This is a genomic window from Kitasatospora sp. NE20-6, from assembly GCF_045862635.1.
This window is the reverse complement of the sequence record NZ_BPRL01000001.1, coordinates 1-57437: the sequence shown is the minus strand read 5'-3', so window position 1 is coordinate 57437 and position 57437 is coordinate 1. Positions and strand designations below refer to the sequence as shown.

Here is a 57437-nt window from a genome sequence, read left to right as displayed (position 1 = left end):
GCTGTTCGTCCGGCTCGTCTCGCTGCGCAACGACGTCGGCCTGCTCGCCGAGGAGTGGGATCCGCTGGAGGGGCGCCAACTGGGCAACATGCCGCAGGCGTTCAGCCACGTGGCGCTCGTCAACTCGGCCTTCGAGCTGGCCTCCGCCTGACCCGGCCGCCCCGCCCTGCCCCCCGCCCCGCACGCCTGCCTGCCTGCACGCCCGCCCGTACGCGGGCAGCGCGAAGGGCGACCGATCCCACCGCCGTGGGATCGGCCGCCCGGGTTTCGCGATCAGATCGCGAAGCGGATCAGCTGGTGGTGCAGGTGAGCGTCGGGACGGCGTTGCCGCTGCCCGAGTTGCTCGCACCGAAGCCGAAGCTGGTGTTGGCGCCGGCGCCCAGGGCGCCGTTGTAGCCGGCGTTGGTGACGGTCACGGCCTGGCCGGACTGGGTCGCGGTGCCGTTCCACAGGTTGGTGATCGTCTGACCACCGCTGTAGGTCCAGGTGACCTTCCAGCCGTTGATGGCGCTGGTGCCGTTGTTGGTGACGGTGACGTTGGCGTTGAAGCCCGCGCCCCAGTCGCTGGAGATGGTGTACACCGCGGTGCAGCCGGAGCCGGTGCTGGTGCCGGAGGTGGTGACGGACAGCGCCGAGGAGGCCGCCGAGAGGTTGCCGGCCGCGTCCTTCGCCCGGACCGTGTAGCTGTAGGCGGTGGAGGCGGTCAGGCCCGAGTCGGTGTACGTGGTGGCGGTGGTGGTCGAGCCGACCAGGGTGGTGCCGCGGTACACGTTGTAGCCGGTGACGCCGACGTTGTCGGTCGAGGCCGTCCAGGACAGCGAGACGCTGGTGGAGGTCTTGGCCGGCGAGGTCAGCGCGGTGGGCGCGGTCGGCGCGGTGGTGTCGTTGGTGCCGCCGGCCGAGGTGGTGACGGACAGCGCCGAGGAGGCCGCCGAGGCGTTGCCGGCCGCGTCCTTCGCCTTCACGGTGTAGCTGTAGGCGGTGGAGGCGGTCAGGCCCGAGTCGGTGTACGTGGTGGTGGTGCCGTTGGTCGAGCCGACCAGGGTGGCGCCGCGGTAGATGTCGTAGCTGGCGACGCCGACGTTGTCGGTCGAGGCCGTCCAGGACAGCGAGACGCTGGTGGAGGTCTTGGCCGGCGAGGTCAGCGCGGTGGGCGCGGTCGGCGCGGTGGTGTCGACCGGCGGCGGGGTGGTGGTGAGCGCCGGGTAGGCGTTCTTCAGCAGCTCCTGGAACTGCGCGGAGAACCAGGCACCGGCCAGCGGCGAGTTCGCGAGCGCGCCGGTCAGGCTGTTGCCGTTGCGACCGTTACCCGTGTAGGTCGGGTCGCACATCCGGTCGAAGCCCTTGCCCTGGTCGTTGGCAATGGCCGTGCTCGAACCGTCCGACTCGCCCGGGGGCTTCGCCCACACGTACGCGTCGATGCCGGTGGCGGGGGCGGTGGTCGGACGCTCGCCGATACCGGCACCGCTCTGGTTGCACCAGTTGCCGGCGTGGATGCGGCGGTCGACGCGGCCGCCGTTGACGTAGGTGTCGACGGAGGTCAGCGCACCCGGGGCGGTCGGACGGGCGGTGCCGCCCCAGCCGTTGCGGGCGGTGTCGATCAGCATGCCGATGTTGCTGTTGAAGCCGGCGGACACCAGCGAGGTGCGCAGCGCCTGGGCGAAGGTCAGCTCGTCGACGTAGTAGTTCCAGTCGACCCACTTGGACTGGCGCACGGTGGTGCCGTTGACCGAGTCGGTGACCTTGAAGTTCGGCTCCGTCAGCGCGCTGTAGTTCGCGGTGTTGACGATGAAGCCGGCCACGTCGTTGACCGTGGCGCCGCTGGTGGTGGCGGCCTTCTTGAACTCGGTGACGGCGGGCGGCATGTTGGAGTCCCAGCCCAGCCAGCCGTGGTGCGCGGCGTCGATGTAGTTGTAGACGTTCGACAGCGCACCGAGGGTGTGCAGCGCGTAGCCGACACCGGCCTCGTAGTTGCCGTTCGCCTTCATCGTGGCGCAGGCGTCCGTGGAGCCCGCGGTGCCACCGGCGTTGGTGACGATGTTCGGCAGCGAGTCGGGCTCGATGATGTTGACGATCCGCAGGTTCGCGTACTTCGAGTCCGCCATGATCGCGGCGATCGGGTCGATGTACTCGGTCTTGTAACGGCCCAGCTCGGTGGCGCCGAGCTCACCGTTGGACGCGAGGGCGGCACAGTCACGGCCCGGCAGGTCGTAGATGACGATCTGCACGAGGTTGGCGCCCTGCGCCAGCGCCGTGTCGAGGTGCGCACGCAGGCCACGGGCGGAGGTGGAACCGCTGATCGCGGCGATCCGGTCCATCCACACGAAGGTCGGCTGGTTGGAGATGGCGGAACCACCGGGCTCGGCCGCGGCCAGGGCCGACCAGTCCGGGTTCACGTACGCCTTGGAGCCGACGTAGGGGTTGTCGACACGGGCCTCGGCGGCCTGGGCGGGGGTGGCGACCGCGGCGAGCGGCACGACGCCGACGAGCGTCAACGCTGCGGCGGCGGCAGCCGTCCGCACGCGCTTCATCATGGGGGAAGGCACTGACGGGATCCTTTCGGGTGGGGGAGGGACCCGGGGGTGCAGTGGGGCGAGAGCCTATGGGAGCGCTCCCATGATCAGTGGGACAACGGTCGCCAAAGTACGGTCCTGACGGGGGTACCTGACGATTCGCCGAAGCTGCGAACGGAAGCGCCCTGTCCAGCGGGGCACGCCCTGAGCTCACGGCATATCAAGCCATGAAGGCGGAGCCTCGTCAAGAACTCCGACAGACTTCAACTCCTGAACCTGTGGCGGGCCGTGGGAGCGCTCCCCTTTCAGGTGTGATCGCAACGCCCCTATCGCCGCAGGCCCCGCGCCCTGCCGGGCACTCCCGGCCGAGCCTCCCGAATGTGCGCCAACTCCCCCACGACGTGCGGGATTTCCCATGGGAGAGCGCCGTCCGGCGGCTCGTACCCCCGGCAGTCCCCACGCGAACACCTGAAGGGACACGCGCCCACGGCCGGGAACGGCCACGCGGATCCCGTCCGGACCATTGACGGGCCGCAGGGCCGGTGCTTGCATCGTCAGCGCCCGGGCCGCCTCCGCCGACGCCGCCCGGCAGCGGCCCCACCCACCCGGACCGTGTCCGCCCGGCACAACCCGCCGCACCCCGGCGGGAGTTCCGCACGCCTGCAGCCCGCCACCGGATCGCGCGGGCCGGCGCACCCCCGTGAGCCGTCACTCCCCGCACGGCCGACCCGGCCCCGCCGGAGCCTCCGCCCCGGGCAGGCCGGCGGCTCCTGCACGCGCCGGCCCCGGCGCACCCCGAGGAGACCCCCATGACGTCCCCGCACGCCCGGCAGCGGTGGTCACGGCCGCTGATCCTGCTGCTCGCCCTGGCCGTCGCCGTCGCGACGGCGCTCGTCGCCCGCGGCAGCGCCTCCGCCGCGGCGCCGAGCGGCTTCGTGCAGCGCTGCGGCATCCACTTCTGCCTGGACGGCAAGCCCTACTACGTCGCCGGCACCAACACCTACGACCTGTTCACCTACGGCAGCGGCTCGAACGACACCGAGACGCAGTACATGGACAAGGCCCGGATCGACGCGCAGTTCACCCGGTTCGTGGCCGACAGGGTCGGCGTGGTCCGGCTGTGGATGTTCAGCCACGAGGCGTGGCACGGCTTCGAGCCCTCCGAAGGCGTCTACGACGAGCAGGAGTTCGCCGAGTTCGACTACATCGTCGAGTCGGCGAAGGCCCACGGCGTCCGTCTCGTCCCGGTCTTCGAGAACTACTGGGAGGCGTACGGCGGCATCGACACCCGGCTCGCCTGGGAGGGCCTCCCCGGCGGCCACCCCGGCCGCGCCGCCTTCTTCGACAGGAGCCGCTGCCCCGGCTGCTTCGACTCCTACAAGAACTACGTCTCCCACGCCCTCAACCGCACCAACCACTACAGCGGGGTGAAGTACAAGGACGACCCGACGATCTTCGCCTGGGAGCTCATGAACGAGCCCCGCTACCAGGACCAGAGCGCCGCCGAGAACGTCAGCGGCACCACGCTGCGCGCCTGGGTCGACGAGATGGGCGCCTTCGTCAAGGGCATCGACCCGAACCACCTGCTGGGCACCGGCCTGGAGGGCCACCAGAGCGCGTACGGCTTCGGCGGTGACGAGGGCAACCCGTTCGTCGCGATCCACAACTCGCCGTACATCGACTTCACCTCCGCGCACCCCTACACCACGGAGGAGTGGGCCGGCCTGTCGCTCGCCCGGACCACCGCGCTGATCCGCGCCTGGATCCACGACTCCCACGACGTGGTCGGCAAGCCCTTCTTCATGGGCGAGTTCAACGTGAAGAACGTCGACCGCAGCACCTGGTGGCAGGCGATCTTCGCGGACTTCGAGGCGGCCGGCGGCGACGGCAGCGCGTTCTGGTGGTACACCGACCGGCAGGTCGACCCCACCTACGGGGTGATGGCCGGAGCACCCGAACTCGCCGTCTTCCGCGCGCACGCCGAACGGATGGCCGCCAGGAGCGGCACGACGACGCCGAGCCCGTCGCCCTCGACGAGCACCTCCGCCTCCCCGAGCCCGAGCCCGAGTGCCAGCCCTAGCCCGAGTGCCAGCCCGAGCAGCAGCCCCTCCCCCACCGCCTCCGGCTGCACCGTGGCCTACCGGCTCTCCGACTGGGGCAGCAGCTTCAACGCCGACGTCACCGTCCGCAACAACGGCACGACCGCCGTCAACGGCTGGACGCTGGTCTTCTCCTTCCCCGGCCCGCAGACCCTGAACTCGATCTGGAACGCCAGGGGCACCCAGAGCGGCAGGCAGCTGACCGTCACGAACGAGGCCTGGACGGCCGCCGTCCCGGCGGGCGGCTCGGTCACCTTCGGGCTCAACGCCGGCTCCACGCCCGGCACCAACGGCGTACCGGCCGCCTTCACGCTCAACGGCACCGCCTGCACGATCGGCTGAACCGCCGTCCCGCCCGCATGACCCGGCGGCTCCCCCGGGCAGACCCCTACCGTGGACGGCGGGGTCCGCCCGGAGGGAGCAGGCGTGCGGGAGAAGCCGACGGAGTTCGACCGGGCCGGCACCGGCAGCAGCAAGTGGGCACGGGCCGGCGGGGGTGCGATCGCGCTGGGCCTCGCCGACATGGACCTGCCCGGCCCCGCCGCGATCGGTGCGGCGCTCGCCGCCCGCGCCGCCCATCCGGCGTACGGCTACACGGTGGCCGATCCGGGCGGGCGCGAGCTGGTGGCCCGGTGGTACCGGCGGCGGCACGGCGTGGCGGTCGACCCGGAGTGGGTGCTGCTGCTGCCCTTCGGTCCGAGCACCGCCCTGCGCCTGCTGCTCGCAGCGGCCGCGCCGCGGCTGCGCGGCCGGGCGGCGGCGGGCGTGGTGCCGGAGTGGGGCGGCTTCGCCCGGGTGTGCGCGGCGGCCGGGGTGCCGTTCCGTACCGCCGCCCTGGTGCGGGAGGGCGACGGTCTCCGGCTGCCGATGGAGGCCCTGGCCGCGTTCCGGCCCGGCGCGGTGCTGCTGAGCAGCCCGCACAACCCGACCGGGCGCCTGTGGGACGGGGCCGGGATCCGCGCGCTCGCCGAGCTGGCCGCCGCCGAGGACGGCCTGCTGGTGTCGGACGAGGTGCACGGCGACCTCGTCCACCCCGACCACGGGCTGCGCCAGCCGGTGGCCGTGGCGCTCGCCGGTGCGGCCGCCGGGCACACGGTGACCCTGGGCTCGGTGGGCAAGACCTTCAACACCTCCGGTGTCCCGAGCTGCTGGGCGCTGGTGCCGGACGCCGCCCTGCGCGGGCGGCTGCTGGAGGTGATGGCGGGGTACGGCCTGTGGGAGGGCGGGCTGCTGGAGCAGACCGTGCAGCGGGCGGCGCTGACCGGGGGCGAGGAGTGGCTCGACGCCCTCCTGCCGCGTCTGGCCGCCGCCCGCGACCGCGTGCTGGCGGCGCTCGGCCCGGCCGTGTCCGCCCGGCCGCAGGCCTCGTACCTCCTGTGGCTCGACGGGACGGCGCTCGGCCTGCCACCCGGACGGGCGAGGGCCGCGGCCCTCACCGAGCGTGATGTCGAGCTCGCCGACGGGGCGGACTTCGGCGGGCCGGTGCCCGGTTTCCTGCGGCTGAACTACGCCCTGCCGCCCGCCCTCCTGGACATGGCGCTCCATCGCTTGACGCGGACCTGACCATCCCTGACCTGCGTGGAGCGGCAGCGATGTTTGACGCGTAGCAGACTGAGCAGGAAAGACCGGGCCGCAACCGCGAACCGAGGGATGGTGAGTCCGGTGATACCAGTCCGGCCGCAGCGCAGTACCGCGCCCCCCGCCTACACACCCAGCGTGACGCCCCTGACCGAGGCGTCCGCCGAGACCCACCTGGCAGCCATCTGTTTCAAGATCGGCCCGCCCGCCCTCGTGGGGGTCGAGGCGGAGTGGTTCGTCCACGACAGCCGATGTCCGGAGAAGCCGGTCGAACCCGACCGGACGTCGGCAGCCCTCGCAGAACTCCCGGACCACCCCGACGGCCCGCTGTTCCCCGCGGGCTCCCGCTTCACCCGTGAACCCGGCGGCCAGGTCGAGCTCAGCTCCCGGCCCGCCCCCACCCCCACCGCCTGCGCCGCCGACCTGCTGCGCGACCAGGCCGCCCTGCGCACCGCCCTCGCCGGGCAGGGACTGCGGCTCACCGGCAGCGGCACCGACCCGCTGCCGCGCGAGCGCCGCATGCAGGCGAAGCACCCGCGCTACCGCGCGATGGAGACCTTCTTCGACCGGGCCGGGCCGTGGGGCCGGATCATGATGACCGGCACCGCCTCCGTGCAGGTCTGCGTGGACGCCGGCACCGAGGCCGCGATGGCCCGGCGCTGGCGGCTCACCCACCTGCTCGGCCCGGTGCTCGTCGGTGCCTTCGCCAACTCGCCGCTGCTGGACGGCCGGCCCACCGGCTTCCGGTCCAGCCGGCAGATGGTGTGGGCGCGGATGGACCCGTCCCGCACGCTGGCCCCGCCGCCGGACGGCGACCCGCGCGAGGCCTGGGCCCGCTACGTGCTTGACGCCGAGGTGCTCTGCGTGCGCCGGGGCGACGGCGCACCGTGGACCGCCCCCGCCGGTCTGACCTTCCGCGGGTGGCTGCGCGGCGGCGGCGAACGGCCGCCCACCATGGCCGACCTGGAGTACCACCGCACCACGCTCTTCCCGCCCGTCCGGCCGCGCGGCCACCTGGAACTGCGCATGATCGACGCGCAGCCCGGCGACGGCTGGCTCGTGCCGCTCGGCCTGGTCACCGCGCTGGTGGACGACCCGGAGGCCGGGGACGCCGCCCTCGACGCCCTCGAACGGCTCGGCGGCGACGGCGCCCTGCCGCCGCGCAGCAGCCTCTGGTGCCGGGCCGCCACCCTCGCCACGGCCGACCCCGCACTGCGCCGGGCGACGCTCGCCTGCTTCGCCGCCGCCGACCGGGCCCTCGCCCGGCAGGACGGGTCGGCCCCGCTGCGCCGCGCCCTGAGCACGTACGCCGACCGTTACCCCGCCCGCGGCCGCTGCCCCGCCGACGACCAGCTGGACGCCGTCCGGGCCGGTCACCGCCCCGCCGTCGAGGAGGACGCACCGTGCTGAACGCCGACCGCACCGACCCGGCGGCGCTCCGCGGCACGATCGCCGCCGAGCTGACGACCGCCCGCGCCCGCACCGCCGCGCTGACCGACTGCGTCGACGACCCCGACCTCACCGCACAGCACTCCCCCCTGATGTCGCCGCTGGTCTGGGACCTCGCGCACATCGGCAACCAGGAGGAGCTGTGGCTGCTGCGCGCCATCGGCGGCCACGACCCGATGCACCCCGAGATCGACCCGCTCTACGACGCCTTCGAGCATCCGCGCGCCGAGCGGCCGAACCTGCCGCTGCTGCCCCCGGAGGAGGCCCGCCGCTACGCGCACGAGGTGCGCGGCCGGGTGCTGGACCTCCTGGAGACCAGCCCGCTGGAGGGCGCACCGCTGCTGGACGCCGGCTTCGGCTTCGGCATGGTCGTGCAGCACGAGCAGCAGCACGACGAGACCATGCTGATCACCCACCAGCTGCGCCGGGGGGCCGCCGTGCTCGCCGCTCCGCCGCCGCCCGCCGCGGGCGCCGGACGGCTGCCCGCCGACGTGCTCGTGCCCGCCGGCCCGTTCACGATGGGCACGGACACCGAGCCGTGGGCGCTCGACAACGAGCGGCCCGCCCACGTCGTCGACCTGCCGGCGTACCGGCTGGACACCACGCCCGTCACGAACGCCGCCTACCAGGACTTCCTCGCCGACGGCGGCTACGACGACCCGCGCTGGTGGACGCCCGAGGGCTGGCAGCACCGGATGGACGCCGGCCTCACCGCCCCCCTCCACTGGACGCGCGAGGGCGGGCAGTGGCTGCGCCGCCGGTTCGGCACGGTCGAGCCCGTGCCGCCGGAGGAGCCCGTCCTGCACGTCAGCTGGTACGAGGCCGACGCGTACGCCCGCTGGGCGGGCCGGCGGCTGCCGACCGAGGCCGAGTGGGAGAAGGCCGCCCGGCACGACCCGGCCTCCGGGCGCTCCCGCCGCTTCCCCTGGGGCGACGGCGAGCCCGGCACCGAGCACGCCAACCTCGGCCAGCGGCACCTGCAGCCCGCACCCGCGGGCGCCTACCCGGCCGGCGAGGCGCCGTGCGGTGCCCGGCAGTTGATGGGCGACGTGTGGGAGTGGACGGCGAGCGACTTCCGCCCCTACCCCGGTTTCCGGGCCTGGCCGTACAAGGAGTACTCGGAGGTGTTCTTCGGGCCGGAGTACAAGGTGCTGCGCGGCGGCTCGTTCGCCGTGGCGCCGGTCGCCTGCCGGGGCACCTTCCGCAACTGGGACTACCCGGTCAGGCGGCAGATCTTCGCCGGCTTCCGCACCGCCTGCGACCAGGACGCCTCCTGATGTGCCGCCACCTCGCGTACCTCGGGCCGCCCTGCCCGGTGGGCGCCCTGCTCGTCGACCCGCCGTTCGGGCTCGTCCGGCAGTCGTGGGCGCCGCGGCGGCAGCGGTACGGCACGGTCAACGCCGACGGTTTCGGCCTCGGCTGGTACGCCGACGGCGACGAACGCCCGGCGCGCCACCGCCGGGCCGGGCCGGTCTGGGCCGACGGGACCTTCGCCGACCTGGCCCGGGTGGTCCGCACCCGGGCCCTGCTGGCCGCCGTCCGCTCGGCGACCGCCGGGTGCGCGCCCGGCGAGGCCGCGGCGGCGCCGTTCGCCGAGGGGCGCTGGCTGTTCAGCCACAACGGCGCGCTGCCGGGCTGGCCGGAGCAGTACGGTCCGCTGGCCGCGACGCTGCCGCCCGCCGACCTGATGTCGCTGGAGGCCCGCAGCGACTCCGCCCTCCTGTGGGCGCTCGTGCTGGCCCGGCTCCGCACCGGCGCCGAGCTCGGCGAGGCGCTCGCCGACACCGTGCGGGAGGCCGCGAAGCACGGCGAGGGCGGCCGGCTCAACCTCCTGGTCACCGACGGCCGTTCGATCGCCGCCACGGCCTGGGGCGACACGCTCTTCCACCGCACCGGGCCCGGCGTCGTCGTGGCCTCGGAACCGTACGACGACGAGCCCGGCTGGTCGGAGGTGCCCGACCGCACCCTGCTGCTCGCCACCCCGGCGGGCGTCACCCTGCACCCCATCGACCGCCCGACGCGAGAGGACGAACCGACGTGAGCGCCTTCGACCTGACCCGCCTGCTGCCTGCCGACCACTTCAGCCACGCGCTACGGCACGACGTGCAGCGGGGTCTGACGGCGAGTCCGAAGTGGCTGCCGCCGAAGTGGTTCTACGACGCCCGCGGCAGCGAGCTGTTCGAGGAGATCACCCGGCTGCCGGAGTACTACCCGACCCGCGCCGAACGCGAGATCCTCACCGGGCACGCCGGGGACATCGCGGCGCTGACCCGCGCCCGCACCCTCGTCGAGCTGGGCTCCGGCTCGTCCGAGAAGACCCGGTTGCTGCTGGACGCGCTGCGCGACCTCGGCACGCTGGGCACCTACGTGCCGGTCGACGTCAGCGAGAGCGCGCTGGAGGCGGCGGGCGCCGCGCTGACCGCCGACTACCCGGGGCTGGCCGTGCACGCGGTGCTGGCCGACTTCACCCGCGGCCTCGGCCTGCCGCCCGGCGGCGGCCCGCGGCTGCTCGCCTTCCTCGGCGGCACCCTCGGCAACTTCCTGCCCGAGGAGCGGGCCGGCTTCCTGCGGATGGTGCGGGCCGCCCTGGAGCCGGGCGACGCCCTGCTGCTCGGCACCGACCTGGTGAAGGACCCGGCGGTGCTGGTCGCCGCGTACGACGACGCGGCGGGCGTGACGGCGGAGTTCAACCGCAACGTGCTGAACGTGCTCGACCGCGAGCTCGACGCCGACTTCGACCCGGAGACCTTCGAGCACGTGGCGCACTGGGACGCCGAGCAGGAGTGGATCGAGATGCGGCTGCGCTCGACGCGCACGCAGACCGTGAAGATCCCCGCGCTGGACATGCCGGTGCACTTCGAAGCGGGCGAGGAGCTGCGCACCGAGGTCTCGGCGAAGTTCCGCCGGGAACGGGTCGCCGCCGAGCTGGCGGCGGCCGGGATGCGGCTCTCCCACTGGTGGACGGACGGCGGCGGACGCTTCGGCCTGTCGCTGGCCGAACCGGCCTGATCGTTCAGATCCTGAAGGCTAGGCCAGGGGGCTATGTCGCATATTTCGGGTACGGCTTACAAGTGATGAACGGTTCGGAGGTACGATCTCGACGCCTCTCTCAATGTTGAGTACACAGGAGTCAGATCGTGAGCGTCACCCAACAGCCCGTAGCGGCCCGTACCCAGGCCCCCGACCGGCTCGGCTTCGTGGTCTTCATCACGGCCGCGGCCGCCCTCGGCGGCTTCCTGTTCGGCTACGACAGCTCGGTGATCAACGGCGCCGTCTCCGGCATCCAGGGCAGGTTCGGGATCGGGGACGGCACCACCGGCCTGATCGTCTCCTCCGCGCTGCTCGGCTCCGCGCTCGGCGCCGCCCTGGCCGGCCGCTTCGCCGACCGCTACGGGCGCATCCGCGTCATGAAGGTCGCGGCGGTGCTGTTCGCGATCAGCGCGGTCGGCTCGGCGGTGCCCTTCTCGCCGTGGGACCTCGCCTCCTGGCGGGTGCTCGGCGGCGCCGCCATCGGCATCGCCTCGGTGATCGCGCCGACCTACATCGCGGAGGTCGCCCCGACGAAGTACCGCGGGCGCCTCGCCTCCTTCCAGCAGGCCGCGATCGTGCTCGGCATCGCCGTCTCGCAGCTGGTCAACTGGCTGCTCGCGGAGTCCGCGGACGGCGACACCCGCGGCCACCTGCTCGGCCTGGAGGCCTGGCAGTGGATGCTCGGCATCTGCGTCGTGCCGGCCGTGGTCTACTTCGTGCTCGCCGCGATGATCCCCGAGTCGCCGCGCTTCCTGATCTCCGCCGGCCGTCTGGACGAGGCCCGCACCGTGCTGCGCGAGGTCGAGGGCGCCGGGGCCGACACCGAGGGCCGGATCGCCGAGATCCGGGGCCTGATCGACACCGACCACCGGCCGCGCTTCCGCGACCTGCTCGGCGGCCGCACCGGTCTGCTGCCGATCGTCTGGGTCGGCATCGGGCTGTCGGTGTTCCAGCAGCTCGTCGGCATCAACGTGATCTTCTACTACTCGTCGATCCTGTGGCAGTCGGTCGGCATCGACCAGAGCAACTCGCTGATGATCAGCTTCGTCGGCTCGGTGATCAACATCGCCGGCACGGTCATCGCGATCCTGCTGGTCGACCGGATCGGACGCAAGCCGCTCGCCCTGATCGGCTCCGCCGGCATGGCCGTCACCCTCGGCGCGGCCGCCTGGGCGTTCAGCTCCGCCACCGGCACCGGCGACGACGTCTCCCTGCCCGACCTGCAGGGCACCGTCGCCCTGGTCGCGGCCAACCTCTTCGTGCTGTTCTTCGCGCTCTCCTGGGGCGTCGTCGTCTGGGTGATGCTCGGCGAGATGTTCCCCAACCGGATCCGCGCCGCCGCGCTCTCCGTCGCCGCCTCCGCGCAGTGGGTCGCCAACTGGGCGATCACCGTGTCGTTCCCGGCGATGTCGAAGTGGAACCTGTCGGCGACCTACGCGATCTACGCCGCGTTCGCGCTCGGCTCGCTCCTCTTCGTGGCCCGCTTCATGAAGGAGACCAAGGGCGTCCGCCTGGAGGACATGGGCTGAACCGCGCCCTCCGCACCGCGCACTCTCCGCAGGGCGTCCGCCGCACGGCGGGCGCCCTCGCGCGTCCGGTCACCCTAGCGCCGTTCCGGCCCGGCCGGTGGGGTAATCCGACACTCCGCGCGGCCGTGCCGGACCGTCCGGTACCCATGGAGTCAGGGAGGGATGTGTCCTTGATCTTCAGCCGGAATCGCACCCGCAGGCCGGTCGCCGCCGCCTGCCCCTACGCCCACCACCCGGCCGCGGCGCCCCTCGCACCGCCCGCGCCGGGGTACGTCGCCGGGTCCGTGCCGGGCGAGGCCGTCGCCTTCGTCCGGCAGTTCCACCACGAGCAGCCGGACGCGGGCGACCCCGCACCGCGCGTCCGGCAGGTGCTCTCCGAGCTGGAGCGCACCGGCACCTACCGGCACACCCCCGAGGAGCTCGCCTTCGGCGCCCGGCTGGCCTGGCGCAACGCCGCCCGCTGCATCGGACGCCTCTACTGGCGCAGCCTGGTCGTCCGCGACCTGCGGCACGTCGACACGCCCGACGCGATCGCCGAGGAGTGCTTCGAGCACCTGCGGGCCGCCACCAACGGCGGCCGGATCCGGCCCGTGGTCACCGTCTTCGCCCCGGACCGGCCCGGCCGGCCCGCCCCCCGCATCCTCAACCAGCAGCTCGTCCGCTACGCCGGCCACCGCGGCGACGACGGCCGGTGGACGGGCGACCCGGCCGGCGGCGCCCTCGCCGCGCAGGCCCGGGCGCTCGGCTGGAAGAGCGGCGAGGACCGTTTCGACGTCCTGCCGCTGCTCGTCCGGCAGCACCCCGGCGCCGACCCGCAGTGGTACGAGGTGCCCGACGACGCCGCGCTGCAGGTGCCGCTGCACCACCCCGGGCACGACTGGTTCGCCGCGCTCGGACTGCGCTGGTACGCGGTGCCGGCGATCAGCGACATGACGCTGGAGATCGGCGGCGTCCGCTACCCGGCCGCACCGTTCAACGGCTGGTACATGGGCACCGAGATCGGCGCCCGCAACCTCGCCGACGCCGACCGCTACGACATGCTGCGCGAGGTCGCCCGGCGGCTCGGCCTCGACACCGCGTCCGACCGCACCCTCTGGCGCGACCGGGCCCTCGTGGAGCTCAACGTCGCGGTGCTGCACTCCTTCGAACGGGCCGGCGTGACCATCGCCGACCACCACACGGAGTCGGCCCGCTTCCTCACGCACATCGACCGGGAACGGCGGCAGGGCCGGCCGACGCCCGCCGACTGGAGCTGGATCGTGCCCCCGGTCTCCGGCGGGATCACCCCGGTCTACCACCGCTACTACGACGCGGTCGACCCGCGGCTGAGACCGGCCTTCCTCGCCCGCGAACCCGGCTGAGCACCGCGGCCGGACGGGCGGCCCGCGCACCACCGGGGCCGGTAATTCGGTGGCGCCCCCTCCCCCGTGTCACGACAATGCGCGGGTGGATCGGACGATGCAGCGCACGGTGACGGCAGTGGTGACCCTCGACGGCGAGCGGCTCGGGGAGGTCGGCCCCTTCCCCGTGGCCCACCCGCGCTGGCAGGAGGTCGGCGAGGTCGCGGCCGTCCTGGAGCAGCGGCTCGGGGTGCCCGTGCTCGTGCTGCGCCTGCTCTCCGTGGAGGGCGGGGACGGCGGCCGCGGCGGCCACGTCGCCTACCACGCGGAGGCGCTGGCCGGCCCGGCCGTGCCGCTCGCCGAGGGCGCCCGCACCGTGGGGCCCGACCCGCTGCGCGCCGCCTGGGCCACCCCGGACGGCCTTCGCTCGGCCCTCGGCTGGGCCGGGGACCGGCTGCGGGACACCGGTCGGCCCCCGACCGGCCCCGCCGAGCAGGTGAAGACCTGGAACCTCTCCGGGCTCACCCGTATCCCGACCGCGCAGGGCCCCGCCTGGCTCAAGACCACACCGGTGTTCGGCGCCGACGAGGCCCGCATCATCGCCCTGCTCGCCTCGGTGGACCCCGGCCTGGTGCCGCCCGTGCTCGGGTCGGCGGAGGGCCGGGTGCTGCTCGACCACGTGCCGGGCGAGGACTGCTGGGGCGTGCCGGACGACGCCATGCTCGGCGCCGTCGACCGGATGGTCGCCGCCCAGGCCCGGCTGGCCGGGCACCCCGGACTGCAGGACCTGCGCGACCAGTCGCCGCCGCGGGTGCTGGCAGCGGCCGCCGCCCTCCTGCCCCGCCTCGACGACCTTACGGCCGACGAGCGGGCCGCCGCGCACCGCCTCCTCGACCGGCTGCCCGCCGACATCGCCGGGCTGGAGGCCTGCGGACTGCCCACGACCCTGGTGCACGGCGACTTCCACCCCGGCAACTGGCGCTCCGACGGGAGCCGCACGGTCGTCGTGGACTTCTCGGACGCCTGCCTCGGCCACCCGGCCTTCGACGGGCTGCGGCCGCGCGACTTCGTCGACGGGGCCCGCTGGGCGGACGTCCGGAACGCCTGGGCCGGTGCCTGGTCGGCGGCCGTGCCGGGCAGCGACCCGCTGCGGGCCCTGGAGCTGGCGGAGCCGCTGATGCACCTCGCCTACGCGGTGCGCTACCAGGAGTTCCTCGACGGCATCGAGCCCAGCGAGCGGATCTACCACGAGGGCGACCCGGCGGCCGAGGTGCGCGCCGCCCTGGCCGCCGCCGCACGGACGGCCTGACCGGGACGGCCTGACCGGGGTGGCCTGACCAGGGCGGTCGCAGCAGCGCGGTCAGTGGCCGCGGTCGTCCAGCAGGGCGCAGACGAAGTCCTCCTGGACGGCGCGGAGCCGGGCCAGCAGCGCGGGCCTGGTGGACTGCGAGACCTGCTCGGTGACGGAGAACGCCAGCGCCGCACTGCCGTCCGGGGTGGCGACCGCGAGCTGGGTGTAGCCGGCGGTGTTGCCGGTGTGGCCGTACACCACGCCGCAGCGGGTGGTGTAGCGGAAGAGGGCCAGGCCGGCGGCGTTGGTGCCGGGCCCGGCGGGCTCCGAGCTGCCCTCGACGAACGTCCGCTGCTGCTGCCGCACCTCGGGCCCGGTCAGCCGGCCGCCGCCGTACGCGCGGATGAAGGCGGCGAGGTCGCGCGGGGTGGAGACGATGCCGCCGGAGGCCCACGCCCCGGACGCCCCGAAGAGCGTGGAGACGTCGACGGGCGGGTCGGGCAGGACCGTGTCGTAGCCGTGCAGGTACGGCTCGGGGAGCTCGTAGCCCTGCGGGAGGCTCGTCTCGTGCAGGCCCAGCGGGCGGTACACCAGCCGGGCGAGGAGCTGCTCGTACGGGCGGCCGGTGGCGGCCTCCGCCATCAGCGCGACGGCGATGTTGTCGGAGTTGGAGTAGGCGTACCGGCTGCCCGGGGTGAAGAGCAGGTCCTCGCCGGCGACGTAGTCGAGCAGGTGCCGGGAGTCGAAGACGTGGTGCGGGTCGGCGGTGATGACCGCCCGGAAGTCCGCCGAGTTGCTGTAGTCCGGCAGGCCGCTGGTGTGCTGGAGGAGCTGGCGGAGCGTCACCGCGTGCCAGTCGGCCGGGAGGCCGGGCAGCCGCTGCCCGACGGTGTCGTCGAGGCCGAGCACCCCGCGGTCGACCAGGCGCAGGGCGACGGCGCCGCTGAAGGCCTTGGCCGCGCTGGCGATCCGCATGTAGTCGGTGCTGCGGGGCGCCCGGCCGCCGAGCTCGGCGACGCCGGCCCGGACGACCTCGGTGTGCCGGCCGCGGCGGAGCACCACGATGGCACCGGGCGGGCCGCCGGGGGTGTCGACCAGCTCCTGCAGGCGCTGCTGCAGGTCGGGAGCGGCCGGGCGGCCGCCGGCCACGGCCGGTGCGGGGAGCAGGCCGACCAGCGCGAGACCGGCGGCGAGGACGACCGCCGGGCGCAGCGGGCGGGGGCCGCGGGGACGGCGTGACGGGCGAGGGCGTGGGGACACGGGACGACCTCCGGAGGGGACGGCCGGCCGGTGGCCCGGCCGTGCTGGCCGACAGAACGTGACCGTCCGTCAGGTCCGGCAAACCCCGGACGGCCCGGTGTGACCCGTCGGGGCGAAGGCCGGTGCGCCGGTCGGGGCCGCAGAGCTCGGGGCTCGGGGCTCGGAGCTCGGAGCTGCAGGGCTCAGGGGCGGTGGCGCAGGGCGAGGCCGTCGAGGAGAGCGGCCAGGCCGGTCTCGAAGGCTCCTTCGTCGATGGCGCGGTGGTGTTCGGCGAGCAGGTGGGCCTCGCCGAGGTGGGGGTAGTCGGCGGCGTAGACGGCGGCGTCCTCGGGGAAGCCGCCGGCGAAGGAGCCGAGGGCGGAGCCGGTGATGAAGTAGCGCATGAGGGCGCCGATGCGGGTGGCCTGGCCGCGCGGCCAGCCGGCGTCGACGAGGCAGCCGAAGACGGCGTCGGCGAGGCGGAGCGCGTTGGGGCGGCGGCCGGGGCCCTGGGCGAGGACGGGCACGACGTTGGGGTGGGCGGCGAGGGCCGCACGGTAGGAGCGGGCCCAGTCGCGCAGGGCGGTGCGCCAGCTCTCCGGCGCGTCGAACATCGACAGGTCGACCTCGCCCATCACGCTGTCGACGACGGCGTCGAGCAGGTCGTCCTTGGTGGCGAAGTGGTTGTAGAGCGAGGGCCCGCTGACGGAGAGCTCGGTGGCGAGGCGCCGGGTGGAGAGCGCGGCCAGCCCTTCGGCGTCGACCAGGGCGAGGGCGGCGGCGACGATCCGCTCGCGGCTGAGCAGCGGGGTGCGCGGGCGGGCCATGGGGGGCGGCCTCCGATCGGGTGGGTGGCCCACATTCTTGCAGGCGGCTCTTCCCCGGGCGGACCGGGTGGGGCTACAGTCCCCCTTAAAACTTGCACTGCTAGTTTAAGAGGTGTCCGCCGCCATGAACCTTGAGCTGTCCGAGGAGCAGGCCGCCGTCCGCAATCTCGCAGCCGTCTTCACCGACCGCGAGATCGTCCCCTTCGCCCGCGAATGGGACCTCGCCGAGTCCGTCGACCCGGCGATCGTCGGCCGGCTCGGCAAGCTCGGCCTCCTCGGCCTCACCATCCCCGAGGAGTACGGCGGCAGCGGCGGCGACCACCTCGCGTACTGCCTGGTGCTGGAGGAGCTCGGCCGCGGCGACTCCGCCGTGCGCGGCATCGTCTCCGTCTCGCTCGGCCTGGTCGGCAAGTCCGTCAACGCGTACGGCACCGAGGAGCAGAAGCAGCACTGGCTGCCCCGGCTGACCTCCGGCGAGGCGCTCGGCTGCTTCGGCCTCACCGAGCCCGGCACCGGCTCCGACGCCGCCAACCTCACGACCCGGGCCGTCCGCGACGGCGGCGACTGGCTGATCAGCGGCAGCAAGACGTTCATCACCAACGGCACCCACGCCGACGTCGCGCTCCTCTTCGCCCGCACCGGCGGACCCGGCCACCGCGGCATCACCGCCTTCCTCGTGGAGACCGGCCTGCCCGGCTTCGGGCGCCGCACGATCCACGGCAAGCTCGGCCTGCGCGGCCAGGCCACCGCCGAACTCACCCTCGACGCCGTCCGGGTGCCCGACAGCGCCCGCCTCGGCGACGAGGGCCAGGGCTTCAAGGTCGCGATGTCCGCCCTCGCCAAGGGCCGCATGTCGGTCGCCGCCGGCTGCGTCGGCATCGCCCGCGCCTGCCTGGAGGCCGCCGTGAAGTACGCCGGCGAACGCGAGCAGTTCGGCCGGCCGATCGCCGGCCACCAGCTCGTGCAGGACCTCCTCGCCGACATCGCCGTCGACGTCGAGGCCGCCCGGCTGCTCACCTGGAAGGTCGCCGACCTCGTCGACCGCGGCCTGCCCTTCGCCACCGAGTCGTCCGTCGCCAAGCTCTTCGCCAGCGAGGCCGCCGTCCGGGCCGCCAACAACGCGCTGCAGGTCTTCGGCGGGTACGGCTTCATCGACGAGTACCCCGTCGGCAAGTACCTGCGCGACGCGCGCGTCATGACCCTCTACGAGGGCACCAGCCAGATCCACAAACTGCTGATCGGGCGATCCCTGACCGGCGTCAACGCCTTCTGACCCCACCCTCACGACGAAGGAGCACACCGACGTGCGACCCGTCCACTTCGCCGCCGCCCGCCGCACCCCCATCGGGAAGCTGCGCGGCGCACTGTCCGCCGTCCGGCCCGACGACCTGTCGGCCGCCGTCCTCACCGGGCTGCTCGCCGACGTGCCGCAGCTCGACCCGGCCCTGATCGACGACGTCTACTGGGGCGCCGCCAACCAGTCCGGCGAGGACAACCGCAACGCCGCCCGGATGGCCGTCCTGCTGGCCGGCCTGCCCGACAGCATCCCCGGCGCCACCGTCAACCGCCTCTGCGCCTCCGGCCTGGAGGCCGTCACCACCGCCGCCCGCGCGATCGGCTCCGGCGAGGCCGACGTCGTCGTCGCCGGCGGCTGCGAGTCGATGAGCCGGGCGCCGTTCGTGCTGCCCCGCCCCGACGAGGCACTGCCGCACCGCATCGAGACCCACGACACCCGGCTCGGCTGGCGGCTCACCAACCCGCGCATGAAGGACCTGCACGGCGTGCTCTCCATGGGCGAGACCGCCGAGGAGGTCGCCGCACGGTACGGCATCACCCGCGAACAGCAGGACGCGTTCGCCCTGCGCAGCCACCGGCTCGCCGCCGCCGCCCGCAAGGACGGCCACTTCGACGCCGAGATCCTGCCGGCCGTCCGCCCCGACGGCGTCGAGGTCACCCGCGACGAGTCCGTCCGCGAGGACACCACCATGGAGCGCCTCGCCGCCCTCAAGCCCGTCTTCCGCCCCGGCGGCACCGTCACCGCCGGCAACGCCTCCCCCATGAACGACGGCGCCGCGGCGCTGCTGCTCGTCGGCGAGGACGCCCTCGAACGCCTCGGCCTGGAATCCCTCGGCCGCTACGTCGCCGGCGCCTCCGCCGGGGTGCACCCCGACGTCATGGGCATCGGGCCGGTACCCGCCACCCGCAAGGTCCTCGCCCGGGCCGGATGGCAGGTCGGCGACGTCCAGGAGGCCGAGTTCAACGAGGCGTTCGCCGCCCAGGCGCTCGCCTGCATCGGCGAGCTCGGCTTCGACCCCGCACTCGTCAACCCCAGCGGCGGCGCCATCGCCCTCGGCCACCCGCTCGGCGGCTCCGGCGCCCGCATCCTCACCACCCTGCTGCACCGCATGCGCCGCACCGGCGCCCGGCACGGCCTGGCCACCATGTGCGTCGGCGTCGGACAGGGCACCGCCGTACTCGTCGAGAACTCCTGAGAGGCACTCCCATGACACGATTCGCCGGCAAGGTCGCCGTGGTGACCGGCGCCGCCCAGGGCATCGGTGCCGCCACCGCCGAACGCCTCGCCGAGGAGGGCGCGGCCGTCGCCGTCGTCGACCTCACCGCCGAGCGCGCGCAGGCCACCGTCGACGCCATCACCGCCAAGGGCGGCACCGCCCGCGCCTACGGCTGCGACGTCGCCGACCACGACGCCGTCGAGGCCGCCTTCGCCCGGGTCGTCGCCGACCTCGGGGCGCTGCACATCCTCGTCAACAACGCGGGCATCACCCGCGACAACCTCTTCTTCAGGATGCCCAAGGACGACTGGGACGCCGTCATCACCGTCAACCTCACCAGCGCCTACAACTGCGCCCACGTCGCGCAGGCGTACATGGTGCAGCAGAAGTACGGCAAGATCGTCTCGCTCAGCTCGCGCTCCGCCCTCGGCAACCGCGGCCAGGCCAACTACGCCGCCGCCAAGGCCGGCATCCAGGGCCTCACCGCCACCCTCGCCATCGAGCTCGGCCCCTACAACATCAACGTCAACGCCGTCGCCCCCGGCTACATCGCCACCGCGATGACCGCCGCCACCGCCGAACGCGTCGGCGCCCGCGCCGAGGACCACCAGGCCATGGCCGCCGAACGCACCCCGCTGCGCCGCGTCGGCCGGCCCGAGGAGGTCGCCTCGGTCGTCGCCTTCCTCGCCAGCGAGGACGCCTCGTACGTGAGCGGGCAGACCCTCTACATCAACGGCGGCGCCCGCTGACGGCACCGCACGACCCTGACGGGCGGACGGCACGCACCACGCCGCCGCCCGTCAGGGCTGTGCGGCCAGCTTCGCCAGGTGCCGCTCCGCCGCCCGCAGCTTCCGGCCCTCCGGGCCGGGCAGGTGGGCCCGCAGCTCGATGATCTCCGGCGCGATCCGCAGCGCCTCCGCGCGGTCGCCCACCGCACGCCAGCACGCCTCCGCGTTGGTCGCGGCCCGCTGCGTCTCCGGGTCGTCCGCCCCCGAGCTGCGCAGCAGGGCGAGCGCGACCTGCCGGTACAGGTCCGCCGCCAGCACCGTCCGGCCCGCCAGACGGGAGACGTGCGCCCGCACCTGACGCACCTGCAGCACCTCGGCGGCGAGCGGCCCGTGGGTGTCCACCGCCTGTTCCTCCAGCGCGAGGGCCAGCTCCGCGGCGGAGTCGTGCTCGCCCGCGTCGGCCGCCAGCACGATCCGGCCGACGGCCTCGCGGTAGTCGGCCAGCGGGTCCTTCGCCTGCTCGCGCTCCGGCCGGGGGCCGTCCGCGGGCTCGGGCTCGGGTACCGCCTCGGCCTCGGGCTCGGGCTCGGGCTCGGATACGGCCTCGGGCTCGGGTACGGCCGCAGTCACCGGCGCGGCGGCGGGCAGCACAGCGGCGAACGGCACCTCGGCGGGCGGCGCCGGCAGTGCCTCCACCGGGGCGAGGACCTCGGCCGGGTCGGCCGCGCCGAGCGGGCGGCCCTTCACCAGCGACACCGGACGGACCGGGCGGGGCGGGGTGGGCGGCACCCCGGGCTTCAGCAGCGACACCGGGCCGCGCGGCGCGGCGGCGACCGGCTTCGCCAGCTCCACCCGCCGCGCGGCCGGTGCGGACGCGGCGGGCCGCGGACGGGCCTGCCGGTCGCCGGGGTGCCGCGGCTGCACGGCCGCCGGGCGCGGCGCGCCGCTGAGCCGGGCCTCCGTGGAGGGGTCGCCGATGCGCCGGGAGGTGTTGCGGAAGACCGGGCGGTCGGGCGCGTGCGAGACGAGCACCGCGGCCTCGGGGCGCAGCACCGACTGCACCTGGCCGCGCAGGTGCTCCGGGGCGAGGACGGGTCCGGCGCCGGGCACGCCGACGTGCAGCACCTCGATGAGCGCACGGGTGAACATGCCGACCTGGTCGGGGTCGGGGTTGACGACGGCCCACAGCGGCACGCCGTCGGTGAGCGGGGAGATCGTGCTCTGCACGAGCGGCCACGCGGTCTGGTCGGCGCTCAGGTCGGCGACGACGAGGGTGTCCCAGTCCTGCGGGCGGTGCTGGAGCTCCGCCGCGACCGCCTGCCAGGGCAGGCTCTCGTGGCCGCGGGAGTCACGCAGGGTCAGGAAGAGCTGCTCGGCGCGCCGGTCGGTGACGAGGTGCCCGCCCAGGTGCACCAGCAGCGGGCCCGGGTGGCGGGCGGCGGCGCGCAGGTGCGCGAGCACCGTCGGCGGGTCGCCGGCGCCGGGCAGGTGGACGGCGTCGACCGCGTCGGCGGCCAGCAGGACGTGCGGGGGGACGGCCGCGAGCATCGCCGACAGCACGGGTGCCTGCGCGGAGCCGCGGCCCCAGGGGCGGCGGCCGGTGCTGCCGTAGCCGCCCTCGACGACGAGGATCCGGCCGCGCAGTCCGGCGCCCATGCCGCGCAGGGGCGGCGGGGCCGGTGCCTGGGCTGCCGCGGGAACCGGGGCGGGGGGCGGAGCCGGGGGCAGGGTGACGGCCGGCATCGTCGTCGTCCAGCCGGTCGTGGGCATCGGGGCCGGCGCCTGGCGGTCGGCGGGTCCGCTGCCCGGGTCGTGGTCGAACGGTGTCCGTTCGCCTCCCCCGGAGGCCGCTGTCACGTCCGACACGCCCGGTCACCGCCCCGCCCCGCCGCCAGCAGCGACATCGTCCGTGCCTGCACAGTGACCACCACCGCGCCCCGATTTCGCCACCATACGGGGTGATCCCCCGGCGGCTCCAGGCCGGGTGCGCGAACACGCCCGGTCCGTCGCGCCGTCAGGACCGCCCGGCCGCAGCGGCACCCGTGCGCCGCGGCGGGGGCGGGGGCGGGGCGGGTGCCGGTGCCGGTGCCGGTGCGGCCGTCGGGCGGGCGGTCCGGGGCGTCAGTAGGTGACGGTGATCCGGCGGGCGGGCCCGTCGACGCGGATCAGGCCGCCGTAGGGGATCACCACCTGCGGGTCGGTGTGGCCGAGGTCGACGTCGAAGACCGCCATGGTGTCGGGGGCGTACGCGGCGAGCGCGCGCAGCACCGCCTCGCGCTGCCCGGTGCGGTGGGCCTCGCGCTCCTCCGGCGTGTGGCGCCGGTCGAACGACCAGGCCTTGGCGCGGCCCATGAGCAGCGCGGGGAACCGGGCCAGCAGGCCGCGTTCGCCCATGTTCCGCAGGAGGCGGAACACCTCCTCGCCGCCCGGGAGCTCCTCGGAGGTCTCCAGGAAGAGCACGCAGCCCTCGTACGCCTCGGGGGCGCGGATGCCGCGGTCGGCCATCATGAGCCAGCCGAGGATCTCCAGGTTGCCGCCCCAGCTGACGCCCTCGACGACCCGCTCGGGACGGTGCCACGTCCAGCCGTGCGCGGGCTGCATCGGCGGCTCGCCGGCGAACGTCGCCGGGTCGTCCCAGGGCAGGTCGATGTCGTTGAAGTCGGCGGGCTCGGTGAGCTCGTACGGCCCCGGGGTGAAGAGCGCGGCGCGGGCGGAGGCGGCGGTCACCGGGTGCAGGGCGCCGGGGCGGCCGTACTGCGTCATCACGCTCGCCCCGTGGTAGGCGACGATGCCGAGGTTCCACAGGTGGGTGAGGAGGTTGGTGTTGTCGCTGAACCCGAAGAACGGCTTCGGGTTGGCCCGGATGAGCTCGTCGTCCAGGTGCGGCAGCAGGGTGATCTGGTCGTCGCCGCCGATCGTCGCGACGACGGCCTTGATCTCCGGGTCGGCGAAGGCCGCGTGGAGGTCCGCGGCGCGGTCCTGCGGGGTGCTGCCGAACCGGCGGGTGGTGGCGTACTCCACCGGCTTCAGGCCGAACTCCTCGGCCAGGCGCCGGACACCGAGCTCGTACGGCAGCGGGAGGAGCCCGGCCAGGCCGGACGACGGGGAGAGCACGGCGATCCGGTCGCCCGGGCTCGGCTTGGGAGGGTGGACGGGAGCGGTCATGGCCCGATCCTAGGACCGGGCCACGACCGTCCTCGAACGAATTCCGGAATGCCGATCGGACCCGCCGTCAGACGACGAGCAGGGTCTTGCCGGTCGTCTCCCGGCCCTCGATCGCGGCATGGGCCCGCGCGGCCTCCTCCAGCGGCAGGCGCAGCCCGATCACCGGCCGCAGCCGGCCCGCCGCGCCCGCCGCCAGGGCCTCGGCGGTGAGCGTCCGCATCAGTGCCGGGTCGGGCCGGGACGGGCCGACCAGCTCGACGCCCCGGGCGGCGGCGAGCTCCGGCGGGATCTCCGCCCACTCCCCGCCGGCCAGGCCGTAGCTGACCATGCGTCCGCCCGGCGCGAGCAGGTCGAACGCGTGCCGCGCGATCGGGCCGCCGACGCCGTCGAGCACGACGTCCACGCCGCCGTGCGCCTCGCGCACCCGGTCCGTCCAGTCCGGCCGGAGGTAGTCGACGCCGGTCGCCGCGCCGAGCCCGGCGGCCAGTTCCGCCTTGTGCGGGCCACCCGCCGCGCCGACCACGGTCGCGCCGGCGGCGGAGGCCAGCTGCACGAGCAGGCTGCCGACTCCTCCGGCGGCGGCCTCCACGAGCACCCGGTCGCCGGCCGCCACCCGGGCGGCGCGCAGCTGGAGCAGCGCCGTCCGGCCGTCGGCGAGCAGGGCCACGGCGTCGTCGAGCGCGAGGCCGTCCGGCACCTCGAACACCCCCGCCGCGGGGACCGCCGCCCGCGCGGCGTACCCGCCGGACCCGCCGGTGGCGGTCACCACCCGGCGGCCGAGCAGCGCGTCGTCCACGCCCTCGCCGACGGCGGCGACCACCCCGCCGACCCCGTTGCCGGGGATCAGCGGCGGCCGGGCCGCGAACGGGCCCCGGCCGGACGCCCGGAACTGCGTCTCGACGAAGGTGATGTTGGCGAACGCGACGTCCACCAGCACCTCTCCCGGGCCGGGCACCGGGTCCGGCGCCTCCCCCGCCACCAGTACCCCGGGCCCGCCGAACTCCGTCAACCACACTGCCCGCACGACCGCTCCCCTGCTCGCTCCCGACCTGACGGCACCAGCGTGCAAGGTGAAGCGGACTTGAGGTCAAGCCCGTGCAGGGAGCTCCGCGCCGGGGTCGCCGCGGCCCTTCCCGGGCTCGGTACCGTCATGCCCCGGACGGTACCGAGCCCCCTGCCGTCCTGGCACGGACGACCGCGAGGGCCCGACGACCGGGAACCGCCGAACGCCACCGGTGCTCATGCTCCACCGGTGGCGTGGCCCCTGGACCGCGGGTCCTGGACCCGGCCCGGCTGCCGTCAGGCCGCCAGCAGGTCGCGCAGCAGCGCCACCGTGTCCGGGTCGAGGTCGCGGCCGGTGCGCCGGCTCAGCGCGTCCAGGCGGTTGACCGCCCGGACGAGCTGGTCGCGGGCGCCGACCGAGGCGTAGGCGTAGAAGAGGTCGCGGTGCAGCAGCTCGACGTCCGGGGCGACCGCGAGCCCGCGGAAGATCGCGGCCTCGGCGGTGCGGTGGTCGCCGTACTGCAGCCGGCGGGCGGCGAGTTCGTGCGCCGTGTCGACGATCGCGGCGATCATGTCCTGCCGCTCGGCCTCGGCCCAGCCGTACGCGTCGGCGGGGGCCTCCGCGAACGGTGCGCCGCGCACCAGCGCCAGGGCGTGCGCGAGGGCCGCGTCGGCGGTCGTGCTGGTCGAGCGCATGCCGCGCCGGTAGAGACTGCGGAACTCGTCCCAGTCGCAGGTCACCGTGGGGGCGAAGGTGTAGCCGTCGGGCCGGTCGATCCGCAGGAACGGGCGCCCGTCCGGGGCACCGCCCAGCCAGGCCGCCAGCCGGGTCAGCCGGCCGGGCAGCGGACTGGTCGGCGCGTGCCCGTCGGCCGGGTCGGCGAGGTGGGCGCCGCCCGGGTGCAGCACCTGGTCGAGCGCGGTGTGCTCGACCCCCGGACGCAGCGCCAGCAGCGCGGCCAGCTCGGTGAGGCGCGGCACGGCGGCGGGCTCGGCCGTGCCGGCCGCGCCGCTCACGTCGACCGGACCGAGCAGCCGGATGCGGGGCGCCGTCCGTCCCGCGTGGGCCTCCGGCGAGCGGAGGATGGCCAGCAGGTCGGCGCTGTCGGTGCGGCCCTGCCCCGAGGGGCGGCCCGGGGCGGGCGGCGCGGCCGTGTCCGGCGCCGGGTCGTGGGTCGGCACCGGCTCCGGCGCCCGCTCGGGCAGCCGCCCGGGCACCGGCTCCGCCGCACGGGCCGGCGGCGCCGGCGGCAGCGCGGCGGACTGCTGCGGGAGCGACGGCTGGGGGAACGGCGGCTGCGGGTGGCCGCTGCCGGAGGCGTGCCGCCCGGCGCCGTTGGCGCTGTGCCGGGCCGGCCGCGGGTCCGCCGGAGGGACGGCCACCGCACTGTCCTGCGGAACGGCGTACGGGTGCGCAGGCGGCGCGGCCTGCGGACCGGGCTGCGGACCGGGCTCCACGGCCGGCAGCACCGGCTGCAGGGGAGCCACCGCCTGCGGCGGGGTCGCCGTCGGCACCGTGCCCGCGAACGGGCTGACGCCGGTGCCGATCACCCGGGTGACCGGGCGCGGCGCGGCGCCCCCGGCCTCGGCCGGCCCGTCGGCGGACGGCGCCCCGACGGAGACCGGCACGAGGTGCTCGACCGGTTCGAGGTCGGTCCCGGGGCCGTCCAGCGTCCACTCCGGCGCCGGGTGCTGCGCGGTGTCGCCCGAGGTGCGGACCAGCTCGCCGAGGTGGGCGTACTGGACGGCGTCGAGGCGCTGCAGCTCGACCTGGAGGTGCAGGCCCGGCAGGGTGGCCGCGCCGGTGCTGGGCAGGGTCCAGCGCGCCACCGGCCCGGCACCGCGCTCGGGCGCGCGGGTGACCACGGAGACACAGCTGCGCGGCTTGGCGTCCAGCAGCCGGCCGAGTTCGGCGGGCACGTCGCCGTCCGGGGGCTGGGCGGAGAGCACGATCTCCGGCACCCACGACTCGTCGGCCGCCCCGCGGCTGCGGGCGTCGCGCGGACTGCTCGCCTCCGCCGCCACGAGCGTGGCCCGCGCCCGGGCGGCCCGCGGGCCGACGGCGCCGAGCGCCTGCTCCAGCGAGTCGTAGCGGTGCACGCGTTCGGCGGCCCGGCCGGCCACCGGCAGGTCGTCGAAACCGACCAGGTGCAGGTGCAGGCGGTCCGCGAGCGGGCTGTGCGCGAGTTCCACGGCCAGGGTGCGCAGCACGTCGCGGGCGTCGTCGGGGTGTCCGGCGAGGTGCACCAGCCGCACGGTCTCCAGGTCGGCGAGCACGATCGAGCCGTCCGGGGCGACGCCCAGGGTGACGAGTGCCGGGTAGGGTGCCGCGGCCTTCGCGGCCTGCCCGGGCGACAGCAGGTCGGAGGAGTCCTCCGGGCACCACCACACGTTGTTCGCGTGCGCGGCGCGGAACGGCGCGATCGGCACCGCCGGTGCGGCCAGGTGGAGTTCGACGGTGCGGCCGGGGGTGATCCGGGCGGCCACCAGCACGGGCAGCCGCTTGCCGGTGCGCACGGTGTTGCGCGCCAGGGTGCGCAGCGCGCGGTCCAGCAGCTCCAGGGCGGGCACGTTCTGCCGGGCCTTCAGCTCGGCCTCGAAGGCGGCGGCCGGGGCCTCGGGCATGGCGATGCGGTGCCGCGGGCGCCGGGCCCGCTGCTGGTCGCCGCGGCGGCGGGCGACCGCCCCGACCATGACGGCGGCGAGCAGCACGCCGATGGTCGAGGCGGCGAGCGCGGTGCTGTAGTCGTCGGACGGCTGCTGCGCCGGGTCGGCGGCGGCCGGGGCCTGCGGGCCCTGCACGGGCGCCGACGGTGCGGGCGTCGCGGGTGCGGATGCGGCGGGTGCGGGGGTCGCGGGTGCGGGCAGGGCCGGTGCCGGGGTGGCGGCCGGCGGCTGCCCGGCCCCGTCCGGCTGCTCCCCGGGCTGCTGCGGCACGGTCGGCGGGGCCGGCTGGTCGGCCCGCGCCCCGGGGATGGCCAGCACGGTGCCGGGCACCAGGACGTCCGGGTCGGTCAGCCGCTCGCCGTCGGGCGCGCGGACGCCCTTGTTGGCCTCGAAGAGCCGGGGCCAGGCGTCGCCGCTGCCGAGTTCGCGCTGGGCGATGCCGGAGAGGCTGTCCCCGGGCGCGACCGTGACGGAGGCGTGCTGCGGTGCCGGCGGCTCCGCGGCGGGCTGCTGCGCGGGGGCCGCGTCGGCCTTCGCCCCGGCGGGCATGAGCAGCTTCCACCCGGGGTGGATCGGCCGGTCGGCGTCGAAGCGGCGGCCCGCATCGTCCATCACCCGGCCCTTGTTGAGGTCGGCGATCTCCTGCCACCGTTCGCCCGAGCCGAGTTGGTGCTCGGCGATCGACCAGAGGCTGTCCGCGGGGCGGGTGTCGCGCACCGTGTACGTCGGCCGGTCGAGCGCGGGTGCGGCCGGCGCGGCGGCCGGGGCCGCGGCGGGCAGGGCGGCGAACCCGCCCGCGGCGGGCAGGGCGAGGGCCGTGGCGGCGGTACGGGTGCCGTGCTCCGGGGCCGCGGCGAACGCCGAACCGGCCACCGGCAGCAGGGCGATCACCGAACCGACCAGGCCCGCCGCGAGCCGCTGGCTCCAGCCGAACGCCGGGATCCGCCGGGCGACCCGGCCGCGCAGCTGCGCGGGGATCTCCAGCAGCACCGCGAACGCGAAGCAGAGCCACGCGATCCAGCCGACACCGACCAGTGCCCACAGGAACAGCCGGCCGTCGTCGGGGGTGGTGAGCAGCTCGGCCACGCTGCCGCCCGTCTCCGGGCCGCCCGCCGAGGTGACGGCGAGCGTGCCGTACAGCAGCACGGCCGGCAGGCCGGCGAGCAGGACGAGCAGCACCGCCAGGGAGGCGAGTGCCGCGGCCACCGAGCCGGCGCGGCGGCGACGGCGTACCGGAACGGGTCTGCGGTTGCCGCCCGGTGGCGTCCCGTGGCCCGGACGGGCCCTGTGTGCGGGGTCGTTGGCTCGTCGCGCGGCCATCAGCCGTTCTCCGCTTCCGTGATGCCGTGCACGAGGGTGGCCCTGCCGGACCCGTGCACCTCGAGATGGGTGAAGTCGGGGAGCACCCCGCCGAGCAGGGCGGTGGTGTAGGTGCCGGTGGCGTGCACCTCGACGGTGCCGTCGTCCACCAGGCGGGTCTCGGCGGTCAGGCCGTAGGGCCTCAGGTAGGCCGCGGCGGCCTCGGCCGCCGGGCCGTCGAGGATGCGGTAGCCCTTGCCGGACAGCACCGCGTCGACGTCCAGCTGCTGGACGGCGGCGCGGGCCGCCTCCTGCGCGCGGGCGTCCGCGCGCTCGACGGCACGCAGCCGGCCGCCGAGGTCGAGCACGATGCCGACCAGGATGAGCAGGGCGGCCGCGCAGATGGCGATGTACACCGACAGCGCGCCGTCGTCCGGCCGCCCGCGGCGCCGCCGGATGCTCCCCCGGTGTGTCATCGGACCCCCCTGCCCCTTCGTGTTCGTACGCTCAGTCACCGCGGTAGCGGTCGACGACCGAGGTGAACGTGCCCGTCATGGTCTTGTTGCCGTGCAGGGCGTCCACGCCCAGCAGGTCCCGCAGCGGCACCGCGCACCGCACGGTGACGGTGACGGTGTCGAGGTCGCCGCCGGGGCCCGCCATGGTGCCGAACGCGACGGGCGACTGCGCGTCCTGCCCGCACTGCACACCGCGCCGGCCGAGGACCTCCCGTACGGCGTCCTCGGCGGCCGAGCGGGCGCCCTCCTCGGTGCGGGCGAGCGACGCGGCCCGGGCGCCGGCCCGGGCCGCGGCGTCGACGACCGCACCGGTGCTCTGCACCCGCCCGGCGGCGACGACGATCAGCACGAACGCGAGGACGACCGGCAGCAGCATCGCCGCCTCCACCGGTACGGCTCCCGCGTCGCGCCGCCGCGCCGCCGCCGGGGCGGGTGCGCTCACGGCTGCGCCCCCTGCGGGACGAACCGCTCGCGCGGTGCGCTGAGCGTCTCGGTGATGCGCAGCCCGTCGAAGAACGGCAGCACCGACTGCGGGCGCACGGTCACCGTCATCTTCTGCACCTCGTCGTCCGATCCGGCGTGGTCGACGCTGTCGAGCTGGGCGAGCCTGCCGAACCGCCCGAGGAACTCCGCCACCCGGCCGTCCCCGGCGTCCGCGGTGGCGCCGAGTTCCCGGCCCGCGTCGACGCCCTCGCGCAGCGCGGTGAGGGCGACCTGGTCGGCGTACCACCAGAGCGAGGCCTGCACCACGAGCATGACGGCGGTCAGCACGATCGGGAACACGATGGCCAGACCGAGGACGACGGCCCCGCGGTCGCGGACGGCGTGGAGCAGGACCGGGCGGAGGCTCACGGAGCGACGCCTCCGTCGGCGGCGTCCGGGATCTCCGTGGGGATGTTGTCCTTGGCCTTTCCGGCGAGCACCTTGACGGCGGCGAGCACCGCGCCGGCGATGGCGACCATCACGATGATCGTCAGCGCGAGCTCGATGCTGATCGCCCCGCGGTCGCCGGCGGCCCGGGCGGCGCGCAGCCGGCCGAGGCGGTGGTCGAGCACCGGCCTGCCGAGCCGGGCGGGGGCGAGCACCGTCGCCAGCAGGGCGGCGAGGAGCAGGTGTGCGTGGCCGAGTGCGGCGGCGAGCACCCGCGCGGGTGCCGGGCGCCGTTCGGACGGGGTCGGGGTCTGTGCCGTGGTCGAGGTCATGGTGTGGTCTCCAGGACGGGGGCGGTCGGAAGAGGCTGCTGGGCCTCAGGTGACGTCGAGCATCTGGTACAGCGCGGGGAAGACGATCAGCACCGTCATGAGCAGGGTGAGGACGGTGCCGGGGGCGACCATCCGCTCGCTGTCGGTGTTGGCCTGCGCGAGTTCCTCGGCGAGGAGTTCGCCGCGGAGGCTCTGCGCGCGGGCACGCAGGGTGTCGTACACGGCGGCGCCGTCGGTGCCGGAGATCCGCATGATGTCGGCGAGGTCCTGAAGGGGGGTCAGGCCGAGGTCGGCGGCGAGGATGTCGAGACCGTCCCAGGGCGGCAGCCGGTCGGTGGCGGCCCGTTCGAGGGCGTCCCTGATCCGGCGGAAGACGGTGCTGCGGCCGACCGCGGCGGCCCGGCGCAGTGCCTCGGCGGGGCCGCAGTCGGCGGCGCGTTCGAGGGCCACGAGCTCCAGGTAGGCGGCGATGCCGTGCAGGTACTCCGTCCGGGCGGCCTTCGCCTCGCCCGCGACGATGCCGTCCGGCACGAACCACAGCAGCGCGGCCAGGAGCGGCCCGGCGAGGAGCGGCACCACGACGGTCAGGTGGATGCCGCCCAGCGCGGCCATCGCGGTGAGGTAGCCGGGCAGCACCAGCCCGGCCAGTGCGAACAGCAGCTTGTGCGCCATGAACCGGGCCGGGCTGCGGCCGACCAGCGCCAGCTGCCGGTGCGGGATGCGGGCACCCGGCAGGCGCAGCGAGTCGGCGCCGATCCGGTCGTACCAGGAGGTCCGCACGTCCTCGGCGGGCCGCGGGTCGGGGGTGGTGTGCAGCCGGCCCAGCGCCTGGCCGAGGTCCGGCGGGGCCGGGCGGAGTTCGGCGAGCAGCAGGGCCAGGCCGCCGGCCGCGGCACCGCCCGCCAGCACCGCCCAGGGCGAGATCATCGGGCCTCCTTGGCGGCCGGCACGGCGGTGTCGGCGGACGCCTCGGCGTCGGCGGGGGCGTCTCCGGGCATGCGGCCCGCCTTGCTGCGCCGGTCGTCCTCCAGCAGGCGCGGCAGCGGGTCGTGCGCGGCCAGCGCCCGCATCCAGGCGATCACCCCGACGAACGCGGCCGCCACCACCGCCAGCACGATCTGGCCGGTGACCGACGCGTACGGCGCGGTGTAGCGGGAGTTGAGCGCGCCCACCAGCACGACGCAGAGGATGATGCCGACCAGCCAGCGCACGGTGGTGCGGTGCTTGGCCCGGTCGGCCTCGATGGTGCGGCGCTGGCGGACCTCCTCGCGGACGGACCCGGCGAGGTCGGAGAGCGCCCGGGCCAGCCCGGGGCCGCTGTCGCCGGAGCGCAGCAGCAGGGCGGCGAGCACCTTGTCGGCCGTGGCGTCGGCGATCTCGTCGCCGAAGGCGCGCAGCGCGTCCTCGGGCCGCCAGCGCGACTGCAGCCGGGCGGCGAGGTCGGCGATCTCCGCCTCCAGGGCGGGCGGGGCGGTCCGGCGGCTGGTGATGACGGCCTGGTTGAGGCCGACACCGAGCAGCAGCACGTCGGCGAGGCGCTGGGTCCACTCGGCGAGGGCTTCCAGGCGCTCGATCCGGCGGGTGTCGGAGCGGGTCGCGTCGTACAGCCAGGGCAGGCCGAACACGGCGAGCGGCACGAGCAGCACCGTCAGCAGGATGCCGGTGAACAGCCAGGCGCCGACCGCGCCGAGCACCGCCACGACCGACTGGACGCGCCGCCGGCGGGCCGTCGACGGTGCGGCGGCGCCCGGTGCGCCGTACCAGAAGACGTGCAGCCGGCCGGTGCCGGGCGCCCTGCGGGACGACGGCCCGTCGGGTCCGGCGGGGCTGCCGACGAGTCCGGCCACCAGGGCGACCAGCCCGCCGGCGACGGCGAGTCCGCAGATCACGTACAGCAGCATCAGCGTCCGCCGCCGATCCGCAGCGGCAGCGGGGCGCCCCAGCTCCCGTACGGCGACTGCAGCAGGCCGGCGTCGAAGCCGGCCCGGCGCAGGTCGTCCAGGCACTGCGGCGGGGTGTGCGGCACGGCCCGCGGTTCGCCCTGCTCGGGGCGCGGGCCGAACACCTGGTTCATCGCGGGGCGGCCGCTCTCGCCGAGGCCGGTGATCTCCAGGACGTGCGAGACGAACCGGTGCCGGCGGCCGCCGACCGGGGTCTCGTCGACCATGGTGACGTGCACGACGAAGTCGACGGCGTTGGCGGTGAGCCGGTAGGCCAGGCTGTCGGTCATGTGCGCGCCGTATTCGAGGCACAGCTCGGCGATGCGGTCGACGACCATGTGCGGGGCGCGGGCGTGCAGGGTGCACATGGAGCCGCCCTCGCCGTTGGTCATGACGCGCAGCATCGGCACGACCTCGGCGGAGCGCACCTCGCCGACGATGATCCGGGAGAGCGTCATCCGCAGCGCGGCGGGGATGAGTTCGCCGATGGTGAGCTCGCCCGCGACCCGGCCGTCGACGCGTTCGCCGTTGCCCTCGCGGGCCTCCATCGGCACCACCTGGCGGAGGTGGCCGAGGGTGTGCAGCCACAGCTCGAACTCGGTCTCCAGGGTGCCGACCCGCTCGTCCGGCGGGATCTCGGCGGCCATCGCGCGCAGCAGGCTGGTCTTGCCGACGCCCTGGGTGCCGGTGACCATGACGTTCTTCTTGCCGCGGATCGCCGCCGCGAGGAACGCCGCGAGCGTCGCGTCGAGCGTGCCGAGCCCGACGAGGTCGCCGAGCGTCGCCGAGGCGACCCGGTGCCGCCGGATCGCCACGTACGGGCGCGGGGTGACCTCGGTCAGCGCCTGGAGGCGCATGCCGCCCTCCAGGCGCAGCGCGAGCGTCGGGCTGGCGGTGGAGAGGCTGCGCTCGCCGCCGCCGTGCTGGCGGGCCAGGTCCTGCAGCAGCTCGACGAGTTCGGCGTCGGTGTCGGCGACCGGCGGCACCTGCCGCAGCGGCTCGTTCACGCGGGAGACCCACACGTCGTCGCAGCCGTTGACCAGGATGTTCTCGATGTCCGGGTCGTCGAGGTACGGCTGGAGCCGGCCGGCCCGGAACAGCAGGTCGTAGACGGCCTCCGACAGCGCACGGTCCTGGTCGCGGGTGGGCGGGATCCCGTGGGTCTGCGCGTACGCGTCCGACCAGCGGGCGACGGCCTCCTCGATCAGTGCCCGGCCGCGCTGCCGCCGGGTGGCCCGGTCGACCTCGCCGGAGCCCTCCAGCCGGGAGAGCTGCTGGTGGAGTTCGGCGGCAACCTGGCGCTTCAGCTCGCGCGCGACCTGCTGGTCGACGACGGCCTGCACACCGGGCGGCACCGCGCCGGGCACCGGCACGCCGACCGGCTGCAGCGCGGGCACGGCCGACGCCGACCCGGGGACGGGCGAGGGACGGACCGGCCCGGTGGCGGCCGGCGCGGACCACGGCAGCGCCGACGGCCCCTGGTGGAGCGGACTACCGCGCACGCAGCACCTCCCCCGCACCGGGCAGCGGCTGCGCGTACGGCTGCGGCTGCGGCTGCGCGTACGCGGCCGGGTACGGCTGCGGCTGTGCGTGCGCCGACGGGTACGGCTGCCCGTTCGCCGGCGGCCACGAGGCCGGGGCCTGCGGCGGGAACGGCGCCGGCGCGGGCTGCTGCGGGGCGACGGGCGGGGCGATGTGCTGCGGGTAGGCCGGCGGCTGCTCGGCGGCCGGCGCCCACGGCTGCTGGGCGTGCACGGGCCCCAGCACCGGGCCGCCCGGCGTCCGGGGGGTCGGCCGGTACGGCTGCTGCGGCAGCGCCTCCGGCCGCGGCTGCGCCTGCTCGGGCGGCGGCTCGGGGGCCAGCCGTGCGCGGCGCCCGGCGGCGGCCTGCTGGATGACGTCGGCCGCCGTGCGCACCGTGCGCATCAGCTCCGAACGGACGAACCTGCGGTCGGCGGTGTCGCCGCCGTCCGAGAGGACCCGCGCGGTGCGCGGCGCGTACGGCAGCAGGCCGAAGGCGGGCAGCCCGAGCTCCCGGGCGGCCTCCGCCAGCGGGTACGGGCCCTCGGCGACCGGCAGCAGGCCGACCGCGTCGCTGCCCGACCCGGCGGCCTCCAGGTCGTCCCGCAGGGCGGCCAGCCGCGGCCGCGCGGCGGACAGCCCGCGCAGCGTCGTCCGGACGGCCGCCACGACGACGTCCGCCCGCCGGGCCAGCACCGCGCCCGGACCGGAGGCGCCCGAACGGCCGAGGTCGAGGATGACGTCGTAGCCCTGCGGGTCGAGTCCGCGGAACGTCTCCGCCAGCGGCTCCCACGTGTAGGCGAGCCCCGAGGCCTGCGCCGGGTCGGTCAGCCCGGGCAGCAGCAGGCGGTCGCCGGCACCGTCCGGGGAGAGGTCGATCAGCTGCTCCCAGACCGACTGCGCGAGCAGGCCGCGGCGGTCGGCGACGGCCAGGTTGCGCAGCCCGTACACCGCCTCGATGCGGCCCTCCAGGGCGCCGGCCAGCACCGCGCCGCCGTCCGGGTCGCACTCGGCGAGCAGCACCCGGCGGCCCGGCCGCAGCGGCCAGGAGAGCAGCAGCGCAAGGGCGGTGGTGGTGGCGCCGGGGGCGCCGGGACCGCCGACCACGGCGACGACGGCCATCAGGCCCCCCTGCTCGGGGAGCGCCCGGCGGTCGCGCGGGCGGTGCCGGACGGGGACGGGGCGGCCGGGCCGGACGGGCTCGCGAGCGCGCTCGCGGTCGCGTTCGTGGTCGCCGCGGGGCTCTCCGGGGTGCTGCCCGGGGACGGCGCAGCCCCGGCACCGGCCTGCGTGCGGGGCGCCAGGATCACCTGGAACCGCCCGGTGGCGACCCACGCGGCCAGCCGCGGGCCGTCCTCGGCCGGGACGGCGACGTCGACCACCTGGCTGCCGTCGCTGTCGGCCCGGCCCACCGTCACCACGACGGCGGTCAGCGTCTCCGGGGTGCGGGTGGCCGCCGACTGGTCGCTCTTGATGTCGGCCGTGAACACCACCAGCACCTGCAGACCCGGCTGCAGCCGGGCGGCGGGCAGCTGGGTGCGCTTGGCGGCCAGGCCGACGACCTGTCGGCCGGGCTGCAGGGCGGCGTCCGCGGTGACGTCCGCCTTCAGCAGCAGGGCGCCGCGCCTGAGGTCGGTGGTGGCCCGCAGCCCGATCGTGCGGGTGCGGTCGCGGGCGTCCAGCGGGCGCAGCGCCGGGTCGCTCGCGATGTGCGCGACCACCAGGTCGTCGGCGGTGATCGCCTGGCCCATCGGCACGTCGCGTGCGACGGCGAGGACGGCGATCCGCTGCCCCGAGCTGGTGTAGAGCACCGCCCCGCCGAGGCCGCCGGCGGCTATCAGCGCGACCGCCATCGCCAGCACCGCGGGACGGCGCCGCCGGGCCCGCAGCGTGCGCGGCGGCACGTGCGGCGCGGGGCGGGCCGGGTCGGGGGCGAGGGCGGCGCTGCCTGCGCTCGGCGTCGGGACGTTGCGTGTTTCCACCGGGCTCGGGCCTTTCCGGAGCAAATGGTCTGCGGGGTCGTACGGCGGTGCGCGGGCGGTCAGTTGAGCGCCTGCACCTCGGCGACCTTGAGCGGCAGCGGCACGTCGGTCGTCACCGCGTAGTCGACGGCGAACACCTGCGCGCCGGTGTCCGACCGCACGGCCACCACCCGCCACACCGCCCGGGCGGTGAGGTAGAGGGTCTGGTCCTGCGCGCCCGCCGAGGTGCTGCGGTAGGTGTGGCCGCACGGCGGCTGCACGTCCGCACCGGTGCCGGGCACGTACGGCGTGCCGGGCCCGGCGCAGTCGGCGCCGGGCGAGCCGTCGCCGGTGTCCCAGTGCACGGTGCGCAGTACGGCGGTGGCGGTGACGTGCATGGTGCGGCCCTGCGCGGTCGCGCTCTGCGGGCCGGAGGAGGTCTTGCTCTTCGCGTACCAGAGCCAGACCGGCACCCCGACGACGGCCGTCCCGGCCGGGGCCGCGTGCAGCTCGGGCGCATCGAAGTGGATCATCCCGAGCGCCTTCATGCCGAGGTCGTACGGGCGGTCCGGCGGCGGCGGACCGCCGGGCGGCTGCGCGAAGAACTGCGGCGGCAGCGGCGTCAGGGTGTCGCCGGTCTGACGGCAGTTCACCTCGTAGACCGCGCCGTCGGCGGGGTCGTGCCCCTCCCAGGAGGGGTCGCCGGCGGGCGGCTGCGGGTCGGAGCGGTGGTAGTAGCAGCCGTTCGCGGTGGAGAACCACCCGAGGTCGTCGTCCCAGCACGGCCACTGCTGGCCGTTCCAGGCGCACATCTGCACGCCGCCGTCCGACCCGCCCGAGGTGCCGCCGCTCCCGCCCCCGGGATCGGCGGTGCCGCCGGGCTCGGTGACGATGATGCAGATATCACGGACCGCGCAGGGATTGACGCCGCCGTCGGGGCCGTTCGCGGCGGCGGGGGATGCCGGCGCGAGGAGCAATGCCAGGAGCAGGAGAGTACGAATGAAAGCCTTCAACATGTCCGGCCCACCTCGCGCTTGAAGTCCACGATCATCCAGCGACTGTCGTTCCTCCGCAGCGAAACCGTTGCCACATAGCGGGTGAACCGCTGTTCGGGGTCCTTTAGCGTCCGGGTCGTCGCGTCGGCCTGGTGCCAATCGGCCACGTCGAGGCAATCCTCCACGACCGCGTTCTGCGGATCCAGCGTCTTCACCGTTGCCGAGTTCCGCGGAGCGCCGGTCATCACCAGCTTTGCGTCGTGCAGCTGGTGAAGGCTGGCGAGCGCCTCGCTCAGTGCTTGTCCGGTGGAGTAGGCGCGCAGTTGGGAGCCGTCCGAATCCGGCCTCCCGAAGGCCTCGACCTGGGCGTCCCACCAGGACTGATAGGTGCTCAGGACCAGTCGCCCGACCGCGCCTTCGGCCCCTTCCGTGGGCGCAGCGGCGCCGCCGCCGGAACCACTCGAAGGTGTGATGGCGGTCCCGCCCGTAACTCCCGCCCCAGGCGTACCCAGACGATCCGCGGAGCCGGCCGATCCGGTGCTCGCGCACGCACTCAGCAGCACCAGAAGTGCCGCCCCACCGACCCCAACCGCCCCAGGGCGCAAGAGATTTCCGCGCTTCCGCAATCGCCCCACCCCATCGCGCCCGACCCCGTCCGTGGCCATGGTCGCAGAAGTTGTCCGCCGCCCCCCGGTGTTGCGGGGGAGGCGTCGATTCTTCGCCTGCCCGCCTGACACGGCAACACCCCGGGGCGGTCCGACCTTACGCGTTGGGCGGATCCGTCGGGGCGTTTTCCCGCCACAGAACGGCCAACAGTTCTTCAGAAAGCGACAATCCGGCCAATGCGCCCCGCACGGCGGCGCGATTGCGCATCAGGAGTCTCCCCCCGTCCCACGGCATCAGCGTGACCGCCTGTCCGGCGGCCGCGGCGCCCCCGTCGTGGCGGGCGAGTTCGACGTCGAGCACGGGCTGGAGTTCCTGCGGGCCGATCGCGGCGGGGCCGCCGGGCAGGCCCTGGTCGAGCACCTGCCCGAGGAGGCGGCTGAACGATCCTTCCCCGCCGGGCCGGACGGCGTCGCGGCCGCGTCTGCCGGTCTGGTGGCGGCCGATCCGGCCCCAGAGCGGCACCCGGGAGTGGGCGAGCAGTTCGTTGGCGGCGTCCTCGCGGACCAGCGCCGACCAGGTGTCGCGGTCGGCGACGGCGTCGACCATCAGGAGGGTCTCCTCCTGGCCGCCGTGCACCATGGCGCTGACGACCCAGTCCCAGGCGAGGCCGCGCCGGTAGGCGTTGTCGGGGGTGGAGCCGGCGGTGACGAGGGCGAGGCGGCGGCCGCGCGGGTCGACGGCGAGCTGGCCGAGGAGGCAGACGACCAGCCAGCGGGCGGGCCGGGCCGCGGCGGCCCGCAGGGCGGTGAGCATGGCGTTGGCGTCGGCGGCGGGGTCGAGGAGGGTGAGCCGGCAGCCGTTCGGTCCGGCGTCGAACGCGCGGCCGGGGAGGGCCTCGGCGAGGGCCCGGGCGCCGGCCGCGGCCTGGGCCGAGCCGGTGTAGGTGCGGTCCGGTCCGCCGTCCGCACCGATCACGACCAGTTCGATGCCGCTGCCCACCCTGCACCATCCCCCTCCAGCATCCACCGCTTCCGGCCACAAACTACCGCCGTACGCCGTCACCGAGGGGGACCATCGGCCCTACCGGCCTCCGCCGGACCGCTCGACCATCGTGCTATGGAGTACGACGACCCCGCGGCGCAGCTCGGTGAGGACGAGTGCCGCCGCCTGCTCGCCACCGTGCCCGTGGGGCGGGTGGTGTACACGGAGCGCGCACTGCCGGCGGTGCTGCCGGTGGCGTTCGAGGTGGCGCCCGACGGGCGGCTGCTGCTGGCGCTGCAGGCGGGCTGTGCGGCGGCCCGGGCGCTCGACGGCACGGTCGCCGCGTTCCAGGCCGACCTGGTCGACCCGGTGACGCGGACCGGCTGGAGCGTGCTGGTGCACGGGCGGGCGGACGTGCTGCGGGAGCCCCCGGCGGCGGCCGGCGCACGGGGTGCCGGGGTGTGCCGGGCGGGGGTGGCGCTGACGCCGGAACTGGTCGGCGGGCGGCGGCTGGGGCCGTCCGCGGGGCGGTCACCCGCTGACAAGTGACCGACGGGTAGGCATACTCTGCGACTGTCCCCGCCGGGTGCGTCCGGCCGGGGACGACAGCCCTCGACCCCCACCTGGAGCGCACCTTGACGACGTTCGCAACCCTCGCCGACCTGACCGCCGCGGTCGGCTCCGAGCTCGGCACCAGCGCGTGGCACACCATCACCCAGGAGCAGGTGAACCTCTTCGCGGAGGCCACCGGCGACCACCAGTGGATCCACGTCGACCCGGAGCGTGCGAAGGACAGCCCGTTCGGCACGACGATCGCGCACGGCTACCTGACGCTGTCGCTGATCCCGGTGCTGGCCAAGGAGTGCTACGCGGTGGAGGGCATCGCGATGGCCCTGAACTACGGCTCGGAGAAGGTCCGCTTCCCGGCGCCGGTGCCGGTCGGCACCGCGGTGCGGGCGACGGCCGAGCTGGTCTCCGCGGACGAGGTGCCCGGCGGCCTGCAGGCCCTCGTGCGGTTCACCATCTCCAGCGAGGAGAGCGCCAAGCCGCACTGCGTCGCGGAGACGATCACCCGCTTCTACGCGGCCTGACCCACCGGTCCGACCCGGCCGCCCTGCGTGTCGCGGGCGGCCCGGGCCAGGGGTCCGCCGAACGGCCCGCGCGGCCAGGTTTCGGCCGGGCCCGCACGGGCCGGGAGCGGTAATGTCCGGTGCGACGGTCGTCGTACGGCAGCGGGGCCACCGTGCCGTTCCCGTACGCGTCCGGCCTGCCGGCCTTCGCGACCGCGGACGCCGGACGGCCACCGCCGTACGGATGTCCCGACCGTGGAGGTGCCGTGCCCAGCTCCGTTCCGTGGATCTCCCGCGCAGCCGGCCTCACCGCACGCCTGGGCACCGCCGTCACCGACGGCGGCCGTATCGGCCGGCTGCCGCGCCGCACCTGGCACCACCTGCGCACCGAGGCGTTCGGCGCCGACCCGGCCGGGGAGCGGCTGGCCCGGATCGAGCGTTCTCCGCAGTTCCGCGACGGCGCCTTCCGCAACCCGGTGCCGACCCGGCGGCTCGCCGCGGGCTGCACCCCCTTCTCCTTCAGCCGGGCGCGGTTCTCCGCCGGCCGCGCCCGCCGGGTGCCGGCCGCGCCCGTGCCGCTGCACCCGCTGCGCCCGATCGAGCTGGCGGAGCCGCCCGCCTCGGGGCTGCGGCTGACCTGGCTCTGCCACGCGACCGTGCTCGCCGAGCTCGACGGCCGCCGGGTGCTGTTCGACCCGGTCTGGAGCGAGCGCTGCTCGCCGTTCTCGTGGACCGGCCCGAAGCGGCTGCACCCGATGCCGATCGCGCTGGCCGAACTCGGCCCGGTCGACGTGGTGGTGGTCTCGCACGACCACTACGACCACCTCGACATGCCCACCGTGCAGGCGCTGGCCGCGACCGGGACGGCCTTCGCGGTGCCGCTCGGCGTCGGCGCCCACCTGGAGCACTGGGGGGTGCCGGTGCAGCGGATCGTCGAGCTGGACTGGTGGGAGTCGGCGGAGGTCGCCGGGCTGACCCTGACGGCGACGCCCGCGCGGCACTACTGCAGCCGCGGCCCGCGCACCCACCCGTACGCGCTGTGGGCGTCGTGGGTGGTGGCGGGCCCGGAGCACCGGGTGTTCCACAGCGGCGACACGGGCTACTTCCCGGGGTTCGCGGAGATCGGCGGCCGGCTGGGGCCGTTCGACGCGACGATGGTGCAGATCGGCGCGTACAGCGACCTCTGGCCCGAGGTGCACATGACGCCGGAGGAGGGTGTCCGGGCGCACCTGGACCTCGGCGGCGACCTGCTGCTGCCGATCCACTGGTGCACCTTCGACCTGGCGCTGCACCCGTGGGAGGAGCCGGCGGAACGGACGGTGGCGGCCGCTCAGGCGCTCGGTGCCCGGTTCGCGGTGCCGCGTCCGGGCGCGCCGTTCGAGCCGGCCGACCCGCCGGCGCCGGCCCTGTGGTGGCGGGCGGCCGCCGCGGTGCCGCGGGACGGCGCGGACCTGCTGGTGCCGGACGCCCCGGCCGCCGGTCCCGCCGCGGCGGCGGGCACCGGACGGGCCGCGGCCGTGGACGGCGACGGCATCACCGTGTGAGGCCCGGTGCCAGGCGGCGCCGGGCCCGTACGGCCGGCCGCGGGCGGGAGCCCGGCCGGACGGCCGGTCAGGCCGTGGGTGCGGCGCGCCGGGCGGCCTCGACCAGGGCCACCGCGGCCCGCGGGTCCGCGACCTCCACGACGAGCCGGCGGTAGCGCTCGTCGGCGAGTTCGATGACGACCGCTCCGGCCGGGTCCTTGACGTCCCAGAAGATCCACTCGCCGCCGGAGCGGAAGGTGCCCGCGGTGATGACGCCCGGCACGTGCGTGCCGCCGACCCGGATGCCCTTGGACTCGCGGACGATGCCGGGGTCGGCCGTGGCGCCGCGGACGTGCGCCAGCGGGATCTCCAGCCTGCTCCTCAGGGCCCAGAGCCGGTCGAGGCCCTCGACCTCGACGACCAGGCGGTCGCCCACGACGGACAGCTGTGCCATCTGATGACTCCTCGGGTGGTGGGGTGCGGTGCGGGTGCGGGTGGGGTGCGACGGGCCGTTCAGGGGGCGAGCCGGTCGGCCAGCGCGAGCACGGCCCCGGCGGCCGGACGGTCACCGGTGGCGCGGCTGCGCAGCCGGACTCCCAGCACGGTCGCGGCGAGTGCCTCGGCCAGCACCGGCGGCCCGGCCGGGCCGAGGACCGCGCGGATCGCGGATTCGAGGGCGGCGAAGCCCTCCTCGACCAGCGCGGCGGTCTCCGGGTCCTCGGCGGCCCGCTCCGCCGCGGCGAGCAGCAGCAGGCCCGCGGCCGGGCCGCTGTCGTAGGCCGCGGCGGCCTGCGCGAGGCCGGCCGGCAGTCCGGCGGCCGTGCCGATGGCCGCGGTGAGCGGCAGGACGTCGCGGTCGAGGTGGCGGCGGAGCGCGGCGAGGTAGAGGCCGCGCTTGCTGCCGAACACCTTGTAGAGGCTGCCCCGGTGGACGCCGAGGGCGCCGACCAGGTCGTCCACGGAGGTGCCCTCGAAGCCGCGGGCGGCGAAGAGCCGGGCTGCGGCCGCGACGGCCTCGTCCTCGTCGAAGGCGCGTGGTCTTCCCATGCGCCGTACCGTAGCGAGTTCAGGAACGATCGGTCAAGAACGACCGTTCCTGAACTCCTGCCCCCCGCACCCCGCCGCCCCGTCAGCCCGGCACCCCGTCAGCCCGCCAGCACCTCCCGCAGGGCAGCCGCCTCACGGACGGCCTGCGAGCCTCCGCCGCGTCCGGCGAACGCCGTCACCGCGGGGATCGGCCCCCGGGCGCCGACCCGCCGCGCGCAGTCCGCGGCGACCGCGACCAGCTCGCCCGCCCCGCGCGGCGGGGCCTCCGCCAGCACCGGCGGCAGCGCCGCCGCCAGCACCGACCAGACCGTGCCGTACGCGCCGGTGTCCGCCGCCGAGCGGAGCGCGTCCGCCAGGCGGTTCGGCTTGACCGCGCCGAGCCGTACGAGCTCCCCCGCCTCGCGGCCGAGCAGCGCGGTGTCGAGGTCGCCGCGGGCCGCCAGCACCAGCAGCGCGTCGACCGCGGCGGTGCGGTCCTCCCGGTGACGGGCGCCCAGCCCGTAGCCGACCGCGAGGTGCAGGGCGAGCCCGGCGGGCCCGTCCGCCTCGGCGAGGAGCGGCAGCAGCGGCGCGGCACCGCGCTCGTCCAGGTCGGCGCCGCCGGCGAAGCGCTCCAGCAGGCGCGCGGCCGTCTCCTCGCGGTGGCCCGGCATGATCGCCGCCCACCGCGGCAGGGCCGGCGGGGTCCACCACGTCCCGCGCAGCGACAGCTGCGCGTGGACTGGACCGACGAGCCGCTCGGCGTCGGGCGGCAGGACGGCGTCGACGACGGCACCGGACTGTTCCACCAGGCGCCGGTTCGGCGACCGCCGCCGACCGGTCGGCCCGCGGCCCGACGACGGCATGAGGAGGACGGACTCCTGGTGCGGCAGGCCGCCGCTCCGCAGCCAGTCGGCCAGCCGCCCGCCGGGCTCCGAGCGGAGCCGTCCGGCGGCGGCGAGCACGGCCGGGTCGGCGGTGGGCGTCACCCGCAGCAGCGCCTGCCCGAGGTCGACCGGGCCCGCGTCGACACCCTCCCGCTCGTAGCCGGCGAGCCGTTCGACGAGCACCCCGGCATCGATCGCGCCGGTGGAGAGGGTCGGGGTGGCGAGCAGGTACGGCACCGGCCGCAGGACGAGCCGCAGCACGGCCTCCTCCAGCCGGGCGGCGATCTGGGCGTCGAACGAGGTCGTCCAGTTGAACCGCAGCGGGCCGTGGTGCCGGGCGCGCGCCAGCTCGGCGGCCTTGTCGGCCGTCGTCCGCCCGGCGGCGGCCTCGGCGACCAGGCCGAGGTCCTGACGGGTGCCGAGCCGGAGCACCGGCTCCAGCGCCTCCGCGAGCACGGCACGGTCGAGCCACGCGTGGCGGACGAGGCCGTCGAACGCGCGCTCCCACACGACCGGGTCGGTGTCGCCGGCGAGCACCGCGGCCAGCTCCTCGGCGAGTTCCGCGGCACCGGCGACGGGCGGCGGCACGGGCCGCGGACGGGGCACGGCGGGCAGCCGCTCGGTGTACACCTCCACCCGCACCTCCGCCCCGAACAGCTCGGCGGCCCGCCGGTGGTGGGCCGGGTCGAGCTGCTCGGCCGCGGCGCGCAGCTCGGCGAGCACCCCGGGGCCGGCGGCGGGCAGATGACGGGCGACCACCTTCAGCGCGGCCTCCTGCAGCGCCCGGTCGGGGTGGCCGAAGGCGCCCGCGGCCGCCAGCACCGCCGGCCCGGCCCGGTCGGGGGCGGTGCGGGCGGCCCGGGCGAGCCAGGCCAGCTGGGCGCGGACGAGCTTCTTCTCCGGGCGGAACAGCACCGTGCGGGAGGCCTCGGCCGCCACCTCGGCGTCCAGCCGCCCGGCGGCGTCGAGGGCGGCCAGCACCTCCTGCGCGTGGCCGGCGGCGGTGGACACCCCGTCGAGCATGCCGAGCAGGGTGCGGACGTGCGCGGCGTACTCGTCCCCGGTGGGCGCCAGCGCCTTCAGCACCGCCAGGAAGGCCCGCTGCTCGGCCGGGCGGCCGCCGCGCAGCAGGCGCGCCAGGCAGCGGTCGACCAGGTCGGCGCGGTCGAGGACGCCGTCGGCGGCGAGCCGGGCGAGCACCGACGGCCAGCGCTCCGTGTCGTCCCGCGCGACCCACGGGCCCTCCAGTTCGGCGGCGGCGTCGTCGACCTCGAACAGCCGCGGGGCGAGCACCGGGGTGAACGGGTCGGCCGCCAGCCGGGCGTGCAGGTCGCGGCCGGGCGGCAGGGTGTCGAGGGCGTGGGCCCACCGCTCGGGCCGTGCGCGCTCGCGCATCCACTGGATGACGAAGGAGTCCCCCGTCGGCACCGGGCAGCCGGTGGTGTGCACGAGGTGTTCCAGCAGCGGGAAGTGCTCGGACCAGCCCCAGCCCGGGGCCCGCCGGACGGCGAGCCGGGCGACGACCTCCTCGCGCCAGGCGGCCGGCTGCGCGTCGACGACCGCGACGAGCAGCGGGTTGCGCCACCCGGCGCGGTCCTCGAAGGCCGGGCTGCCGAGCCACTCCGCGGCGGCGGACGGCGCGGTGTGGCAGCCCGCGCCGGCTATCAGCAGTGCCGTCCAGGCGTCGGCGGAGCCGCTCCAGGCGGCACGGAACTCCTTGCGGAGCTCGCGCAGCGCGGGGATCCCGGCGCGGCGCAGGTCCGGCGTGAAGCCCGCCAGGGTGAGGGCGACCCCCGCGGTGTCGCCGCGGCGGACGAGGTCGGTCAGGCTCACCGCGCACCCCCGGCCTGCCCGGCGCGGACCAGGCCGACCGCGAGCACGTGCTTGCACGGCCCGCGCCCGCCCCGGTACTTCGCCCACCACAGGCACGTGCAGCCGAGTTCGCCGCCCGTGCCCGTGCGCACGCGCTGCACGTGGTCGTCGACGGTCACGGTCGCGAGGCCGTCCTCCAGCCGTACGGCTCCCGCCGCCGCCAGGGCCCGGGCGGCCTGCAGGCGCGGGTTGTGCGCCTCGGCGCGGCCCGCGGCGTAGGGCAGGCTGCGGTGGAAGTACGCGGCCTCGGCGGGGTCGTAGCCGATCTGCCCGGCGGTGCCGAGGCGGGTGAGCGCGGCGCGCACCCGGCCGACGGGCAGGCCGGACTGCTCGGCGAGTTCGGCGGGGTCGATCCGGGGCTCCCAGGCGAGCAGCGTGGCGACGAGGTCGGCGTCCTCCGCCGAGCCCTCGGCGGCGAGCGCGGTGAGCACGCCGCCCTCTCCGGAGAAGCCGCGTGCGGTGTCCGGCGAGAGGGTCAGGGTGAGGCGCATGCCGGGCAGGACGACCTCCCAGGCGGACGCGGTCGGTGCGGTCGGCCGGGCCGGCCCGTACACCCGCAGGGCGAGGGCGTGCCGCAGCACCCGCTGCAGGGCGCCCAGCCGTTCGGGGCCGGGCAGGCAGACCGCGCCGGGTGCCGGGCGGCTGGTGGGGCGCAGCGTGCGGCCGGCGGGCACGACCCAGCCGACGGTGGAGGTGCGGCCGCCTCCGCGGGGCAGGGTGCGCAGGAAGCGGACGGCCTCGGCGGCGGGCAGCTCGGCGCGCAGGTCGAAGCCGGCGGCGAGCACCTGGGTCTCGGCGAAGCCCCTCAGCCAGCGGTCGGGCAGCGGCACCTTCTTCTCGGTCAGCGGGCCTTCGGACGTGGTGACCTCCAGCGCGTCGGGGCCGACGGCCAGGTGCAGCGGGTCGCCGGTGCCGACGCGGCTCAGGCCTTCGCGGAGCGGGTGGTTGACGTCGACGTTGGTGGTGCCGTGGCCGGTCTCGTCGCCGTCGAGGCCGTCGGCGAGGACGTCGAGGCGGGCGTGGACGCCGCAGCAGCCGGAGAACGACTCGAAGCGCAGCCGGTCGCCGCCGGCGGTGACCACCGGGTCGAGGGAGGCGCGCTGCCGGGGCTGGTGGTAACGGGCGCCGGCGACGTCGGCGACCGCGAGCAGGGCGGCCGCGGCGGCCTGCGGCGAGGTGAGGAACCCGGCGAAGAAGCGCGGGTGGGCGGTGGCCCCGAGCGGGCCGGTGCCGCCGGAGGTCTCCAGGGCGAGGCGGCGTCCGCCGGGGGTCTCGTGCACGGCGGAGGACCGCAGGTAGGCGTACGTCTGTACGGCTTGCGTCATGCCGTGGACGCTAGGGGCGGGCACTGACACCGGGAGAATTTCTGCAACGCGTTCCACCGTGGAATCCGCCCCGCGGGTAACCCGCGTCACATCCCCGCGGGCCGCGATCTGCCAGTATGGGCCCGTGACGGAAGCCATGGACCTGGAGGGATCGGGGGACGACCAGATCGCCCCGTTCGCCGACCTGCTGCGCATCGAGGAGCTGGACGAGAACCTGTTCCGCGGGAGCTGCCATGCCGGGGCGCCGATGCGCGCCTTCGGCGGGCAGGTCGCCGCGCAGGCGCTCACCGCGGCCGGGCGGACGATCGGCGCGGAGCGCGCCGTGCACTCGCTGCACGGCTACTTCCTGCGCCCCGGCGACCCGACCCGGCCGATCGTCTACCAGGTCGACCGGGTGCGCGACGGCCTCTCGTACGCGACCCGGCGGGTGACGGCCGTTCAGCGCGGCGAGGCGATCTTCACGCTGTCCGCGTCGTTCAAGCGGCCGGAGGCGTCCACCGAGCGCCAGCGGACGATGCCACCGGTGCCCGGGCCCGAGGAACTGCCGGACCCGTTCGTCGCCTGGCGCGAGGCCAACCCGGAGGACTTCGCGAAGTCCACCGGCTTCCGTGCGCTGGAGATGCGCTTCCTGCCCGCCGGGGCGCCCGGCATGCCGCCGGAACTGCCGGGCGTGCCGCAGCAGTTCGTCTGGCTGAGATCCGGCACACCGCTGCCGGTCGACGACCCGCTGCTGCAGGTGTGCGCGCTGACGTACCTCTCGGACCTGACGCTGGCCTCGACCACCGCGCTGCACCTGGAGCCGCACCGGTTCGGCCGCAGGGAGCCGCGCCGGACGATGCTGGCCTCCCTCGACCACGCGATGTGGTTCCACCGCCCGTTCCGGGCCGACGAGTGGCTGCTCTTCGCGCAGCGCAGCCCGTCCGCCTCGGACGGCCGCGGGCTGGCCCTCGGCGAGTTCTACGACCGGGCCGGGCACCTGGTGGCGTCCGCGGTGCAGGAGACGCTGCTGCGGGAGCGGCCCGCGACCCGTCCGTGACCGATCGCGTCGTACCCCCGCGGCACCCCGGCCCCTATCATGGTGAGGGTGACCAAGGTTGACCTGTCACCACGTCCGGTGGAGGCGATGTCGCCCCGTCAGCTCGAACGGCGCGGGAATCTGATCGCGGCCGCCCTCTCCCTGGTGACGGAGATCGGTGTCGAGCGGCTGCAGATGCGCCAGGTGTCCGAGCGCTCCGGGGTCGCCCTCGGGACGACCTACCGCTATTTCTCCTCCAAGGACCACCTGCTGGCCGCGGCCATCGCCGAGTGGCACCGCTCCCTGCTGACGGACCTGGTGGCCGAGACCGTCCGCCGGGCCGGCCCGTCGGCCAGCGAGCGGATGGTGCGCTTCGTCCGGCACGGCATGCGCGCCTACCAGCGGCAGCCCGAACTCGCCCGGCTGCGGGTCGCCGTGGCGGCCTCCACCGACCCGTTCGCCAGCGAGGCCCTGCAGTCCATGGCCCGGGCGGACGGCGTCGCCCTGCGCGCCGTGATGGTGGAGGTGCCGGCCCACGACGGCGACGTGGTGCGCCACATCGTCGGACACGCCTGGCAGGGCGAGCTGACCGCGTGGGTCACCGGCCGCACCACCCTCGACGACGCGCGGCGGCGCCTGGAGGACGTGGTGCGGCTCGTGCTCACCCCGTACGAGGCCGCCTGATCCGCCGGCAGGCCCGCCGCCACCGCACCTGACCTGCGGCGCGGCGGATCGACGCCCGGCACCCGCCCGGGCTTAACCCGCCCGTGGCCGGGCTTTCACACCGGCCCGGCACACTTTCCGGCATGACCGCACCGTCCGCGACCGCCGCACCGCAGCTCCGCTTCCCGCTCCCCCGCCGCCACCGCCGGTGGCTGGCCTGCGCGGCCGTCGCCGCGTCGGTGGCGCTCGGGAGCCTGGGCGTGGCGGCGACCGTCGAGACCGTCCGCCACCAGCAGCACGCCGCAACGGCGGCCGCCGCGGGGCGCTGAGCCGACCGGGTGGTGCGCGGCCGCCGGGCGTCCGATACTGCGGTCATCGGCACCATCCGGAGCAGAGGGGCGATCCCATGGCCACCGGCACTGTGAAGACGTTCTCCAGCGAGCACGGCTACGGCTCCATCACGCCCGACGACGGCGGACCGGAACTCACCGTCTACTACGACTCGATCGTCGGCGCCCCCGGCCACGTCCTCGCGGACGGCCAGCGGGTCGAGTACGACGCCACCGTCCAGGAGTTCCGCGAGGTCGCCGAACGGGTCCGCGCGGTGGAGTGAGGCCGCGCGGCGGGGCCGGCGGCGCTCAGGCGGAGCGCGGGTGCGGCAGCTGCTGCCTGTCCGGGCGGGAGTGCCGGCCCGTGCCGGGGGCGGGGTGGAGTTCGGCCTGCGGCGCGTAGCGGGCCGCCGGGGCGCGCAGCACCCAGCAGCGGCCCGCGGGGGCGATGAGCTGCATGCGGTGCAGCAGGTCGAGCGCGTCGCGGCGCAGCGCGGTGCGGTCGGCGAGGTAGTCGGCGTCCGGGGCGGCGGGCAGGCCGTACTCGTCGGTGATGTCGCCGAGGGCGCCGTCTATGAGCGCGTCCGGGACGAGGACGGCCGGCGGGGCCGCGTCCTCGGGCAGCGGGCGGAGTTCCTCGACGAGCCGCTCCGCGAGGAGCAGGGCGGTGTCGGCGAGCGGGCCGCCGCCGGGGGCGAGGTCGGTGAGTTCGTGCGCCGGGTCGAGCAGGGCGACGCCCTCGGCGCGGATCTCCGCCTCCAGCCCGAGGAAGTCGGCGAACAGCTCGGCCTCGGCGGGCAGCCGGCCCAGCAGCCAGGTGCGTTCCGCGGCGGCGAGCTCGTCGAGGAGCACGACCGGGTTCTCGGCGAGCAGCCGCCGTACGGCCACCTCGGGGCCGGTGCCGGCGGCGGCGGCGCGGCGGGCCCCGGGGGCGAGTGCCCGGGCCAGTTCGCGGTCGAGGGCGGCGGGGCCGGTGGCGACCTGCCAGTCCGCCAGGAGGGCCCGTACCTCGGGCCGTCCGAGGTCGGGGGTGCGGCCGTCGGCTATCGCGTCGAGGGCGAGCACGAGGGCGGCGTACCCGGCCGGACGGAAGCCGGGACGGGTGCGGCCCGGCAGCGGCGCCTTGTGCAGCCGGGCGTGCGACGGGTCGAGCGTGAGCGGGTAGCCGAGCAGGTCGGCGAAGCGCTCGGCGAGCCAGTCGGCGTGCCGGAGGATCAGCGGGAAGCCCGCGCCGTGCGGGCCGGCCGCGGTGACGAGCGGGTGGGCGAGCAGCAGCCGCGCGGCGGTGCGGCGCTCGCCGGCCGCGGTGCCCTGCCCGGCCCCGCGGGTGCGCTCCGGCCTGCGGTGGCGGCCCGGCCCGGCCGGTGCGGGCAGCCGGGCGGCGGGCGCCTCCTGGCGGGCCCGGCGCAGTCCGCGCGGGCGGCCCGCGGCGGGGGTGCGGTGCACGCTGGGGCCGTGCCACCAGCTGGTGGCGGCGGCGGGGGCGTGCTGTTCGGCGGGCCGGCCGCCGAGGTGGCGGGCCGGGTAGAGGCCGAAGACGGCGGTGAACAGCCCGTGGGCGGTGTGGTCGTCGGCGTCGGCGAAGCGCCGTGCGAGCAGCTCGGCCTGCGAGGACGCGTCGGTGCACGCGTGGGCCGTGAGCTGCCCCGCCCCGCCCAAGCGCTCGACCACCGTGCCACCGGTCGCCTCCCCGGCCCCGGTCGCGTACTCGTGCTGCTCCATCTCGCGCACCAGCCTAGACGGTGCACCGGCCCGGAGGGGACGCGTCCGGGCGGCCCGCGGGCCACCTCGCGTTACGCGCGGGTAACCGACCCCTTCCGCGGGGGACGCGCGTCGCCTATCGTCCTCGCATGCCGAACCTGCCCGACGTCGTGCGGTGGTCCATACCCGCCTTCGTGCTGCTCACCGTCCTGGAGATGGTGTCGTACCGCTTCCGTCCCGACGACGAGGAGGAGGGGTACGCGGCGAAGGACACCGCGACCAGCCTCACCATGGGTCTCGGCAGCCTGGTGTTCGACGCGCTGTGGAAGATCCCGATCCTGGCGGTCTACTCGGCGCTGTACGCGCTGACGCCGCTGCGGGTGCCGGTGCTGTGGTGGACGGTGCCGCTCATGCTCCTCGCCCAGGACTTCTGCTACTACTGGTCGCACCGCGGCCACCACGTGGTGCGGATCCTGTGGGCCAGCCACGTGGTGCACCACTCCAGCCGCCGCTACAACCTCTCCACGGCGCTGCGGCAGCCGTGGACCGGCGCCACCTCCTGGGTGTTCTACCTGCCGATGATCGCGCTCGGCGTGCACCCGGCGGCGCTGGCGTTCTGCTCCTCGGTCAACCTGGTCTACCAGTTCTGGATCCACACCGAGCGGATCGACCGGCTGCCCCGCCCGGTCGAATTCGTCCTCAACACGCCGTCGCACCACCGGGTGCACCACGCCTCGCAGGGCGGCTACCTGGACCGCAACTTCGGCGGCATCCTCATCGTCTTCGACCGGCTGTTCGGCTCGTTCACGCCGGAGACGGCCCGGCCGGTCTACGGTCTGACGAAGAACCTGCAGAGCCACAACCCGCTGCGGGTCGCCACCCACGAGTACGCCTCGATCGCCCGGGACGTCGCCCGGGCCGGCAGCTGGGGCGACCGGCTGCGCCACCTGACCAGGGGCCCGGGCTGGCAGCCCGCCCGTACCGAGAGCCCGGAGGGCACCCCCGCATGACCGCCACCGGACGGCTCCGGGCCGCCCGCGGCCTGCTCGCCGCCTTCGCGGCGGCCTCGGCGGCGCACGTGGGGGCGATCGCCGCCGGCGCCACCGTGCTGCAGCACGTCACCAAGCCGGCGCTGATGCCGCTGCTCGCCGCGTGGACCCTGGCCGCCGCGCCGCGGGCGCCGAGGCTGCTGGTGCCGGCACTGCTGGCGAGCACCGCCGGCGACGTGCTGCTGCAGGTGGGCGGGGACACCGCGTTCCTCGCGGGCATGGGCTCCTTCGCGGCGGCGCACGTCTGCTACGTGACGATGTTCGCGAAGCTCGGCGCGTTCGGCGACCGGCGGCGCAGCCTGCTGGTCGCCGCCGGCTACGCGACCGCCTGGGCGGTGCTGATCACGCAGCTGTGGCCGGGCCTCGGCGGACTGCAGGTGCCGGTCGCGGCGTACAGCCTGCTGCTGGCGTCGACGGCGGTGTCGTCGGCCGGCCTCGGGCTGTGGACGGGCGTCGGCGGCGGGCTGTTCCTGCTCTCCGACACCCTGATCGCGGCCCGGCTCGCCGACTGGACGCCGCTGCCGGGCCAGGACCTGTGGGTGATGGCGACGTACTGCGTGGCGCAGTACCTGCTGGCGCGGGGCGCGGTGCGGGCGGGCCGCCCGGCGGCGGACGCCGCGGCGGAGCCCGCCGGGACGCGGCTCGGCGCCCCGGCCTGACGGGCGGGGCGCCGAGCGGGGCACTGCATCAGGACTGCGGACTGCGGCGGCGCAGCAGCCAGAACCCGGCGACACCGGCAGCGACGAGGGCGCCGCCGGTGGCCAGCTCGCGCGGGCCGGCGCCGGTGACGGAGCCGCCGAGGCCGGTCTCCACGCTGCCGTGCGGCGCGGGGGCGGTCGAGCCGTACCGGCCGGGCTGCGGCTTCATGGCGACGGTGCCGGTGAACGGCTCGCCGCCGGGGCACTTGCCGTCGATGCCCCAGGACGCGGGCGTGGTGGTCTCCGTCTCGGAGACGGTGAGCTCGGTGGCCGAGAGCAGGGCGACGGTGCCGCTGTAGGTGCCGTCGGGGCCCGCCGTCAGGGTCAGGACGCCGCCGGTGAACGCCTTCGACGCGGCGGTGAGGGTCTTCGTCGTGGTGCTCGGGCAGACCACGTTCACCGTGACCTTCTCGCCGGGGGCGGCCTGTGCCGGGGTGACCTTGGCCGGTTCGGGCGCCTTGGCGGGCGCCGCCTGCGCGGCCGGGGCCGCGAGGACGAACAGGGCGGTCGTGCCGAGCGCGGCGGCGGCGGTACGCGGGATGCGCATGCCGGACCTCCAGGTTCTCGGGTGCGTCCGGGGGCGGGGTCGCCCCGTGGTCGGTCGGCTGCACCCAGTCATGCCCGACGCTAGGCAGCGGCCCCGCGCCCGGCCACCGCACCGCGCCCGTTCGGGGACCGTTCGGGCCCGGACGGTCACCCTCCGCAACGGGGAGGCGGCCGCCGGGCCGGTGCGGCCGGGGTCAGAGGCCGAGGTCGACGACGACCGGGGCGTGGTCGGAGGTGCCCTTGCCCTTGCGCGCCTCACGGTCGACGTAGCTGTCGGTGACGGCGTCGGCGAAGGCCTTGTTGCCGTACGTCAGGTCGATCCGCATGCCGCGGTTCTTCGGGAAGGCGAGCTGGCGGTAGTCCCAGTACGTGTAGGGGTGGTCGTACTTGAGCGGGCGGGGCACGACGTCCTGGAGGCCGGCGCCCTGCAGGGCGGTGAGGGCGGCGCGCTCGGGCCCGGTGACGTGGGTGAGCCCGTCGAAGGCGGCGATGTCGAAGACGTCCTCGTCGGCGGGGGCGATGTTGAAGTCGCCGAGCACGGCGAAGGGGCGCGGTCCGGCCGCGTCCTCCACGACGGTGCTGCGCAGCGTCTCCAGCCACTCCAGCTTGTAGCGGTAGTGCGCGTGGCCGACCTCGCGGCCGTTGGGCACGTACACCGACCAGACGCGGACGGGCCCGCAGGTCGCACCGATCGCGCGGGGCTCGACGTCGGGCAGCAGGGCGTCGTCGGCCTGGAAGCCGGGCTGCCCGGGCAGGCCGCGGACGACGTCGTCCAGGCCGATCCTCGACAGCACGGCGACGCCGTTCCAGCGGCCGTTGCCGTGCGCCGCGGTCTCGTAGCCGAGCGCCCGGACCTCCTCGTACGGGAAGTTGTCGGCCGCGCACTTGAGCTCCTGGAGGCAGAGCACGTCGGGGGCGGCGCTCTCCAGCCATTCGAGGAGTTTGGGGAGCCGGGCGGTGACGGAGTTGATGTTCCAGGTGGCGATGCGGACGGTCACGGCGGGCGGCCTTCCCGGGTGGTGCGGACACGGCGTACGGACGGTACGGACGGGGTGGGCACCCGGTGGGCGCCCACCCCGAACATACCGCCCGGCACCGACAGTGCCGGTCCGTCAGCCGGCGGGCCGCACCACGGCCGCGGAGCCGCCGCCGCGGCGGACCGGCTCGGCCGCGGCCCGCCAGCGCCCGTCCGGCAGGCGCTCCACGCCGGTGGCGGCGCCGATCTCGGCCGAGGGCGCGAGCACCTGCCCGAGCGCCTCCAGTCCGGCCCGCTCGGGCAGTGCGAGGAAGCCGGCCTCGGCCGCGGTCGTGGCGGCGTTGCGCTGGCTGGCGCGGGGCGCGGCGATGGCCTGTTCCAGCGTCAGGCCGCGGTCGATCCGGCCGAGCAGCACCTGGAGCACGGTGGTGATGATCGTGGCGCCGCCGGGCGAGCCCGCGGCGAAGAGCGGCCGGCCGTCGCGCAGCACGATGGTCGGCGACAGCGAGGAGCGCGGCCGCTTGCCGGGCCCGGGCAGGTTGGGGTCGGGCACGCCCGGCACGACCGGGGTGAAGGAGAAGTCGGTGAGCTCGTTGTTGAGCAGGAAGCCGCGGCCCGGCACGGTCATGCCGCTGCCGCCGGTCTGCTCGATGGTCAGGGTGTAGGAGACGACGCTGCCCCAGCGGTCGGCGACGGTCAGGTGGGTGGTGCTGGGCCCCTCGTACGTCTCGGTGACGGCCGGGCCGCTGCTGCCGCAGGCCTGGGGGTGGCGCGGGTCGCCGGGGGCGAGCGGGCTGGTCAGGGCCCGGGCCGGGTCGAGCAGGCAGGCGCGGGCGGCGGCGTGGGCGGGCGAGAGGAGTTCCCGGGTGGGCACGTCGACCGCGGCCGGGTCGCCCACCCAGCGGTTGCGGTCGGCGAAGGCGATCCGGGAGGCCTCCAGGAAGCGGTGGTAGTACTGCGTCGCGTCCAGCCCGGCGAGGTCGGAGTGGGAGAGGATGCCGAGCGCCTCGCCGACGGTGGTGCCGCCGCTGGAGGACGGCGCGATGCTGTAGACGTCGTCGCCGCGGTAGGAGACGTGGGTGGGCTGCCGCTGGATCGCGCGGTAGGCGGCGAGGTCGGCGGCGTCGACGCGGCCGGGGCGGGCGGTGCGCCCGGAGGCGGGGTCGACGGGCGGGTGCTGCAGGGTGCTGACGATGTCGGCGCCGATCGGGCCGCGGTAGAGGGCGGCGGCGCCGTGCCGGCCGAGCTCGCGGTAGGTCGCGGCGAGGTCGGGGTTGCGCAGCCGGGAGCCGACGGCCGGGGGCTGCCCGCCGGGCAGGAAGAGCCGCCGGGTCTCGGGGAAGTCCTGGAAGCGCGCCTGGTTGGCGGCGGTCTGGTCGCGGAAGGTCTGGTCGACCTCGAAGCCCCGGTCGGCGATCCGCTCGGCGGGGCGCAGCACCTCGCCCAGCGACCGGGTGCCCCACAGCTGGAGGGCCTTCTCCCAGGTGGCGGCGGTGCCGGGCACGCCGACGGAGAGGCCGCCGGTGACGGCGTCGGCGAAGGGCAGCGGCTTGCCGTCGGCATCCAGGAAGAGCGTGCTGTCGGCGGTGCGGGAGGCGGTCTCCCGGCCGTCGAGGGTGGAGACGCGGCCGGTGCGGGCGTCGTGGACGACGAAGTAGCCGCCGCCGCCGATGCCGGAGGAGTACGGCTCGGTGACGCCGAGGGCGGCGGCGGTGGCGACCGCGGCGTCGACGGCGTTGCCGCCGCGGCGCAGCACCTCGATGCCGGCGGCGGTGGCGTCGGCGTCGACGCTGGCGACGGCGCCGCCCCAGCCGACGGCCTCCGGGGTCTTCGGGGGTGCGGCGGCGGCCTGGGCCGGTGCGACCGTGCCGCAGATCAGGCCGGTGGCGAGGGCGATCGGCGGGACGATTCGGGCCAGAGCTCTCATGCGGAAGCCTCCTGAGGCAGCGTCAGTTCTCCGTTCTGCCACAGGTGCGGTGTTCAGGACAACAGCGCCTCCGGCCACTACCCGCCGGTAGCAGCGGCCACCCGGTCGCCCGCGCGCCGTACGCCTTCCCCCGCCGCACGCCCGGCACCCGCTTCACGGCGGACGTCCGGATGCAGGCCACCGCCCGCGACGGGCCCGGGTCAGGACCCGGCCCGCTCCACCCGGCGGCGCTTGATCGTGCGGAACCGCCGGGCGACCTGGCGGGCCAGGTCGGCGGCGCCGACCAGGCCCGCCTCGTTGCCGAGCGCGGCGTGCACGATGCCCGCCTCCGGGCGGAAGCCGCGGCCGGTGAGGGTGCGCCGGAAGGCCTCCCGGGCCGGGACGATCAGCAGGTCGCCGGCCTCGGACACGCCGCCGCCCACGACGAACCGGCCCGGGTCGAGGGCGGCGGCGAGGTTCGCGATGCCGACGCCCAGCCAGGTGCCCATCTCGTAGAGCAGTTCGACGGCGGTCGCGTCGCCCTCGCGGGCGGCCTCGGTGACGAGCGGGCCGGTGATGCCCTCCGGGGTGCCGCCGGCCCGCGCCAGCAGCTGCTGGACGACCGGCGACTCCTCCGCGACGAGCCCCCGCGCCTCCCGGACGAGCGCGTTGCCGGAGGAGTACTGCTCCCAGCAGCCGCGGTTGCCGCACGGGCAGCGGTGCCCGCCCGGCACCACCTGCATGTGGCCGAACTCGCCCGCCAGGCCGTACTTCCCGCGGTCGACGTGGCCGTCGCGCACGACGGCGCCGCCGATGCCGGTGCCCAGCGTGATCATCACCATGTGGTCCTCGCCGCGGCCCGCGCCGAACCGCCACTCCGCCCAGGCCGCCGCGTTGGCGTCGTTCTCCACGACGACGGGGAAGCGCAGCCGCTCGCTGAGCGCCTCCTGCAGCGGCTCGTCGCGCCAGTTGAGGTGGGGGGCGAAGAGCACCCGGGAGCGGTCGGCGTCCACCCAGCCCGCCGCGCCGACCCCGACCGCGTGCACGTCGTGCCGGTCGGCGAGCCGCAGCACGAGGTCGACGATGACGTCCTCGACGACCTTGGGGCTCTTGCTGCGGTGCGGGGTCTCGGTGCGGACGCGGTCCAGCACCCGGCCCTCGCCGTCGACGACGCCCGCCACCACCTTGGTGCCGCCGATGTCGACGCCGATCGTGGGCAGCCGCAGCACGGCGGCCGGCAGGGAGCGCCGGCGGCGGTCGGCGCTGCGCGGCCCGAGGCCGAGCAGGGTGGGCAGGACGGCCGGCCGCTGGGTGCTGTGGGGGCTGGTCACGGCGGTGGGGGCTCCTTCGGGTCGGGTCCGGCGGGGGCGGGGGCGCCGGCCGTTCGGCGGCCGCCGGGGCGGCTCCCCGCCATCCTGCCCCCTCGGTGCCCGCGGACGCCGCTCTCCCCCGGTGGCGGCCGGGCCGGGCCCCGGCCTTCCTCATCCGGATGACCGTACGGACTGCCCCGTTCGAGGGATTCACTCGCCCGGACCGCCGACCGGGCTGGGCCGCGCGGGGGATTCTCATGGAAACGTGATGTTCCTCTCAGGTTCCGCTCAGGATCGACGGAACCGACCCGCGGTTTCCACCTGTCGATCTCATCGGAACACGTACCGGGCCGGGCCCGGGCGGCCTGCGACCCCGGATACGAGAACCTGAATGCAACTGACCGGAACACCCTTCCTCATCATCACGATCGTGCTCGTGCCGGTCTCCGTCGCGGCCGCCCTGCTGCTGTGGGGCCGGGTGCGCGGGCCGCGCCCGGTGCGGCTGCTGGGCAGGCTCGCCATGCTCGTGCTCTGCCAGGCGACGGCCGTGACGCTGGTCTTCGTCCTGGTCAACAACGCCAACCTGATCTACGGCACCTGGGGCGACCTGATCGGCACCGGCGGACACGTGCGCGCCGTGCCCGCCGTCCCCGCGGGCGGCCCGGGGCACGACGCGGCCGAGCCGAAGGTGCTGCAGCAGTTCCGCAAGGTCGACGACCCGATGGTGCCCGGCGACGTCCGGCGCACCGACCTCAAGGGCCGCGTCTCCGGCGTCGACGGCGAGGTGCTCGTCTGGACGCCCCCGCAGTACGACGACCCGGCCTACCGCGACCGCAGCTTCCCCGTGGTCGAGCTCGTGCCCGGCTTCCCCGGCTCCTCCAGCACCTGGTACGGCACGCTCAAGGTCACCCGGCAGCTGGAGCCGCTGATGCGGGAGGGCAAGGTCGCGCCGTTCATCCTGGTGTCGCCGCGCACCCTGCTGCTCGGCCGGTCGACCGACACCGGCTGCGCCGACGTGCCCGGCAGGGTCAACGCCGACACCTGGCTCTCCCGGGACGTCCCGCAGATGGTGCTCGACAACTTCCGCGCCGACCCCTCCCCCGCGCGCTGGGCGGTGGCCGGCTACTCCGCGGGCGGCCACTGCGCCGCCCTGCTCGCCGTGGCGCACCCCGACCGCTACCGCGCCGGCATCAGCCTCTCCGGCTACAACGACCCCGCCGCCGAACCCGACTCGCTGACCGCCAAGGACCCGCACCTGCGCGAGACCGCCGACCCGCTGCACGTCCTGCGGAACGCGGCGGAGCCCCCGCGCACCGCGCTCTTCGTCAGCGGCAACAGGGGCGACGGCTACGAGAGCGGCATGGCCCTCCGTCAGGCGGCGAAGCCGCCCACCACGGTGACCGTCGTGGAGACCTCCGGCCCGCACGCCGTCGACGTGTGGAAGCCCCTGCTGCCGCAGGCCTTCATCTGGCTCACCGGCATCATCCCCGCGGAGCGCTGAGCCCCGGCGCACCGGCGGGCCGCCGCCCCCCCCCCGGGGGGGGGGGGGGC

At 75.9% G+C, this 57437-nt stretch carries 51 protein-coding genes (1 of these 51 running past the window's edge); 23 read left to right on the top strand and 28 right to left on the bottom strand.

The window, feature by feature from the left end:
- A protein-coding gene (locus SNE206_RS00255; protein ID WP_407911245.1) for a glycoside hydrolase family 15 protein crosses the window boundary here: on the top strand, positions 1 to 151 show its 3' end. Its footprint begins 1607 nt before the window's first position; 151 of the gene's 1758 nt are visible here — the last part of the coding sequence; the start codon falls outside the window, past its left edge; it ends in the stop codon at positions 149 to 151.
- A 139-nt stretch (positions 152 to 290) separates the two neighbouring features.
- On the opposite strand, the gene SNE206_RS00250 is transcribed toward SNE206_RS00255, so the two are convergent.
- Complete coding sequence (locus SNE206_RS00250) at positions 291 to 2534, bottom strand: glycoside hydrolase family 6 protein (protein ID WP_407911311.1); 2244 nt, start codon at positions 2532 to 2534, stop codon at positions 291 to 293.
- Between the two features lie 788 nt (positions 2535 to 3322).
- Between SNE206_RS00250 and SNE206_RS00245 the strand changes: the two genes are divergently transcribed.
- The 9 genes from SNE206_RS00245 to SNE206_RS00205 all read left to right on the top strand — a co-directional run bounded on the left by SNE206_RS00245 (position 3323) and on the right by SNE206_RS00205 (position 14847).
- Positions 3323 to 4954 carry a cellulose binding domain-containing protein gene (locus tag SNE206_RS00245; protein ID WP_407911244.1) on the top strand — a complete coding sequence of 544 codons (1632 nt, stop codon included), beginning with the start codon at positions 3323 to 3325 and terminating at the stop codon, positions 4952 to 4954.
- 84 nt (positions 4955 to 5038) lie between these two features.
- Positions 5039 to 6175, top strand: a complete 1137-nt coding sequence (locus tag SNE206_RS00240; RefSeq protein ID WP_407911243.1) for an aminotransferase class I/II-fold pyridoxal phosphate-dependent enzyme — start codon at positions 5039 to 5041, stop codon at positions 6173 to 6175.
- Between the two features lie 153 nt (positions 6176 to 6328).
- Positions 6329 to 7600: an ergothioneine biosynthesis glutamate--cysteine ligase EgtA gene (egtA, locus tag SNE206_RS00235; protein ID WP_407911242.1), complete on the top strand. Its 1272-nt coding sequence runs from the start codon at positions 6329 to 6331 to the stop codon at positions 7598 to 7600.
- Complete coding sequence (gene egtB, locus SNE206_RS00230) at positions 7594 to 8916, top strand: ergothioneine biosynthesis protein EgtB (protein WP_407911241.1); 1323 nt, start codon at positions 7594 to 7596, stop codon at positions 8914 to 8916. The genes egtA and egtB overlap by 7 nt, the downstream gene beginning before the upstream one ends.
- Complete coding sequence (gene egtC, locus SNE206_RS00225) at positions 8916 to 9680, top strand: ergothioneine biosynthesis protein EgtC (protein WP_407911240.1); 765 nt, start codon at positions 8916 to 8918, stop codon at positions 9678 to 9680. Before egtB ends, egtC begins: the two co-directional genes overlap by 1 nt.
- Positions 9677 to 10648, top strand: coding sequence for an L-histidine N(alpha)-methyltransferase (gene egtD / locus SNE206_RS00220; protein ID WP_407911239.1), 972 nt, complete (start codon positions 9677 to 9679; stop codon positions 10646 to 10648). Before egtC ends, egtD begins: the two co-directional genes overlap by 4 nt.
- Before the next feature lie 128 nt (positions 10649 to 10776).
- Positions 10777 to 12198 (top strand): sugar porter family MFS transporter, encoded by a 1422-nt coding sequence (locus SNE206_RS00215; RefSeq protein WP_407911238.1) that lies wholly within the window; start codon positions 10777 to 10779, stop codon positions 12196 to 12198.
- A 173-nt stretch (positions 12199 to 12371) separates the two neighbouring features.
- Positions 12372 to 13559, top strand: coding sequence for a nitric oxide synthase oxygenase (locus tag SNE206_RS00210; RefSeq protein WP_407911310.1), 1188 nt, complete (start codon positions 12372 to 12374; stop codon positions 13557 to 13559).
- Positions 13560 to 13644: 85 nt separating this feature from the next.
- Entirely contained in the window at positions 13645 to 14847 is a 1203-nt protein-coding gene (locus SNE206_RS00205) for an aminoglycoside phosphotransferase family protein (RefSeq protein WP_407911237.1), read from the top strand.
- Between the two features lie 51 nt (positions 14848 to 14898).
- On the opposite strand, the gene SNE206_RS00200 is transcribed toward SNE206_RS00205, so the two are convergent.
- Both SNE206_RS00200 and SNE206_RS00195 read right to left on the bottom strand, forming a co-directional pair.
- Positions 14899 to 16089 carry a serine hydrolase domain-containing protein gene (locus SNE206_RS00200; RefSeq protein ID WP_407911236.1) on the bottom strand — a complete coding sequence of 397 codons (1191 nt, stop codon included), beginning with the start codon at positions 16087 to 16089 and terminating at the stop codon, positions 14899 to 14901.
- 182 nt (positions 16090 to 16271) lie between these two features.
- On the bottom strand, positions 16272 to 16895 hold the full coding sequence (locus SNE206_RS00195; protein ID WP_407911235.1) for a TetR/AcrR family transcriptional regulator: 624 nt from the start codon (positions 16893 to 16895) through the stop codon (positions 16272 to 16274).
- A gap of 124 nt (positions 16896 to 17019) precedes the next feature.
- On the opposite strand from SNE206_RS00195, the gene SNE206_RS00190 reads away from it, so the two are divergent.
- Genes SNE206_RS00190 through fabG form a run of 3 tightly spaced genes read left to right on the top strand, consistent with a single transcriptional unit; the run spans position 17020 to position 20157 of the window.
- On the top strand, positions 17020 to 18168 hold the full coding sequence (locus SNE206_RS00190; RefSeq protein WP_407911234.1) for an acyl-CoA dehydrogenase family protein: 1149 nt from the start codon (positions 17020 to 17022) through the stop codon (positions 18166 to 18168).
- 31 nt (positions 18169 to 18199) lie between these two features.
- Positions 18200 to 19387, top strand: coding sequence for a thiolase family protein (locus SNE206_RS00185; RefSeq protein ID WP_407911233.1), 1188 nt, complete (start codon positions 18200 to 18202; stop codon positions 19385 to 19387).
- 11 nt (positions 19388 to 19398) lie between these two features.
- Entirely contained in the window at positions 19399 to 20157 is a 759-nt protein-coding gene (gene fabG / locus SNE206_RS00180; RefSeq protein ID WP_407911232.1) for a 3-oxoacyl-ACP reductase FabG, read from the top strand.
- A 51-nt stretch (positions 20158 to 20208) separates the two neighbouring features.
- Here the strand turns inward: fabG and SNE206_RS00175 are convergent, their stop codons facing one another.
- The 16 genes from SNE206_RS00175 to SNE206_RS00100 form a co-directional block, all read right to left on the bottom strand.
- Positions 20209 to 22002, bottom strand: coding sequence for a hypothetical protein (locus tag SNE206_RS00175; RefSeq protein WP_407911231.1), 1794 nt, complete (start codon positions 22000 to 22002; stop codon positions 20209 to 20211).
- Positions 22003 to 22257: 255 nt separating this feature from the next.
- Positions 22258 to 23301, bottom strand: a complete 1044-nt coding sequence (locus tag SNE206_RS00170) for a S66 peptidase family protein (RefSeq protein ID WP_407911230.1) — start codon at positions 23299 to 23301, stop codon at positions 22258 to 22260.
- Positions 23302 to 23368: 67 nt separating this feature from the next.
- Positions 23369 to 24325, bottom strand: coding sequence for a zinc-binding dehydrogenase (locus SNE206_RS00165; protein ID WP_407911229.1), 957 nt, complete (start codon positions 24323 to 24325; stop codon positions 23369 to 23371).
- Positions 24326 to 24600: 275 nt separating this feature from the next.
- Positions 24601 to 28290: a LysM peptidoglycan-binding domain-containing protein gene (locus tag SNE206_RS00160; protein WP_407911228.1), complete on the bottom strand. Its 3690-nt coding sequence runs from the start codon at positions 28288 to 28290 to the stop codon at positions 24601 to 24603.
- Positions 28290 to 28745 carry a hypothetical protein gene (locus tag SNE206_RS00155; protein WP_407911227.1) on the bottom strand — a complete coding sequence of 152 codons (456 nt, stop codon included), beginning with the start codon at positions 28743 to 28745 and terminating at the stop codon, positions 28290 to 28292. The genes SNE206_RS00160 and SNE206_RS00155 overlap by 1 nt, the downstream gene beginning before the upstream one ends.
- 31 nt (positions 28746 to 28776) lie before the next feature.
- Positions 28777 to 29226 carry a TadE/TadG family type IV pilus assembly protein gene (locus SNE206_RS00150; protein WP_407911226.1) on the bottom strand — a complete coding sequence of 150 codons (450 nt, stop codon included), beginning with the start codon at positions 29224 to 29226 and terminating at the stop codon, positions 28777 to 28779.
- Positions 29223 to 29636 (bottom strand): TadE family protein, encoded by a 414-nt coding sequence (locus tag SNE206_RS00145; protein ID WP_407911225.1) that lies wholly within the window; start codon positions 29634 to 29636, stop codon positions 29223 to 29225. The genes SNE206_RS00150 and SNE206_RS00145 overlap by 4 nt, the downstream gene beginning before the upstream one ends.
- The gene (locus tag SNE206_RS00140) at positions 29633 to 29986 is read right to left on the bottom strand and encodes a hypothetical protein (RefSeq protein WP_407911224.1); all 354 of its coding nucleotides are present in this window, start codon (positions 29984 to 29986) and stop codon (positions 29633 to 29635) included. The genes SNE206_RS00145 and SNE206_RS00140 overlap by 4 nt, the downstream gene beginning before the upstream one ends.
- Before the next feature lie 45 nt (positions 29987 to 30031).
- Positions 30032 to 30913, bottom strand: coding sequence for a hypothetical protein (locus tag SNE206_RS00135; protein WP_407911223.1), 882 nt, complete (start codon positions 30911 to 30913; stop codon positions 30032 to 30034).
- The gene (locus SNE206_RS00130) at positions 30910 to 31887 is read right to left on the bottom strand and encodes a type II secretion system F family protein (protein WP_407911222.1); all 978 of its coding nucleotides are present in this window, start codon (positions 31885 to 31887) and stop codon (positions 30910 to 30912) included. Before SNE206_RS00130 ends, SNE206_RS00135 begins: the two co-directional genes overlap by 4 nt.
- Positions 31887 to 33428, bottom strand: a complete 1542-nt coding sequence (locus tag SNE206_RS00125; RefSeq protein WP_407911221.1) for an ATPase, T2SS/T4P/T4SS family — start codon at positions 33426 to 33428, stop codon at positions 31887 to 31889. The genes SNE206_RS00130 and SNE206_RS00125 overlap by 1 nt, the downstream gene beginning before the upstream one ends.
- On the bottom strand, positions 33418 to 34569 hold the full coding sequence (locus SNE206_RS00120; protein ID WP_407911220.1) for a hypothetical protein: 1152 nt from the start codon (positions 34567 to 34569) through the stop codon (positions 33418 to 33420). The genes SNE206_RS00125 and SNE206_RS00120 overlap by 11 nt, the downstream gene beginning before the upstream one ends.
- A complete protein-coding gene (locus SNE206_RS00115; RefSeq protein ID WP_407911219.1) occupies positions 34569 to 35429 on the bottom strand; it encodes an SAF domain-containing protein in 861 nt (286 codons plus the stop codon). The genes SNE206_RS00120 and SNE206_RS00115 overlap by 1 nt, the downstream gene beginning before the upstream one ends.
- Positions 35430 to 35488: 59 nt before the next feature.
- Entirely contained in the window at positions 35489 to 36424 is a 936-nt protein-coding gene (locus SNE206_RS00110; protein ID WP_407911218.1) for a hypothetical protein, read from the bottom strand.
- On the bottom strand, positions 36418 to 36966 hold the full coding sequence (locus tag SNE206_RS00105) for a hypothetical protein (protein ID WP_407911217.1): 549 nt from the start codon (positions 36964 to 36966) through the stop codon (positions 36418 to 36420). The genes SNE206_RS00110 and SNE206_RS00105 overlap by 7 nt, the downstream gene beginning before the upstream one ends.
- A 199-nt stretch (positions 36967 to 37165) precedes the next feature.
- Positions 37166 to 38008 carry a hypothetical protein gene (locus tag SNE206_RS00100; protein ID WP_407911216.1) on the bottom strand — a complete coding sequence of 281 codons (843 nt, stop codon included), beginning with the start codon at positions 38006 to 38008 and terminating at the stop codon, positions 37166 to 37168.
- Between the two features lie 117 nt (positions 38009 to 38125).
- Between SNE206_RS00100 and SNE206_RS00095 the strand changes: the two genes are divergently transcribed.
- The 3 genes from SNE206_RS00095 (at position 38126) to SNE206_RS00085 (ending at position 40604) form a co-directional block, all read left to right on the top strand.
- A complete protein-coding gene (locus SNE206_RS00095; protein ID WP_407911215.1) occupies positions 38126 to 38539 on the top strand; it encodes a pyridoxamine 5'-phosphate oxidase family protein in 414 nt (137 codons plus the stop codon).
- Between the two features lie 86 nt (positions 38540 to 38625).
- Entirely contained in the window at positions 38626 to 39081 is a 456-nt protein-coding gene (locus SNE206_RS00090; protein ID WP_407911214.1) for a MaoC family dehydratase, read from the top strand.
- A gap of 326 nt (positions 39082 to 39407) precedes the next feature.
- Positions 39408 to 40604, top strand: coding sequence for an MBL fold metallo-hydrolase (locus tag SNE206_RS00085; RefSeq protein WP_407911309.1), 1197 nt, complete (start codon positions 39408 to 39410; stop codon positions 40602 to 40604).
- A 67-nt stretch (positions 40605 to 40671) separates the two neighbouring features.
- Here the strand turns inward: SNE206_RS00085 and SNE206_RS00080 are convergent, their stop codons facing one another.
- The 4 genes from SNE206_RS00080 to SNE206_RS00065 form a co-directional block, all read right to left on the bottom strand.
- Positions 40672 to 41037, bottom strand: a complete 366-nt coding sequence (locus tag SNE206_RS00080; protein ID WP_405010641.1) for a hypothetical protein — start codon at positions 41035 to 41037, stop codon at positions 40672 to 40674.
- Positions 41038 to 41096: 59 nt separating this feature from the next.
- Complete coding sequence (locus tag SNE206_RS00075) at positions 41097 to 41630, bottom strand: TetR/AcrR family transcriptional regulator (RefSeq protein WP_407911213.1); 534 nt, start codon at positions 41628 to 41630, stop codon at positions 41097 to 41099.
- A 98-nt stretch (positions 41631 to 41728) separates the two neighbouring features.
- On the bottom strand, positions 41729 to 44329 hold the full coding sequence (locus SNE206_RS00070) for a DUF6493 family protein (protein ID WP_407911212.1): 2601 nt from the start codon (positions 44327 to 44329) through the stop codon (positions 41729 to 41731).
- Positions 44326 to 45693 carry an SWIM zinc finger family protein gene (locus tag SNE206_RS00065; RefSeq protein ID WP_407911211.1) on the bottom strand — a complete coding sequence of 456 codons (1368 nt, stop codon included), beginning with the start codon at positions 45691 to 45693 and terminating at the stop codon, positions 44326 to 44328. Before SNE206_RS00065 ends, SNE206_RS00070 begins: the two co-directional genes overlap by 4 nt.
- 124 nt (positions 45694 to 45817) lie before the next feature.
- On the opposite strand from SNE206_RS00065, the gene SNE206_RS00060 reads away from it, so the two are divergent.
- The 4 genes from SNE206_RS00060 to SNE206_RS00045 all read left to right on the top strand — a co-directional run bounded on the left by SNE206_RS00060 (position 45818) and on the right by SNE206_RS00045 (position 47984).
- Positions 45818 to 46729, top strand: a complete 912-nt coding sequence (locus SNE206_RS00060; RefSeq protein ID WP_407911210.1) for an acyl-CoA thioesterase — start codon at positions 45818 to 45820, stop codon at positions 46727 to 46729.
- A 48-nt stretch (positions 46730 to 46777) separates the two neighbouring features.
- A complete protein-coding gene (locus tag SNE206_RS00055; RefSeq protein WP_407911209.1) occupies positions 46778 to 47392 on the top strand; it encodes a TetR family transcriptional regulator in 615 nt (204 codons plus the stop codon).
- 122 nt (positions 47393 to 47514) lie between these two features.
- Positions 47515 to 47700 (top strand): hypothetical protein, encoded by a 186-nt coding sequence (locus SNE206_RS00050; RefSeq protein ID WP_407911208.1) that lies wholly within the window; start codon positions 47515 to 47517, stop codon positions 47698 to 47700.
- A gap of 77 nt (positions 47701 to 47777) precedes the next feature.
- On the top strand, positions 47778 to 47984 hold the full coding sequence (locus tag SNE206_RS00045) for a cold-shock protein (protein WP_407911207.1): 207 nt from the start codon (positions 47778 to 47780) through the stop codon (positions 47982 to 47984).
- Positions 47985 to 48009: 25 nt separating this feature from the next.
- Here the strand turns inward: SNE206_RS00045 and SNE206_RS00040 are convergent, their stop codons facing one another.
- Positions 48010 to 49422 (bottom strand): DUF2398 family protein, encoded by a 1413-nt coding sequence (locus SNE206_RS00040; protein ID WP_407911206.1) that lies wholly within the window; start codon positions 49420 to 49422, stop codon positions 48010 to 48012.
- A 128-nt stretch (positions 49423 to 49550) separates the two neighbouring features.
- Between SNE206_RS00040 and SNE206_RS00035 the strand changes: the two genes are divergently transcribed.
- Positions 49551 to 50411, top strand: a complete 861-nt coding sequence (locus SNE206_RS00035) for a sterol desaturase family protein (RefSeq protein WP_407911205.1) — start codon at positions 49551 to 49553, stop codon at positions 50409 to 50411.
- Positions 50408 to 51109 (top strand): lysoplasmalogenase, encoded by a 702-nt coding sequence (locus SNE206_RS00030; RefSeq protein WP_407911204.1) that lies wholly within the window; start codon positions 50408 to 50410, stop codon positions 51107 to 51109. Before SNE206_RS00035 ends, SNE206_RS00030 begins: the two co-directional genes overlap by 4 nt.
- A gap of 28 nt (positions 51110 to 51137) precedes the next feature.
- Here the strand turns inward: SNE206_RS00030 and SNE206_RS00025 are convergent, their stop codons facing one another.
- The 4 genes from SNE206_RS00025 to SNE206_RS00010 all read right to left on the bottom strand — a co-directional run bounded on the left by SNE206_RS00025 (position 51138) and on the right by SNE206_RS00010 (position 55907).
- Positions 51138 to 51695 carry a hypothetical protein gene (locus tag SNE206_RS00025; protein WP_407911203.1) on the bottom strand — a complete coding sequence of 186 codons (558 nt, stop codon included), beginning with the start codon at positions 51693 to 51695 and terminating at the stop codon, positions 51138 to 51140.
- Between the two features lie 193 nt (positions 51696 to 51888).
- Entirely contained in the window at positions 51889 to 52692 is an 804-nt protein-coding gene (locus SNE206_RS00020; protein ID WP_407911202.1) for an exodeoxyribonuclease III, read from the bottom strand.
- A 114-nt stretch (positions 52693 to 52806) separates the two neighbouring features.
- A complete protein-coding gene (gene ggt, locus SNE206_RS00015) occupies positions 52807 to 54597 on the bottom strand; it encodes a gamma-glutamyltransferase (protein ID WP_407911201.1) in 1791 nt (596 codons plus the stop codon).
- 200 nt (positions 54598 to 54797) lie between these two features.
- Positions 54798 to 55907 (bottom strand): ROK family glucokinase, encoded by a 1110-nt coding sequence (locus SNE206_RS00010; protein WP_407911200.1) that lies wholly within the window; start codon positions 55905 to 55907, stop codon positions 54798 to 54800.
- Positions 55908 to 56277: 370 nt separating this feature from the next.
- On the opposite strand from SNE206_RS00010, the gene SNE206_RS00005 reads away from it, so the two are divergent.
- Positions 56278 to 57387, top strand: a complete 1110-nt coding sequence (locus tag SNE206_RS00005) for an alpha/beta hydrolase (RefSeq protein ID WP_407911199.1) — start codon at positions 56278 to 56280, stop codon at positions 57385 to 57387.
- The last annotated feature ends 50 nt before the right edge of the window (positions 57388 to 57437 follow it).

Coding starts and splice junctions, on each gene's coding strand:
- SNE206_RS00130 (WP_407911222.1), bottom strand. CDS start 31,887: ATGCTGCTGTACGTGATCTGCGGACTCGCCGTCGCCGGCGGGCTGGTC.
- SNE206_RS00045 (WP_407911207.1), top strand. CDS start 47,778: ATGGCCACCGGCACTGTGAAGACGTTCTCCAGCGAGCACGGCTACGGC.
- SNE206_RS00110 (WP_407911218.1), bottom strand. CDS start 36,424: ATGTTGAAGGCTTTCATTCGTACTCTCCTGCTCCTGGCATTGCTCCTC.
- SNE206_RS00050 (WP_407911208.1), top strand. CDS start 47,515: ATGACCGCACCGTCCGCGACCGCCGCACCGCAGCTCCGCTTCCCGCTC.
- SNE206_RS00080 (WP_405010641.1), bottom strand. CDS start 41,037: ATGGCACAGCTGTCCGTCGTGGGCGACCGCCTGGTCGTCGAGGTCGAG.
- SNE206_RS00040 (WP_407911206.1), bottom strand. CDS start 49,422: ATGGAGCAGCACGAGTACGCGACCGGGGCCGGGGAGGCGACCGGTGGC.
- SNE206_RS00095 (WP_407911215.1), top strand. CDS start 38,126: ATGGAGTACGACGACCCCGCGGCGCAGCTCGGTGAGGACGAGTGCCGC.
- SNE206_RS00120 (WP_407911220.1), bottom strand. CDS start 34,569: ATGGCCGTCGTCGCCGTGGTCGGCGGTCCCGGCGCCCCCGGCGCCACC.
- SNE206_RS00155 (WP_407911227.1), bottom strand. CDS start 28,745: ATGACACACCGGGGGAGCATCCGGCGGCGCCGCGGGCGGCCGGACGAC.
- SNE206_RS00160 (WP_407911228.1), bottom strand. CDS start 28,290: ATGGCCGCGCGACGAGCCAACGACCCCGCACACAGGGCCCGTCCGGGC.
- SNE206_RS00025 (WP_407911203.1), bottom strand. CDS start 51,695: ATGCGCATCCCGCGTACCGCCGCCGCCGCGCTCGGCACGACCGCCCTG.
- SNE206_RS00135 (WP_407911223.1), bottom strand. CDS start 30,913: ATGATCTCGCCCTGGGCGGTGCTGGCGGGCGGTGCCGCGGCCGGCGGC.
- SNE206_RS00195 (WP_407911235.1), bottom strand. CDS start 16,895: ATGGCCCGCCCGCGCACCCCGCTGCTCAGCCGCGAGCGGATCGTCGCC.
- SNE206_RS00140 (WP_407911224.1), bottom strand. CDS start 29,986: ATGACCTCGACCACGGCACAGACCCCGACCCCGTCCGAACGGCGCCCG.
- SNE206_RS00170 (WP_407911230.1), bottom strand. CDS start 23,301: ATGACCGCTCCCGTCCACCCTCCCAAGCCGAGCCCGGGCGACCGGATC.
- SNE206_RS00190 (WP_407911234.1), top strand. CDS start 17,020: ATGAACCTTGAGCTGTCCGAGGAGCAGGCCGCCGTCCGCAATCTCGCA.
- SNE206_RS00250 (WP_407911311.1), bottom strand. CDS start 2,534: ATGATGAAGCGCGTGCGGACGGCTGCCGCCGCCGCAGCGTTGACGCTC.
- fabG (WP_407911232.1), top strand. CDS start 19,399: ATGACACGATTCGCCGGCAAGGTCGCCGTGGTGACCGGCGCCGCCCAG.
- SNE206_RS00245 (WP_407911244.1), top strand. CDS start 3,323: ATGACGTCCCCGCACGCCCGGCAGCGGTGGTCACGGCCGCTGATCCTG.
- SNE206_RS00035 (WP_407911205.1), top strand. CDS start 49,551: ATGCCGAACCTGCCCGACGTCGTGCGGTGGTCCATACCCGCCTTCGTG.
- SNE206_RS00030 (WP_407911204.1), top strand. CDS start 50,408: ATGACCGCCACCGGACGGCTCCGGGCCGCCCGCGGCCTGCTCGCCGCC.
- SNE206_RS00075 (WP_407911213.1), bottom strand. CDS start 41,630: ATGGGAAGACCACGCGCCTTCGACGAGGACGAGGCCGTCGCGGCCGCA.
- egtC (WP_407911240.1), top strand. CDS start 8,916: ATGTGCCGCCACCTCGCGTACCTCGGGCCGCCCTGCCCGGTGGGCGCC.
- ggt (WP_407911201.1), bottom strand. CDS start 54,597: ATGAGAGCTCTGGCCCGAATCGTCCCGCCGATCGCCCTCGCCACCGGC.
- SNE206_RS00065 (WP_407911211.1), bottom strand. CDS start 45,693: ATGACGCAAGCCGTACAGACGTACGCCTACCTGCGGTCCTCCGCCGTG.
- SNE206_RS00005 (WP_407911199.1), top strand. CDS start 56,278: ATGCAACTGACCGGAACACCCTTCCTCATCATCACGATCGTGCTCGTG.